Source organism: Halomonas sp. SL1 (genome assembly GCF_003030865.2).
GTDB lineage: Bacteria > Pseudomonadota > Gammaproteobacteria > Pseudomonadales > Halomonadaceae > Halomonas > Halomonas halophila.
In genome coordinates, this window is sequence record NZ_PYUQ02000014.1 from 225559 (window position 1) to 280387 (window position 54829).

Consider the following 54829-nt stretch of genomic DNA (forward strand, 5'->3'; position numbering starts at 1 on the left):
CTCAGTCCTGGGTCACCGGCTCCCGGGCGCGGCGCACCGCGCCGGCCAGCGAGCGGGTCAGCTCGAGCACGCCGCGCGAGGCCTCGGTGGGGCTCTCGGCCGCGGCCACGGTGTCGGTCAGCGCCGAGCCGACCACCACCGCGTCGGCGAAGCGGGCGATGCGCTCGGCCTGCTCGGGAGTGCGGATGCCGAAGCCGACGCCGATCGGCAGGTCGGAGTGCACGCAGATGGCCTCGACCTCCTGCGCCACGCGCTCGGCGGATGGCGCGGCGGCGCCGGTCACGCCGGTGCTGGAGACGTAGTAGAGGAAGCCCGAGGTGTTCTCGAGCACCAGCGGCAGGCGCCTGGCGTCGGTGGTCGGGGTCGCCAGGCGGATGAAGTCGAGGCCGTGGGCCTGGGCCGGCAGACACAGCTCGGCGTCGTGCTCCGGCGGCAGGTCGACCACGATCAGCCCGTCGACGCCGGCCTCGGCGGCCTCGGCGAGAAAGGCCTCGACGCCCATGCAGTAGATGGGGTTGTAGTAGCCCATCAGCACCACCGGGGTGGCGTCGTCGCGCTCGCGCAGGACACGCACCATGTCCAGGGTCCTGGCCATGGTCTGCCCGCCTTCCAGGGCGCGCAGGGTGGAGGCCTGGATAGAGGGGCCGTCCGCCATCGGGTCGGTGAACGGCATGCCCAGCTCGATCACGTCGGCGCCGGCCTCGGGCAGCGCCAGCAGGGTCTCGAGGCTGGTGTCGTAGTCGGGATCGCCAGCGCTGATGAAGGTGACGAGGCCGGCGCGGTCGGCGGCCTTGAGCTCGTCGAAGCGGCGCGCGATGCGGTCGTGGCGTTGGGTCATCGTCTCTCTCCTCATTGTGCCGGTGCGTCGGCGGCCAGCTCGTCGGCCAGGCGTTCGGTGACGGTGGTCATGTCCTTGTCGCCGCGCCCGCTCAGGTTCAGCACCATGACGTGATCCTCGGGCAGCGTCGGCGCCAGCTTGATCGCGTGGGCGATGGCGTGGGACGACTCCAGCGCCGGGATGATGCCTTCCAGGCGGCACAGGGTCTTGAAGGCGTCGAGCGCCTCGTCGTCGGTCACGGCGACGTACTCGGCGCGGCCGACCTCGTGCAGCCAGGCGTGCTCGGGGCCGATGCCCGGATAGTCCAGCCCCGCCGAGATGGAGTGCGCGTCGGTGATCTGGCCCTCGGCGGACTGCAGCAGGAAGGTGCGGTTGCCGTGCAGCACGCCAGGGCTGCCGCCCTGCAGGCTGGCGGCGTGCTTGCCGGTGTCCAGGCCTTCGCCGGCGGCTTCCACGCCGATCAGGCGCACGCTCTCGTCCTCAAGGAAGGGGTGGAACAGGCCCATGGCGTTGGAGCCGCCGCCGATGCAGGCCACCAGCGAGTCGGGCAGCCGCCCCTCCTTCTCGGCCAGCTGCTCGCGCACCTCCTGGCCGATCACCGACTGGAAGTCACGCACCATGGCCGGATACGGGTGCGGGCCGGCCACGGTGCCGATGATGTAGAAGGTGTCCGCGACGTTGGTCACCCAGTCGCGCAGGGCGTCGTTCATCGCGTCCTTCAGGGTGCCGGTGCCGCTGGTCACCGGGATCACCCTGGCGCCCAGCAGCTTCATGCGCTGCACGTTGGGCTGCTGGCGGTCGATGTCGGTGCTGCCCATGTAGATGATGCATTCCATGCCGAAGCGGGCCGCCACGGTGGCGGTGGCCACGCCGTGCATGCCGGCGCCGGTCTCGGCGATGATGCGCTTCTTGCCCATGCGCCGGGCCAGCAGCACCTGGCCGATGCAGTTGTTGATCTTGTGCGCGCCGGTATGCATCAGGTCTTCGCGCTTGAGATAGATCCGCGCGCCGCCGAGCGCCTCGGTCAGCCGCTCGGCAAGATACAGCGGGCTCTCGCGGCCGATGTAGTCGCGGCGCAGCGCGTCGAGCTCGGCGTGGAAGTCCGGGTCCTGCTTGGCCGACTCATAGGCTTCCTGCAGCTCGAGGATCAGCGGCATCAGGGTTTCGGCGACGAAGCGACCACCGAAGCGGCCGAAGAAGCCATCGGCATCGGGGGCGATCTCGGCGGTGGGGTGCGGCAGACCCATGGTGACGACTCCTGATGATCAGTGGGGAATGGCCACCACGATAAATCGCGCCGCACCCTGTGATAAGCGATCATTGCTCGCTAATCTGTGAGAAAAGCTGACATGACTGGAGCCCGTCTTGAGTGATCGACTGCCCTCGCTGAATGCCCTGCGCGCCTTCGACGAGACGGCCCGCACGCTGAGCGTCACGCGCGCCGCCGAGGCGCTTCACGTCACCCATGGCGCGGTCAGCCGCCAGCTCAGGCAGCTCGAGGAACAGCTCGGGGTGACGCTGTTCCGGCGCCAGGGCCGCGGCCTGGCGCTGACCCAGGAGGGCGAGCTGTTGCGTGCCTCGACCTCACAGGCCTTCGAGCGCCTCGGCCAGGCCTGCACCCAGCTGCGCCGACGCGCCTCGGAGGCGCCGCTGGTGCTCGGCTGCCCCGGCAGCTTCCTGGCCCGCTGGTTCATCCCTCGACTGGATCGGCTGAAGGCCCAGTGCCCGGAGCTGAACCTGCACCTGACCGCCGACGACGAAGTCGCCGGCCGGCTCGGTACCGACGTCGACGCCGTGCTGCGCTTCGCCGAGCCGCCCTGGCCCGACGGGGTGCGGGTCGTCGAGCTGGCCCCGGAGCGCATGGGGCCGGTGCTGGCACCGGAACTGCTCGAGGACGCCAGCCCGGCTACCGCCCCTGCCGCGCTGACCACGCTGCCGATGCTGCATACCCAGTCGCGCCCCCAGGCCTGGTCGCAGTGGTTCGCGGCCCTAGGGCTGGACCCCGCGACGATGCGCCACGACCAGTCGTTCGAGCACCTGCACTACATGCTCGAGGCGGCGCTGGTAGGCCTGGGCGTGGCCATCGCGCCGTCCTACCTGGTGGAGGAAGACCTGCGCACGGGCCGGCTTGTCGCGCCCTGGGGCTTCATCGAGACCCCGGCCCGGCTCGGGCTGTGGCTGCCGGCGGGCGCCCCGCGGCGGGACATCGATCGACTGGTCGAGTGGCTCAAGCAGGAGCTGGCCCGCTCCAGCGGCTGACGCCTCGCGCCAGCCTCTCGCCTCTCCCACACAGCAAAAAGCCCCCGGGGTCGCCGGGGGCTTCTCGTGCCGCGTGCCGCCGAGTGGGCGGCGGGCTCGCCTCGGGTCGTGCCTAGGCGACGCCCTGCGCCTCGTCGTCCGTATCGGGAGCGAAGACTTCGCGGGCATGATGATAGAGCACGCCGGCGTAGCCGTTGCGCTGCATCACCTTGAGGATCTTGGCCGGGTTCTCGTCATCCAGGGCGCGACGCAGCTTGTCGCGCTGCTCGTCGTCCAGCGACTCGTGCCAGTGGTAGGGCTCGCCATTCGCGCTGGCCGCCTCGGCACGGCGGATCAGGTCCATCTCGACCCGGCCGCCGTAGCGGTACAGCAGGTCGTAGCCTTCCTGGAGATGCAGGGCCGGCACGTCGCACGGTTTCTCCAGGCTTTCCAGCACGTTGTAGTAGTAATAGCTGAGCGGTTCCATCATCACTCCTCTCGCGAATGAGGGGCATGGCCCGGCCGGTGAAGAGAGGGTGGCCGGGGTGCATGGAGCCGGGGCGAAAAAATGCCGCCGACCTCCCCACGCTACACCCAGTGGCGCGCCCAGAACAGTCTCGAGAACGTCATACTTCTGTCGCTGCTCCCCTGAAACGCAGACGCCCCCGCGGCTGGGCCGCGGGGGCGTCTCGTCATCCGCCGACGTCGTCAGGCGCCAAGGCTCAGAAGTGCGGCTTGAGCTGCTTCAGCAGGGCCTTGAACATCCGCGGTCCGGCGGCCATCAGCTGGCCATCGGTGGTCACCGAGGGCTGGCCGTCCGGCGTGCCCTGCAGGGCGCCGGTTTCCTTGAGCAGCAGCGAGCCGACCAGCAGGTCCTGCTCGTCGATGCCCATCACGAAGGCGGCGTCGACGCGGCCGGCGGCCAGATCGGCGAGGTCCAGCAGGCCGCAGCCGGAGGCGCGCATCAGGTCCACCTGGGGCGCCAGCTGCTGGGTGACGGTCAGGTAGGACGGCAGCTGGCGCTCACGCACCCAGCTTTCCGGCAGGCTCATGGCGATGCGGGAGCCGGGGATCGCGGTGGCCTTGGAGACGCGCAGGCGCTTGCCGTTGAGCTGGGCACCGCGGCCGCGGCTGGCCAGGTACTCGTCATCGCTGAAGGGGCAGATCACCACCGCATGCTCCGGGCGGCCCTTGACCAGGCATACCAGCGACAGTGCGAAGCTCGGCGCGGCGACGGCCAGGTTGGAGTAGCCGTGGAAGGGTTCGATGCGCCACAGCACGTCGGCGCCCTCGCCTTCGCCGGCGCGGTGCGGCGTGTAGCGGCCGACGACGCCGTGCTGGGGGTAGCCACGGGACAGCTGGCGGGTGATCAGCGCCTCGGCGTTGCGGGCGGTGTCCTCGAGCAGCTTGTCGAGATTGTGTTCTTCGTGGGCGTTCTCGATACGCTCACGGATACGCAGAAACTGTTCGCCGGCGCTGCGTGCGGCACGCAGGGCGTACTGGACCATCGGATGCATGATCGGGCCTTGGGGAGTCGGTGGTGTTAAAGAACGGAGATCGGCGCGCATCCTAGCAGAAGCACGGGAGCCGCGCCACGCAAAGCCGCGGCATGCTAGACTCTCGCCCCTTCACCATCGACGCGACACCAGACAGGCCCTCCCCATGCTCGAGCGCATCCGCATCGTCCTGATCGGCACCAGCCATCCCGGTAACATCGGCGGCACCGCCCGCGCCATGCACAACATGGGCCTGGCGGACCTGGCCCTGGTGGCGCCGCGCTGCGAACCGCTCACCGCCGATACCGTCTCGCGGGCCTCCGGCGCCGACGCGCTGGTCCACGCCGCCCGCACCGTGGAGACCCTGGAGGAAGCGGTCGCCGACTGCACCCTGGTGGTCGGCGCCAGCGCCCGCTCGCGTACCCTGCCCTGGCCGATGATCACGCCCCGCGCGCTCGGCGAGCGACTGCCCGAGGAACTGGCCGCCCCGGGCGGCCGTGTGGCGCTGGTCTTCGGCCGCGAGGACAGCGGCCTGACCAACGCCGAGCTGCAGCGCTGCCATGCCCATGTGCACATCCCCACCAACCCGGACTTCAGCTCGCTGAACCTGGCCGCCGCGGTGCAGGTACTGGCCTACGAGTGCCGGCTGGCGTGGATGGAACACGGCGAGACGCCGGCGGCGTCCGCGGAGAAAGACGATGCCCAGCCGCTGGCCAGCCACGAGGAGCTGGAGCACTACTTCACGCACCTCGAGCGCACCCTGATCGCGATCGGCTTCCACGATCCGGCCCAGCCCCGCCAGCTGATGGCGCGGCTACGTCGTTTCACGCTGCGCGCGCGCCCGGAGCGCATGGAGCTCAACATCCTGCGCGGCATCCTCTCGAACACCGAGAAGCTGGCCCGGCCGGAGCAGCCGTCCACCGGCGAGCGGGCCTCCGGCGAGCCCGGCAGCGACTAAGCCGGTGCCGGGGGTGCGGCGGGCCACGGCTTGAAGCCGGCCCGCCGCACCCCCACTATGAAGACATTCCCGCTCCCGTTCGGCCGCTTGCCCCGCAACGCCTGGCTCTTCAACCAAGGACCCGCCGCATGTTTCAACGTCTGCGCGAAGACATCAACAGCGTATTCGACCGTGACCCGGCGGCGCGCAACTTCCTGGAAGTGCTCACCAACTATCCCGGACTGCACGCCCTGCTCGTCCATCGGCTCAGCCACTGGCTGTGGCAGAAGAACCTCAAGTGGCTGGCCCGCACCCTGTCGAGCCTGGCGCGCTGGTTCACCGGCATCGAGATCCACCCCGGGGCGACCATCGGCCGGCGCTTCTTCATCGACCACGGCATGGGCGTGGTGATCGGCGAGACCGCCGAGGTCGGCGACGACGTCACCCTCTACCAGGGCGTGACCCTGGGCGGCACCAGCTGGAACAAGGGCAAGCGCCATCCGACCCTGGAGGACGGCGTCATCGTCGGCGCCGGGGCCAAGATCCTCGGCCCGTTCACCGTCGGCGCCGGGGCCAAGGTCGGCTCCAACGCCGTGATCACCAAGGAGGTGCCGGCCGGCGCCACCGTGGTCGGCATCCCCGGCAAGGTGGTCAAGCGCGACGAGCCCGACACCGTCACCCCGCTGGAGGTCGACCCGGAACGCCGCGAGGCCATGCGCCGCAAGTTCGGCTTCGACGCCTATGGCGTCAGCCAGGACATGCCCGACCCGGTGGCTCGCTCGATGCAGGCCATGCTCGACCACATGCACGCCGTCGACGAGCGCCTCGAGCGCATGTGCACCACCCTGCGCAGCATCGACGCCGGCTTTCGCGACAGCAATCTGCCCGAGCTGCGCGACGAGGACTTCGCCAACGTCCTCGCCGACGTGGACAGCTGCTGCGGCCCTCAGGACGAGCCCCAGGGCGACAAGACCGCGGATGCCCAGGACCACACCGAGGCCGAAGGCGGCGACACCGCCGCGCGCCGCCGCCAGAATGGTTGACCGTGATACTCGGGCTTCCTCATAATATTGGCCCGATCCGACGCCGCCGGAATCGGCCCGCCTCGCCGCTGGCCGACGCCCGCGCCGGCACCGAGGTAATGCCCCCATGCGCCTGACCACCAAGGGACGCTACGCCGTCACCGCCATGCTCGACCTGGCCATGCATGCCGACGAAGGCCCCACCAGCCTCGCCGACATCTCGCGTCGCCAGGAAATCTCGCTGTCCTATCTCGAGCAGCTGTTCGCCCGCCTGCGGCGCGCCAGGCTGGTGGACAGCGTGCGCGGTCCGGGTGGCGGCTACCTGCTGGCGTTGGCGCCGGACGCCATCTCGGTGGCACGGGTGATCGACGCGGTCAACGAGTCGGTCGACGCCACCCGCTGCGGCGGCCTGTCGGACTGTCAGCAGGGAGACACCTGCCTGACCCACCATCTGTGGAACGAGCTGTCCGACCAGATTCACGGCTACCTCGAGGGCGTGACCCTGGGCCAGCTGGCCGGTCGCGAGGAATTCCAGCGCATCGCCGAACGCCAGCGGCGCCGCCTCGACGACGACCAGATCCCCACCGTCTCGCCCTGAACCCCTTACCGGTCCGATTCCATGAGCGCATCCGTCTACCTCGATTACGCCGCCACCACGCCCGTCGACCCACGCGTCGCCGAGGTGATGAGCCGCTATCTGACCCTGGAAGGCACCTTCGCCAACCCGGCCTCGCGCAGCCACATGCCCGGCTGGCAGGCCGAGCAGGCAGTGGAGAGCGCGCGCCGCCAGGTCGCCGACCTGATCGGCGCCGACCCGCGCGAGATCGTCTGGACCAGCGGCGCCACCGAGGCCGACAACCTGGCGCTGACCGGCTACATGCGCGCCAACCGCGCGCGCGGCAACCACCTGGTGACCTCGACCATCGAGCACAAGGCCGTGGTGGACACCGCTCGCGCCCTCGAGCGGGAAGGCGTCGAGGTGACCTGGCTCGCGCCCGAGTCCGACGGACGCGTCACCCCCGAGGCGCTACGCGCCGCCATGCGCGAGGACACCGTGCTGGTGTCGCTGATGGCGGTGAACAACGAGCTCGGCACCATCAACGACATCGCCGCGCTGGCCGAGGTCGCCCACGCGGGCGGCGCCGTCTTCCACACCGATGCCGCCCAGGCCACCGGCCGCATCGCCCTCGATGTGGCCGCTCAGGGCATCGACCTGATGTCGCTGTCCGGGCACAAGGCCTACGGCCCCAAGGGCGTCGGTGCACTCTACGTGAAACGCGACCCGGACCTGCGCCTCGAGGCGCTGATCCACGGCGGCGGCCACGAGCGCGGCATGCGCTCGGGCACCCTGCCGACCCATCAGATCGCCGGCATGGGCGAGGCCTTCGTCATCGTCGGCCGCGAACACGAGGACGACCAGGCCCGCATCACCGCCCTGCGCGACCGCTTCCTGGCCGGGCTCGAGGGCCTCGAGGGCGTGCATCGCAACACCGCGACCGCGCACTCGGTGCCCAACATCCTCAACCTGGCCTTCGAGGGCGTCGACGGCGAATCGCTGCTGATGGCGCTGCGCGATATTGCGCTGTCCACCGGCTCGGCCTGCAACTCCGCCAGCGTCGAGCCATCCTATGTATTGAAAGACATCGGCGTGCCACGCCGCCTGGCGCTCGCCTCGCTACGCTTCAGCTTCGGCCGCTTCATCACCGAGGCCGACATCGACCGCACCCTGGAGGCCCTGCGCCACGCCCTCACCGGGCTTCGCCGCTAGCCTCCGACGCCGCAGGAGAACCACCATGGCGACACTTTCGATCACCACCGCCGCCGCCGACCAGATCCGTCGGGTGCTCGACGAACGCGGCCACGGCCTGGGCCTGCGGGTCTCGGTCAAGCCCAGCGGCTGCTCCGGCTACAGCTACGTGCTCGACTTCGCCGACGAGGCAGCCAACGACGACGTCATCGTCGAGGAGCACGGCGTGAAGGTCTACGTGGCCCCGGACGCGCTGGAAGTGCTCGACGGCAGCGAAGTGGACTACGTCTCGGAAGGGCTCAACCGCTACTTCCGCTTCAACAACCCCAACGTCAAGGACGAGTGCGGCTGCGGCGAGAGCTTCAGCGTCTGAGCCCGCCGCGCCGATTGTCCATCGCCGCTCGGGGACGGTATACTCTGCGCCCAATTCGGCGCCCGGCGCCGAGACGCCTCTTTACTCCGGCCTCGCGCCACCCCGGCCCTCCCGGGGTGGCGCGAGGCCGTCAACGCTCGTGACTTCCCAGACTGGAGAACGCACCCATGGCTACCGAACGCACCCTGTCCATCATCAAGCCCGACGCCGTCGCCAAGAACGCCATCGGCGAGATCGAGAGCCGCTTCGAGAAAGCCGGTCTGAAGATCGTTGCCGCCAAGATGCTGCAGCTGTCCCAGGAGCAGGCCGAAGGCTTCTACGCCGAGCACAGCGAGCGTCCGTTCTTCGGCGCTCTGGTCGGCTTCATGACCTCCGGTCCGGTCGTCGTGCAGGTGCTGGAAGGCGAGAACGCCATCGCCGCCAACCGCGACCTGATGGGCGCCACCAACCCGAAGGAAGCCGAAGCCGGCACCATCCGCGCCGACTTCGCCGAGTCCATCGACGCCAACGCCGTCCACGGTTCCGACTCTCCGGAATCCGCGGCCCGCGAAATCGCCTACTTCTTCGAGGACAGCGAGATCTGCGCCCGCTAAGGAAACGCCGATTCGGGGCGCGCCCGCGCCCCGAGTCCGCGGTTTCCTCTCGGACCGGCAGCCTCACTGCCGCGCGGGGGCGATCTCGCCCCCGCACCCAGCCCCACCGACGCCGCTGACCGCCCATGACCGACACCACCGCACCCCAACGCTCCAATCTGCTCGGCATGACGCGCGAGGAGATGGAAGCCTTCTTCCTGTCCATCGGCGAGAAGAAGTTCCGCGCCGCCCAGGTGATGAAGTGGATTCACCACGAGGGCTGCGACGACTTCGCGTCCATGACCAACCTGTCCAAGGCGCTGCGCACGCGTCTCGAGGAAGTCGCCGAGATCCGCGGCCCCAGCGTGGTCTACGAGGGCACCTCCAGCGACGGCACCCGCAAGTGGGTACTGGAAGTGGAGGACGGCAGCTACGTGGAAACGGTGCTGATCCCCGCCGAGAACGGCAAGCGCCGCACCCTCTGCGTCTCGTCCCAGGTCGGCTGCTCGCTGGACTGCAGCTTCTGCTCCACCGGCAAGCAGGGCTTCCAGCGCAACCTCACCGCCGCCGAGATCATCGGCCAGGTGTGGGTCGCCAGCAACAGCTTCGGCCCGCGCAAGGACACCGCCAATCGCCCGGTCACCAACGTGGTGATGATGGGCATGGGCGAACCGCTACTGAATTACGACAACGTCGTGCCGGCCATGAAGCTGATGCTCGACGACAACGGCTACAGCCTTTCCAAGCGCCGCGTTACGCTCTCCACCTCGGGCGTGGTGCCGATGCTCGACCGCCTCGGCGACGAGCTCGACGTGAGCCTGGCCATCTCGCTGCACGCCGCCAACGACGAGCTGCGCAACGAGCTGGTACCGCTCAACCGCAAGTACGACATCCGCACCCTGCTCGACGCCTGCCAGCGCTACCTGGGCAAGTGCGACGACACCCGCGTGGTCACCATCGAGTACACCCTGATCAAGGACGTCAACGATCAGCAGGAACACGCGCGCGAGCTCGCCGAGCTGCTCAAGGAGCTGCCGTGCAAGATCAACCTGATCCCGTTCAATCCCTTCCCGCACTCGGGCTACGAGAAGCCGTCGCGCAACCAGACCATGCGCTTCCAGCAGTGGCTGGCCGACCTGGGCTACACCGCGCCGGTCCGCTCCACCCGCGGCGATGACATCGATGCCGCCTGTGGCCAGCTGGTGGGCCGGGTCAAGGATCGCACCAAGCGCCACGCGCGCTACATCCAGTCGATCCAGATCGACGCCGACTGAGCCCCGGGGGCGCCTTGACTTCAACCGGGCACGACGCTTTGATGGTCGGGCCTTTTTTACCCACGGTCGCGCGGCCCCATGCCGCCGCCCAGCGAGGATGCCATGACACGCCGCCCGCACGGTTCCCGACTGTTATCCGTCACCGTCGTCCTGGCGAGCGTTCTCTGGCTGACCGGCTGCGCCACCCGGTCCGACGTGGCGCCGCCCGCAGCGGACACCGGCGACCCCGTGGCCGCCTATACCCGGCTCGGCACCGCCTACCTGGAGCGCAACAACCTGCCTCGCGCGCTCTCGGCCCTGGACCGCGCCCTGGAGATCGACGACGACGCCCCCGAGGCGCTGCAGGCCATGGCCATCGTCTATCAACGCCAGGGCGAGGACGCGCTCGCCGACGAGACCTTCCAGCAGGCCATCGACGCCGCCCCCGACCTGACCCGGGCACGCAACAACTATGCCGCCTTCCTGTATGATCAGGGGCGCATCCGCGAGGCCTGTCATCAGCTCGAGCAGGCCGCCGCCGATACCCAATATGCCAATCGCGCCCAGCTGTTCACCAACCTGGGCCAGTGTCAGCGGCGCCTCGGCGACATCGAGGCCGCGCGCCACAGCCTGCAGCGTGCCCAGAGCATCGACCCGCGTCGCGCGGACAGCTACCTGCGCCTGGCCCAGCTCGAAGTCGACCAGGGGCGCTACGCGGTCGCCGAGCAGCAGCTGCAGCGCTACCGGCGCCTGGCCGGCCCCACGCCCGCGGCGCGGCAGCTGTCCGAGGAGCTGTCACGCGCCCGGGGCGAACGCTCCACGGCCGCCGTCGAGGCGCCCTGACGCCGTTTTTTCATGAAGGATGCACGCATGAGCGACAACCCTTATTCGGAGCCCGACGCCGCCCCCCAGGCCTCGCCCGGCGAGCTGCTGCGCCGCCAGCGCGAAGCCCAGGCGCTGTCCCGCGACGAGGTCGCCGAGGCCCTGAATCTGCGGCCGGCGGTGATCGACGGCCTGGAACGCGACGACTACGAAGAGGTGCCGATCGCCACCTACCGTCGCGGCTACCTGCGCAGCTACGCCAACCTGCTGGGCATCGACCCGGCGCCGGTGCTGGCCGCCTACCGGGCCCACAGCGGCGGCGAGGAGCAGGAAAGCAAGGTGACCCCGGTCCACGTGGTCAACAAGCCGCCCTCGAAGCTCGGCGCCTGGCTGTTCCGCCTGGCTACCCTGCTGGTCATCGCCGGCATGGTCGGCCTGACCCTGATGTGGTGGCAGAGCCGCGGCGGCAGCGAGCCGCCCACTCCCGGCGACAACGCCCCGGTGGCGGTGGACAGCCTTGACGGCACCACCATCACCGAGGGCGGCGAGGCCCCGAGCGACGAGCGCACCGGCGACTGGACCCAGGAAGTCGCCGCCACCCGCGCTGAGGAAGCCGCGGCCGAGCCTGACGCCGACACCGACGCCGCCGACAGCACGGGCGAGCCGACCGAGGACGCGACCGCCGACGGCGACGAGACGACCATCGCCGATGCGGATACCGACGCCGCGGGCGACGACAGCGTCGCCGCCGACGAGGCCGACGACGGCAGCGACACCGACACAGAGACCGCCGCCGAGCCGGCTGCCGATCCCCGGATACTGGAGCTGACCTTCAACGAGCAGTCCTGGACCGAGATCTTCGACGCCACCGACGCACGCGTCTTCGTCGGCCTCCAGCAGCCCGGCACCACGGCCACCGTCGAGGGCGAGCCGCCCTTCCGCCTGACCGTGGGCAACGCCACCGGCGTCGAGCTGAGCTGGCGCGGCGAGCCCGTGGACCTGACCACGCGCACCGGCGCCAACAACGTCGCCCGTTTCACTCTGGGAGAATGAGTCCGACCATGCACGCTACATCGCCCATCACCCGTCGCCAGTCACGCCGCATCCATGTCGGCAAGGTGCCGGTCGGCGGCGGCGCCCCCATCTCCGTCCAGAGCATGACCAACACCGACACGCTCGACGTGGCGGCCACCGTGGCGCAGATCCGCCAGCTGGAGGCGGCAGGCGCCGACATCGTGCGCGTCTCGGTGCCGACCATGGACGCCGCCGAGGCCTTCGGCCGCATCAAGCGCGAGGTCGAGGTGCCGCTGGTCGCGGACATCCACTTCGACTACCGCATCGCCCTGCGCGTCGCCGAGCTCGGCGTCGACTGCCTGCGCATCAACCCCGGCAACATCGGCCGCGAGGACCGCGTCCAGGCCGTGGTCAGCGCCGCCCGCGACAACGGCATCCCGATCCGCATCGGCGTCAACGCCGGTTCGCTGGAGAAGGACCTGCAGAAGAAGTACGGCGAGCCGACCCCGGCCGCGCTGGTCGAGTCCGCGATGCGTCACATCGACCACCTCGAGCGCCTCGACTTCCCCGACTTCAAGGTCAGCGTCAAGGCCTCCGACGTGTTCATGGCCGTGGCCGCCTATCGCGACCTCGCCGGCCGCATCGAGCAGCCGCTGCACCTCGGCATCACCGAGGCCGGCGGGCTGCGTTCGGGCACCGTCAAGTCCTCCATCGGGCTCGGCATGCTGTTGATGGACGGCATCGGCGACACCATCCGCGTGTCGCTGGCGGCCGATCCGGTCGAGGAGATCAAGGTCGGTTTCGACATGCTCAAGAGCCTGCGCCTGCGGGCCAAGGGCATCAACTTCGTCGCCTGCCCGAGCTGCTCGCGCCAGAACTTCGACGTCATCGGCACCATGAACGAACTCGAGGAGCGCCTCGACGACGTGCTCACGCCGCTCGACGTCTCGGTCATCGGCTGCGTCGTCAACGGCCCGGGCGAGGCCAAGGAAAGCGACATCGGCCTGACCGGCGGCAGCCCCGCCAACCTCGTCTACATCGACGGCAAGCCCGCCAGCAAGCTGCGCAACGACCACCTGGTCGACGACCTCGAGCGGATGATCCGCGACAAGGTCCGCGAGAAAGAGCAAGCCGAGCAGGATGTCATCGCCCGGGACGCCTGAGGCGTGCCGACAAGGAGCCAGCATTGAGCAAGAAGATCCAGGCCATTCGTGGCATGAACGACCTGCTGCCGGAGCAGTCCCCGCTGTGGCAGTACTTCGAGGGCCAGGTGCGCACCCTCATGAGCCGCTACGGCTATGACGAGATCCGCACCCCCATCGTCGAGCAGACCGCGCTGTTCAAGCGCTCCATCGGCGAGGTCACCGACATCGTCGAGAAGGAGATGTACACCTTCGAGGACCGCAACGGCGACAGCCTGACGCTGCGTCCCGAGGGCACCGCGAGCTGCGTGCGCGCCGCCATGGAACACGGCCTGCTGCACAACCAGACCCAGCGGCTGTGGTACCAGGGCCCGATGTTCCGCCACGAGCGCCCGCAGAAGGGTCGCTACCGGCAGTTCCACCAGGTCGGCGTGGAGACCTTCGGCCTCGAGGGCCCGGACATCGACGCCGAGCTGATCCTGCTCTCGGCGCGGCTGTGGAAGCAGCTCGGCCTGTTCGAGCACGTCACCCTGGAGCTCAACTCCCTGGGCTCGCCGGAGGCGCGCGCCGCCTACCGCGACACCCTGGTGAGCTACTTCCAGCAGCACCTGGACGTGCTCGACGAGGACTCCCGCCGCCGGCTCGAGACCAACCCGCTGCGCATCCTCGACTCCAAGAACCCGGACATGGCCCCGATGCTGGCCGACGCGCCGCGGCTCATGGACCACCTGGACGCCGAGTCGAAGGAACACTTCGAGCGCCTGACCGCCATGCTCGACGCCGCCGGCATCGCCTACGTGGTCAACCCGCGGCTGGTACGCGGCCTGGACTACTACTCGCGCACCGTCTTCGAGTGGACCACCACCGCGCTGGGCAGCCAGGGCACGGTGTGTGCCGGCGGCCGCTACGACGGCCTCGTCGAGCAGCTCGGCGGCAAGGCCGTGCCGGCGGTCGGCTTCGCCATGGGCATCGAGCGCCTGATCCTGCTGCTCGACACCCTGGATCTCGTTCCCGACGAGGCCCGCGGCGACCTGGACGTCTACCTGCTGCCGATGAGCGAGGCCACCGAGTCGGCCGCCCTGCTGCTCGGCGAGCGCCTGCGCGAGGCGCGGCCCGAGCTCGGCGTGCAGCTGCACTGCGGCGGCGGCAGCTTCAAGAGCCGCATCAAGAAGGCCGACAAGAGCGGTGCCCGCCTGGCCCTGCTGCTGGGCGAGGACGAGCTGGCCGAGAACGCCGTGACGCTCAAGTTCCTGCGCGAGGACCGCGAACAGCAACGTCTCGACCAGGACGCCCTCGCCGATACCCTCGCCTCCCTGCTGGCAGGCGACGCCTGACGCTCTAGGACAGACAAGGAGACCGCCCGTGGCGGAGATGAGAACGGAAGAAGAGCAGGTCGAAGCGATCAAGCGCTGGTGGAAGGAAAACGGCACCTCGCTGATCGCCGGCGCGGCGATCGCCGCCGCCGGGGTCTTCGGCTGGAACGCCTGGCAGGACTACCAGACCGGGCAGGCCGAAGCGGCCTCGGCCACCTACCAGCAGGTGCTGACCCTGAGCGGCCAGGACAGCCTGGATGACGGCGCCCGCCAGCGCATCGACGAGCTGACGACGCGACTGGTCGAGGACCACGGCGACAGCCTCTACGCCGACCTGGCGCGCCTGATGGACGCCCGCGTGGCGGTAGACGCCGGCGACCTGGACGCCGCCGAAGGCACCCTGGCGGCGCTGATCGACGACGGTGACCGCCCCTACCTGCAGGGCGTGGCGCGGCTGCGCCTGGCGCGCCTGCAGCTGGCCGGCGACGACGCCGAGGCGGCCCTGGCGACCCTCGACGGCGACCTGCCGTCGCCGCTGGCCGCCCAGCGCGCCGACATCCGCGGCGACGCCCACCTCGCACTGGGCGACCGCGACGCCGCCCGCCAGGCCTGGCAGGAGGCCCTGAGCCTCTCCGAGGCCGGCGACCAGCCGCTCTACGGCGTGCAACTCAAACTGGACGATCTGGGCGTCGAGGAGACCTCATGAGCAAGACTGCACTCGCCATCGCCGCCACCGCCGCGCTGGGCCTGCTGACCGGCTGCGCCGGCCAGGTGGAGCCCGAGTATCCGCCCAAGGAACTGCGTGACACCGCGGGCACCACCAGCATCGAGACCCTGTGGGAAGAACAGGTCGGCGACGGCCTGGGACAAGGCGGCTATCCGCTGGCCCCGGCCCGGGACGGCGACCTGCTGTTCGCCGCCGACCACAGCGGCCTGGTCGAGGCCATCGACGCCGACAGCGGCGAGCCGCGCTGGCGCGTCGAGCTCGATGCCGCCGCCTCCAGCGGCCTCACCGCCGTGGCCGACCGGGTCTATCTCGGCACTCGCAACGGCGAAGTGCTGGCCCTGGACCAGGCCGACGGCGAGGTGTTGTGGCGCACCCGCGTCAACAGCGAGGTGCTGGCCGCGCCCCAGGCCAACCGCCAGCTGCTGGTGGTGCAGGCCGTGGACGGCAGCGTGACCGCCCTGGACCGCGCCAGCGGTGCCGAGCGCTGGGTCTACAGCGGCAACCGCCCCGCCCTGACCCTGCGCAGCACCGGCACGCCGCGGGTCATCGACCAGGTGACCTTCGCCGGCCAGGCCAACGGCCGGCTGGTCACCCTCGACAACCGCGCCGGCCAGCCGCTGTGGCAGCGCCGCATCGCCGTGCCCCAGGGCCGCAGCGAGATCGAGCGCCTGGTCGACCTGGCTGGCCAACCGCTGCTGACCCAGGACGGCCGGCTGTTCGTGACCAGCTACAACGGCCGCCTGGCGGCCCTGCAGGCCACTACCGGCGAGATCCTCTGGGCCCGCGACATCTCCAGCTATCGCAGCCCGGTCATGGTCGGCGACTTCCTGTTCGTGGTCGACGAGGCCAGTCACGTGATGGCCTTCAACGCCGGCAACGGCGAGACCCTGTGGGAACTCGATGACCTCGAGGGCCGCGAGCTGACCGACCCCGCCTTCGCCGACGGCCGCCTGGTGGTGGGCGACTTCGAGGGCTACCTTCACCTGATCGACGCCCGCGAGGGTGACCTGGTCGGCCGCACCGAGATCGACGACGCCATCAGCGTGGCCCCGCTCACCGACGGCAAGCGCATCTACGCCCTGGCCGACGACGGCAGCCTCGAGGCCCTGGAACTGCAACCATGACTCCCGTGATCGCTCTGGTCGGCCGCCCCAACGTGGGCAAGTCGACCCTCTTCAACCGCCTGACGCGCACCCGCGACGCCCTGGTGGCCGACTTCCCGGGCCTGACCCGGGATCGCAAGTACGGCAACGGCGCGCTCGGCGGCAAGGCCTACACGGTGATCGACACCGGCGGCATCAGCGGCGACGAGGAAGGCATCGACGCGGCCATGGCCGAGCAGTCGCTGCAGGCCATCGACGAGGCCGACATCGTGCTGTTCCTGGTCGACGGCCGCAGCGGCCTGAACGTGGCCGATGAAGCCATCGCCAACCACCTGCGCATCAACCAGAAGAAGACCTGGCTGGTGGTCAACAAGACCGACGGCCTGGAAGAGCACTCCGCCATGGCGGACTTCTGGCAGCTCGGCCTCGGCGACCCGCATCCGATCGCCGCCGCCCACGGTCGCAACGTCACCGCGCTGATCGACGAGGTGCTCACGCCCTTCCCCGAGCGCGACGCCGACATCCCGCTCGACACCGGCACCAAGGGCATCCGCATCGGCGTCATCGGCCGCCCCAACGTGGGCAAGTCGACGCTGGTCAACCGCCTGCTCGGCGAGGAGCGGGTGGTGGTCTTCGACGAGGCGGGGACCACCCGCGACGCCATCGAGATCCCCTTCGAGCGGCGCGGCGAGCCCTACGTGCTGGTCGACACCGCCGGCGTGCGCCGACGCAAGAACGTCAGCCAGACCGCCGAGAAGTTCTCGATCATCAAGACCCTCGAGGCGATCAAGGAATGCCATGTCGCCATCATGGTGCTCGACGCCCGCTCGGGGCTGGTGGAACAGGACCTGCACCTGCTCGACTATGTGCTGACCAGCGGCCGCGCCCTGGTGCTGGCGGTCAACAAGTGGGACGGCCTGGAGAGCGAGGCCAAGGACAAGATGCGTGCCCAGATCAAGCGCCGCCTGGGCTTCGCCGACTACGCCGACCTGCACTTCATCTCGGCGCTGCACGGCACCGCGGTGGGCGATCTCTACCCGTCCATCGAACGCGCCTTCGCCTCGGCCAACAGCCACTGGTCGACCAACCGCCTGACCAACATCCTGCACGACGCCGTGGAGCAGCATCCGGCGCCGATGATCCACGGCCGCCGCATCAAGCTGCGCATGGCCCACCAGGGCGGCAGCAACCCGCCGATCATCGTCGTGCACGGCAACCAGACCGAGTCGCTGTCCGAGGCCTACAAGCGCTACCTGACCAACACCTTCCGCAAGGTGCTCAAGGTGCGCGGCACGCCGATGCGCTTCGAGTTCCGCTCGGGCAAGAACCCCTACGATCACATGGCCGGCGCCAGCGACCGCGAGAAGGCCAAGAAGCGCGAGCTCGACCGCACCAAGGAATCGCGCCGCGGTCGTCGCTGACGTGTCGCCATCCGTCGACTCTCGACGCGCGGGCGAATCTCGCCGATAGTACTCGCGCCGATAGCGCAGACCGCCGGCCCTCGGGCCGGCGGTCTGCGTCTGTCACCCCGAGGCGGTCGCCGCCGGCACCCCTCCCGTCAGCGAGAGTCGCCATGTTCCTTCGTGCCCTGCGCCGCCGCGCGCGCTTCCTGATTCCCGGCTGTCTGGCCCTGCTGCTCGGCGGCTGCCTGACGCTGCCCCAGACCGGCCTGTTCGCCTTCCGCCTGGCCGTCACCTCGCTCGGCGTCGAGAACATCCGCATCGGCCCCTACGCCCTGGATGCCGGCCTCGACACCACCGACCTCAGCTCGCTGATCGCCTCCAGCCTCGGTACCGGCAGCCTGCCGGTACAGGCCACCATGGCGCTGGGCCTGGGCCTGCCCGCCGGGCTGCCCGCGGTGCAGATGGACGGCTTCGACTGGCACCTGGACGTGCCCGGGCTCGAGGCGGTCAACGGCCGCTATGAGCAGGACGTGGCGCTGACCCCGGGCGACGACGCCGACCTGCGCCTGCCGCTGGCCTTCGACCTGCTCCAGGCCGATCGCAGCCAGCTCTCGCCGCTGGTCGACCTGGCCCGGCAGATGGCCCGCACCGGCGACCTGCCCCAGGGCAGCGAGCTGGCGATCACGCCGGGCGATCTCAGCGGCCTGGGCATGACGCTGCCGTCGGGGCTGCTGACGCCGACCATCCGCCTGGCCGTGGGCGAGGACGGCACGCTGAGCCCGATCGGCGATCAGCCTTGGTGATCGGAACCCTGGTCGTAGAGACGCTGGCGACCGATCCACTGGCAGGCGAACTGCCAGGCCACCCGGCCGCTGCGTCCGCCGCGCAGGGTGGCGTAGCGCACCGCCTCGGCCCGCGCCTCGTCGCCCCAGTCGTCCGCGTCGCCGAGGCGCCGGGTCCAGTGCTCGCAGGCCTCGAGGTAGGCGCTCTGGGAGAACGGGTGGAAGGCCAGCCACAGCCCGAAGCGGTCGGACAGCGAGATCTTCTCCTCGACCGCATCGCCGTGGTGGAGCTCCTCGCCGACCAGGCGGGTGGCATCGTTGTCGGCCATCGACTCCGGCAGCAGGTGGCGGCGGTTGGAGGTGGCGTAGAGCAGCACGTTCTCGGGCGGGCCGGTCAGGGTGCCGTCGAGCACGCTCTTCAGCGCCTTGTAGGCATCGTCGTTCTGCTCGAAGGAGAGATCGTCGCAGTAGACCACGAAGCGGTGCGGCAGGTGACGCAGCTGGGCCACCAGCGCCGGCAGCGCGCCCAGGTCGTGGCGGTCGACCTGCACCAGGCGCAGCCCTTCGCCTCCCAGCCCGTTGAGCAGCGCCCGTACCAGCGACGACTTGCCGCTGCCCCGAGCGCCCCACAGCAGCGCGTGGTTGGCGGGATGACCGCGCAGGAAGGCGCGGGTATTGTCGACCAGCTGGCGCTTCTGGCGCTCGATGCCGAGCAGGTCGTCGAGGGCCAGGGCGTCGCGCGGCGGCACCGGCACCAGCCGCCCGCCCAGGGCATGGCGCTCCCACAGCGCGGCCACGTCACGCGTCCAGTCGACCGCCTCGGCGGCCGGCGGCAGCCAGGGCTCGACCCGGGCCAGCAGCGACAGCAGGCGCTGCGACAATTCCTCGTCCATGAACTTCCTCCATGCTTGCAGGTTTCGTGGTTGATCTTGCAGGTGTGGGGGGTATCTTGTGGCGAACGCTTATTCGCCGTCCAGTGGCTCTGCCACGGCCGGCCTCAGGAGGACTCCGATGCGCTGGATTCACTGTCTCGCCGTGGGCGCGCTCAGCGTCGCCCTGGCCGCCTGCACCACCTCGCCCACCGGACGCTCGCAGCTGACCCTGATGTCCGACGACCAGCTCGACCAGATGGGGGCCCAGGCGTTCTCCCAGTATCAGCAGGAACGCCCCATCGTCGGCGGCGCGCCGGATCGGCTCGCCCAGTGCGTGACCCGCGAGATCGTCGCCACCCTGCCCGCCGAACTGCAGCAGGAGAACTGGCAGGTGCGGGTCTTCGAGGACGACTCGGCCAACGCCTTCGCGCTGCCCGGCGGCTACGTGGGGGTGAACACCGGGTTGCTCGAGATCACCGAGAACCAGGAGCAGCTCGCCGCGGTCATCGGCCACGAGATCGGCCACGTGCTGGCCCAGCACGCCAACGAGCGCGCCTCGACCCAGAGCGCCACCAACCTCGGCCTCTCGGTGCTGTCCTCGGCCGCCGGCCTGGAAGGCGCCGGCGGCCAGCAGGTGATGGCGGCGCTGGGCATGGGCGCCCAGTACGGCATCCTACTGCCCTTCTCGCGCCGCCACGAGAGCGAGGCCGACACCATCGGCCTGCGGCTGATGGCCGACGCCGGCTTCGACCCGCGGGCCAGCGTCGCGCTGTGGCAGAACATGGCCAACGCCGGCGGTGGCCAGCCCCCGGAGTGGATGTCCACCCACCCCAGCCACGGCAGCCGCATCTCGGGCCTCGAGTCCGACATGAACGAGGCGCTGCAGCGCTATCGGCAGGCCGGGCGGGCGCCGAACTGCGGACAGCCCTGAGCCGGTAGAAAGCCCTGAGCGGATAGACAGCCCTGAGCGTGTAAAACGCCCTTATCGAGCCACATATAAAAACGCCCCGAGCCGGACGATGGCTCGGGGCGTTCTTGTTCGCGGCCTGGTGGCGTTACAGCGCCCGGCGCAGCGCCTCCAGCACCGGTTCCACGTCCGGGCGTACGCCGCGCCATAGAGAGAAGGACTCGGCCGCCTGGCCCACCAGCATGCCCAGGCCGTCAATGGTGGCCGCGTCTCGCTCGGCGGCCCAGCGCAGGAAGACCGTGGGCTCGGCGCCGTACATCATGTCATAGGCGGTGGCGCTGGGGGCGAACAGATCGTTCGGCAGCGGCGGCAGATCGCCGCCGAGGCTGGCGCTGGTGCCGTTGACCACCAGATCGAAGGGGCCTTCCACCGATTCGAAGCCACCGCCGCTCACCCGGCCCAGGTCCGCGAAGTCCGCGGCCAGGCCGTCGGCCTTGCCGCCGGTGCGGTTGGCGATATGCAGGCTCGCCGGGGCTTCCGCCAGCAGCGGTTCCAGCACGCCGCGCACCGCGCCGCCGGCGCCGAGCACCAGAATCCGCGCCCCGGAAAGCGTCACACAGCGGCGCTTGAGGTCGCCGACCAGGCCGGCGCCGTCGGTGGTGTCGCCCCGGGTGTGGCCGTCGGCCTCGAGGATCAGGGTGTTCACCGACCCGGCGCGCTCGGCCCGGGGAGTGAGCGCATCACACAGCCGGTAGGCCGTTTCCTTGAACGGCACGGTGACGTTGGCGCCGCGCCCGCCCGCCTCGACGAAGGCCCGCCAGGCGCCGGCGAAGTCGTCCAGCGGCGCCTCGATGGCGGTGTATTCGAGCGTCTCGCCGGTCTGCTCGGCGAAGGCGGCGTGGATGGCCGGAGACTTCGAATGGCCGATCGGGTGGCCGAAGACACAGTAGCGATCCGTCATGCCGGGTTCTCCTTGTCCTGCTCGCCCAGCCAGTCCCGGGGCGCCAGGTAGTTGTCGTAGAGGTCCGCTTCGGGGCTGCCGGCTTCCGGCGTCCAGGCATATTCCCAGCGCGCCAGCGGCGGCATCGACATCAGGATCGATTCGGTGCGCCCGCCGCTCTGCAGGCCGAACAGGGTCCCGCGGTCCCACACCAGGTTGAACTCCACGTAGCGGCCGCGGCGATAGAGCTGGAAGTCGCGCTCGCGCTCGCCATAGGCGGTCTCGCGGCGGCGCCGCACGATCGGCAGGTAGGCGTCGAGGAAACTGTCGCCGACCGCGCGCTGGAAGGCGAAGCAGTCGTCGAAGCCGCCCTCGTTGAGGTCGTCGAAGAACAGCCCGCCGACGCCGCGGGTCTCGTCGCGATGCTTCAAGTAGAAGTAGTCGTCGCACCAGGCCTTGAAGCGCGGGTAGACGTCGTCGCCGAAGGGCGCGCAGGCGTCGCGGGCCACCCGGTGCCAGTGGCGCACGTCCTCGAGCACCGGGTAGAAGGGCGTCAGGTCGTAGCCGCCGCCGAACCACCATACCGGGTCCTCGCCTTCCTTCTCGGCGATCAGGAAGCGCACGTTGCCGTGGCTGGTGGGCACGTGGGGATTGGTCGGATGCAGCACCCAGGACACGCCCACCGCGTGAAAGCCGCGGCCGGCGAGCTCGGGCCGGGCGGCGGTGGCCGAGGGCGGCAGGGTCGCGCCATGCACGTGGGAAAAGTTGACGCCGCCCTTCTCGAACACGGCGCCGTCTTCGATCACCCGCGAGCGGCCGCCGCCGCCCTCGGCGCGCTCCCAGGCGTCCTCGCGGAAGGTCGCCTGGCCGTCCTCGGCGGCCAGCGCCTCGCACAGCCGGTCCTGGAGGTCGAGCAGATAGGTCTTCACGGGGTCGAGATGGGCGTAGGCCACGGGGCCTCCTTGATCGGCAGTGAAGCGGGGAGTCAGTCGCGCAGCACGCGGCCGGTGACCAGGTCGCGGATGGTGCTGGGGCGGTCGTGGCCGCCCAGTGGGCCGTCGAGCACGGCATCGAGCTCGTCATCTTGCCCGTCACCGAAGATCGCACGGATCTCGTCGGCGCTCATCGCCGAGGGCTCGCCGGCGCGGTTGGCCGAGGTCGAGACGATGGGGCCGCCGAAGGCGCGGCACAGGGCGGCGACCAGCGGGTGGTCGCTGACCCGCAGCGCCACCCGGTCGTGCTCGCCACGCACCAGCGGCAGCGACCGGCCGTTGTCCGGCACCAGCCAGGTGGTCGGCGTGTCGCGGGGCTCGGCCAGGGCCTGCCGGCGGGCGTCGTCGAGCCCTTCCAGCCAGGGCGCCAGCTGCTCGAGGTCGGCGGCCACCAGGATCACGCCCTTGGCCGGGTCTCGGCGCTTGAGCGCGAGCAGCCGGGTCAGGGCGGTGGCGTCGTCAGGGTCGCAGCCAAGGCCCCAGACGGCCTCGGTGGGATAGGCGATCACGCCGCCGGCGCGCAGGGCGGCCACGGCGTCGGCGAGGGAAGGATCCAGGGTCATGTGGGGATTCCGGCGATGTCCGACATGGGCCGGGATTCTACCACGCTCCCCCGGGGGCCGGCAGGCGCACCCAGCCGCCGGCGGCGGGGCCGGCGCGTCCCTCCAGCTCGAGGGCCAGCAACCGGCGCTGGCAGTCGGCCACCGACAGCCCGGTGAGGTTCACCAGGGCATCGACCGGGGTCGGGGTGTCGCTGAGCCAGGCCAGCAGCGGGTCGTCGTTGCCCGTGGAGGCCGCCGGCGCAGCGTCCGCCTCGGGACGCGCGGGCGTTGCCTCCACCGGCGCGGCCCAGGCGGGCAGCTCGGCGAGGATGTCGTCGACGTTGCGCACCAGCACCGCGCCGTCGCGCAGCAGCCCCAGGCAGCCGCGCGCCTGGGGATTGTGGATCGAGCCCGGCACGGCGAACAGCTCGCGGCCCTGCTCGCCGGCCAGCCGGGCGCTGACCAGCGAGCCGCTGCGCTCGGCGGCTTCCACCACCAGCACGCCGCGAGACAGCCCGGTGACGATGCGATTGCGGCGCGGGAAGAAGGCGGGATGAGGCTTGGTGCCGGGCGGATGTTCGGACAGCAGCAGGCCGCCCGGCTCGCGCAGCCGCTCGTGCAGGGCGCGATGGCGGGCCGGGTAGATCACATCCACCCCGCCACCGAGCACCGCCACGCTGCGTCCACCGGCATCCAGCGCCGCCTGCTGGGCGGCGCCGTCGATGCCCAGCGCCATGCCGCTGACCACGCCCCAGCCGCGCTCGGCCAGCGCCCGGGCGAAGCCGCCGGCGTTGGCGAGTCCCTCACGAGTCGGCTTGCGAGTGCCGACCATGGCCAGCCGCGGCGGCGCCAGCGCGCCGAGATCGCCCCAGGCCCACAGCACCGGCGGCGGATCGGCGATCTGGGCCAGCGGCGCCGGCCAGGCGGGATGATCGGGATGCAGCAGCACGCGATCGGGCGCCTCGGCGAGCCAGGCCTCGTCGGCATCGAGCGAGGCCGTCAGCGGGCTCCTGGCGGGATGGTCGAGCCACAGCCGCAGGGCGGTCGCCGCCTCGCGCGGCATCACCGCCAGCCAGCCCTCGGGCCAGGCCGGGGCCCGGGCGGCGAGTTCGGCCAGCCCCGCGGGTCCGAGCCCGGGCAGGCGCGACAGCAGCCACCACTCCCTGGCCGTCGGCATGATCGCGGCCTAGCGCTGCGCGGTGTCCAGGCCTGCGCCCGGCGTATGCAGGCGATCGCCCACCGCCAGGGTGCGCGAGGCCTGCATCACCAGGCCGTAGCTCATCTTCTCGTAGGGCCGCACGACCATCACCAGGCCGGCGTCTTCGCCGGGCAGGCGCAGCATCTCGCCGGTGCGCGGGTCGTTGACCAGCTCACCGCGCTGCTCCACCGTCAGCACATGGCCGGGCGCCAGGCCGTCGCGGGTACCGCGGTCCAGGGCGACCATCTGCAGCCGCCCGATGAAGCGCACGCCGCCGGGCACCGACAGGATGCGGCCGTCGACCCGGCGCTCCGGCGCCCGCGGCTGGAACTCGGTGACCAGACCACGGTCTTCCAGCGGCAGGATGATGTCGTCGTTGCGGATCTCCTGGCGGGTCCTGGTGGCCTCGAGCACCGCGATGTCGTCTTCCTGGCGCAGCTGGCGGGCCTCGCCCACACTCTCGAGCTCGAGGCCCAGTACCTCGCCGGTAGCCTCGTCGAGATAGCGCTTGCCGGGGCGATAGATGCCGACGCGACCGCCGGCCGGCACCTCGCCGCGGGCATAGAAGCGATCGCCGGCACCGCTGATCAGCCGCCGATCGTCGCCGCCCACCACGTAGGCCAGCTCGGCGAGCGTCTCGGGGTCGGTGATGACCCGGTGATCACGGGTGAACAGGCGCACCGACTCCAGCGGAATCGGGTCGATGGCCTCGCGCCGCGGCACGGTGCGCACCTCGGGCGACAGGCGCACCACGCCCCGGCCGCGCTCCAGCCCCAGGCAGGCCCGGCCGCCGCAGTCATAGAGGGTGACGATGTCGCCGGGGTAGATCAGGTGCGGGTTCTCGATCTGGGGATTGACCTGCCACACCTCGGGCCACTGCCAGGGGTGCTGCAGGAAGCGCCCGGAGATGTCCCACAGGGTATCGCCCCGCACCACGGTATAGCGATCCGGCGCGTCGCCCCGCAGCCCGTCATTCCAGGACAGCCCCTGCGCCTGGACGACACCGGCCGCCATCGCCCCCAGCGCCAGCGTCCCCAGCCAGCGCCTCACGAGCCCGCTGCGTCCGATCTGCTTCATTCCCTTGCTCCCCGGCCGATGATCGCGGCGGCACCGGGAACCTCGCCATCGTGGTATAGTCTGATGCTATCGATACGATGCGCGAGGCGCGGTTTCCCGGCTCGCCGCAGGCTTCTAGAATAGTCGTATTTCCCGAATGACAGCACAACGGTGACACCAACGCCATGGCCAAACTCCCCATTCTCGAATTCCCCGACGAGCGGCTCCGCACCAAGGCGGCCCCGGTCGAGACGGTCGACGACGAGGTGCGCCAGCTGGTCGACGACATGCTCGAGACCATGTACGCCGCACCCGGCATCGGCCTGGCGGCCACCCAGGTGGACGTGCATCGCCGGGTCATCGTGATCGACGTCAGCGAGGACCAGAGCACGCCGCTGGTGCTGATCAACCCCGAGTACACCCCGATCGGCGAGGAGCGCGAGCCGATGCAGGAGGGCTGCCTGTCGGTGCCCGAGTACTACGCCGAGGTGCCGCGGGCGCTGAAGGTCCGGCTCGAGGCGCTGGATCGCGACGGCCAGCCCTACGAGCTCGAGGCCGACGGCCTGCTGGCCCACTGCATACAGCACGAGTACGACCACCTCGAGGGCGTGCTGTTCGTCGACTATCTCTCGCCGCTCAAGCGCGACCGGGTGATGAAGAAGATGCAGAAGCGCCACCGGCTGACCCAGCCGGCCTGAGCCGCCTCGACGCCCTTCGCGACATGAAGGCCGGTGCCCGGATGGGCGCCGGCCTTCGTCGTTTGGGCCCGGCTCCGTTATCATGGGCGGCATTCATTCCGGCAAGGCCCCGAACCCATGTCCCGACCCCTGCGCGTCATCTTCGCCGGCACGCCCGACTTCGCCGCCGAGAGCCTGGCGGCGTTGCTGGCGAGCTCCCATCGCGTCGTCGCCGTCTACACCCAGCCCGACCGCCCCGCCGGCCGCGGCCGCAAGCTCACCCCGAGCCCGGTCAAGGCGCTGGCCCTGGCACATGAGCTGCCAGTCTACCAGCCGGCGTCGCTGAAGACGCCCGAGGCCCAGGCGGAACTGGCCGCCCTCGAAGCCGACATCATGGTGGTGGTGGCCTACGGCCTGATCCTGCCCAAGGCGGTGCTCGACACGCCGCGCCTCGGCTGCATCAACGTCCACGCCTCGCTGCTGCCGCGCTGGCGCGGGGCCGCGCCCATCCAGCGCGCCATCGAGGCCGGCGACGCCGAGAGCGGCGTGACCATCATGCAGATGGACGAAGGGCTCGACACCGGCGCCATGCTGCGTATCGCCCGCACCCCGATCACCGCCGCCACCACCGGCGGCGCCCTGCACGATGCCCTGGCCGCCCAGGGCGGCCGGGCCATGGTCGAGACGCTGGACGCGCTGGCCGGCGACGGCCTCGCGGCCACGCCCCAGCCCGAGGACGGCGTCACCTATGCCGCCAAGCTGTCCAAGGCCGAGGCCGAGCTGGACTTCCGCGAGAACGCCGAGGCCCTGGCCGCGCGCATCCACGCCTTCAATCCCTGGCCGGTGGCCTGGTGCGCGATGGGCGACGATCGCCTGCGCCTGCTGATGGCCGAGGCCGACGCTCAAGCCACACCCGGCGGCGAAAGCGCCGCGCCCGGCACCCTGCTGCCCCAAGCGGACGACGCCCTGCGCATCGCCTGCGGCGAGCGCGGCGATCAGGTCCTTCGCGTCACCCGGGCCCAGCTGCCCGGCGGCAAGCCCCTCGACGTGCGCGAGCTGCTCAAGGCTCGCGCGGATCGATTCGCGCCCGGCAGTCGCCTGGGCCGGCCGAACCAGGAGACCACCGCATGAACCAGCCGCGCCATTCCTCCCGCTCGCCCGACACCGGCCAGGCGGTGCGCGCCGCCGCCGCCCGTGCCCTGGTGCCGGTGATCTCCGGCCGCGGCTCGCTCAGCAATCTCGACGACCATCAGGTCGTCTCCCGGGACCGCAGCCTGTTCAAGGAGCTGTGCTTCGGCAGCTGCCGCACCCTGTGCCGCCTCGAGGCACTCGCCGGCAAGCTGCTGGACAAGCCGTTCAAGCCCCGCGACGCCGACGTTCAGGCGCTGCTGCTGGTGGGCATCTACCAGCTGCTCTACATGCGCATCCCGCCTCACGCCGCGGTGGGCGAGACCGCCGGCGCCGCGCGGCTGATCAACAAGCCCTGGGCCACCCGGGTGCTCAACGGCTGCCTGCGCCGCCTGCAGCGCGAGGCCGGCCCGCTCCAGGCCGAGGTCGATCGCGATCCGGCGGTGGCGCTGCTGCATCCCAAGTGGTGGCTCAAGGCCTTCCGCCAGGCCTGGCCGGACGACTGGCGGGCGATCTGCGAGGCCAACAACCTGCCGGGCCCGATGACGCTGCGCGTCAATCGCCGCCACGGCGACCGCGAGAGCTACCTCGCGCGGCTCGATACCCCGGACATCGGCGCCCGCCTGTGCCTGCACTCCCCCGAGGGCCTGACCCTCGACGAGCCCTGCGACGTCGGCCAGCTGCCCGGCTTCCAGGAAGGGCTGGTCAGCGTGCAGGACGAGGCGGCCCAGCTGGCCGCCGAGCTGCTCGGCCCGACGCTCGCCCCGCGCCCCGGCGCCCGGGTGCTGGACGCCTGCTGCGCGCCGGGCGGCAAGACCGCCCATCTGCTCGAGCTGTTCGACGTCGACCTGCAGGCCATCGACAGCGACGACACCCGCCTGGCACGGGTGGAAGACACCCTGTCGCGGCTCGGCCTGGAGGCCGACCTGGCCCACGGCGACGCCACCCGGCGCGACTGGTGGGACGGCACGCCCTTCGACGCCGTGCTGCTCGACGCGCCCTGTTCCGGCAGCGGCGTGATCCGCCGCCACCCGGACATCAAGCGCCTGCGCCGCCCCTCGGACATCGCCAAGCTGGCCGAACTGCAGGCCCGGCTGCTCGACAACCTGTGGCCGCTGCTGGCCCCGGGCGGCACCCTGCTCTACGCCACCTGCTCGGTGCTGCCGGAGGAGAACGCCGACCAGGTCGCCGCCTTCCTGGCGCGCACCCCGGACGCCGAGGTCACCACGCCGGAAGGCGTGGCCTGGGGCCGTCCCGCCGGGGCCGGCCGCCAGCTGCTGCCAAGCGCCGACAGCCATGACGGCTTCTTCTATGCCAGACTGAGGAAGCGGGCCGACTGAGCGGCCCGAGGATGCCGGCACGGGCCTCCCGCGCCGGCATCCGTGCCATTTCCCCGCTGCCAGAGGACGACACCATGAACCACACCTACAAGCACATCGAGCTGACCGGCAGCTCCGAGACCAGCATCGAGGACGCCATCCAGGGCGCGCTGACCAAGGCCTCGGAGAGCCTGCACGGCATGCGCTGGTTCGAGGTCATCGACACCCGCGGCCACATCGAGCACGGCCGGGTGGCCCACTGGCAGGTCACGATCAAGGTCGGCTTCACCCTGGACTGAGCGCGATTCCGCCCTGTTCATCCACCCACGGCTGGTTTAGGCTTGCCGCCCATCCAGAGACGGCGCTCGCGCGGCGCCGTCCGTCTTGCTGCGGACTGTGACACGCGATGAAGATCATCATCCTCGGCGCCGGCCAGGTCGGCGGAACCCTGGCCGAACACCTGGCGCACGAAGAGAACGAGATCACGGTGGTGGACACCGATGCCAAGAAGCTCCGCGAGCTTCATACCCGGCTCGATATCCGCACCGTGACCGGCGCCGGCTCCTATCCGATGGTGCTGCGCCAGGCGGGCTGCGAAGACGCCGACATGCTGATCGCGGTGACCAACTCCGACGAGGTGAACATGATCGCCTGTCAGGTCGCCTACACGCTGTTCCGCACGCCGACCAAGATCGCCCGCGTCCGCGCCACCGCCTACCTGACCCGCAAGGGCCTGTTCGCCCACGAGGCGGTGCCCATCGACGTGCTGATCAGCCCCGAGCAGGTGGTCACCGACCATATCCGCCGGTTGATCGAGCACCCCGGCGCCCTGCAGGTGCTGGAATTCGCCGGGGGCCAGGTCCAGCTGGTGGCGGTGAAGGCCTTCTACGGCGGCCCGCTGGTCGGCCAGGAGCTCGGCTTCCTGCGCCGCCACATGCCCAGCGTGGACACCCGGGTGGCGGCCATCTATCGCCGCAACCGGCCGATCATCCCCCGCGGCGACACCGTCATCGAGGCCGACGACGAGGTGTTCTTCATCGCCGACCGCCGCGACATCCGCGCGGTGATGAGCGAGCTGCGTCGCCTCGAGCGCGACTTCCGCCGGGTGATCATCGCCGGCGGCGGCAACATCGGCGAGCGCCTCGCCGAGCACCTCGAGCACAGCCACCAGGTGAAGATCGTCGAGCACAGCCTCGAGCGCTGCACCCAGCTCTCCGAGCGCCTCGACCGCACCGTGGTGCTCCACGGCAGCGCCACCAGCAAGCGCCTGCTGGAGGAAGAGAACATCGAGGACTGCGATATCTTCTGCGCGCTGACCAACGACGACGAGGTCAACATCATGTCGTCGATGCTGGCCAAGCGCATGGGCGCCAAGAAGGTCCTCACCCTGATCAACAACGCCGCCTACGTCGACCTGGTCCAGGGCGGCGAGATCGACATTGCCATCTCGCCGCAGCAGGCCACCATCGGCAGCCTGCTGACCCACGTGCGTCGCGGCGACATCGTCAACGTGCACTCGCTGCGCCGCGGCGCCGCCGAGGCCATCGAGGCCATCGCCCACGGCGACCAGCAGTCGTCCAAGGTGGTCGGCCGTGCCATTGGCGAGATCGACCTCCCCCGGGGCACCACCATCGGTGCCGTGGTGCGCGGCAAGGACGTGCTGATCGCCCACGACGACGTGGTCATCCAGTCCGGGGATCACATCATTCTGTTCGTCATCGACAAGCGCCGCATCCGCGACGTGGAGCGGCTGTTCCAGGTCGGCCTGACCTTCTTCTGATGCCGAGCGCCGCCGGCCTTCACGCGAGGGAATCCGCATGACACACCTGCCACCGTTCGATGACGCCGTTCGCCGCCCGCGGGTCCACGCCGCGGAGACGCGCCCGTGAGCCTGCTGGTGAAGCGGGCGGCCATCCAGCGCACCCGCCACTGGGCACCGGTGTTCAAGGTGCTGGCCCTGCTGTGGCTGGTGCTGGCGGCCTTCATGCTGGTGCCCTGGCTGGTGCTGCTGCTGGAGGGCGACGTGGACGCCACGGCGTTCGGCCTGTCGATCCTGATCATGCTCGGCGCCTCGGCCACGGTGCTGCTCTCGACCCTGCGCGTGGAGGTCAGCTTCAAGCCCTGGCAGATGTTCGTGCTGACCTCGCTGAGCTGGGTGTCGATCAGCGGCTTCGCCAGCCTGCCGCTGGTGCTGGGCGCCACCCAGCTGTCGTTCTCCAACGCGGTGTTCGAGTCGGTCTCGGGGATCACCACCACCGGCTCCACCGTGCTGAGCGACATCGACGACCTCTCCGACGGCCTCAAACTGTGGCGAGGCCTGATGCAGTGGCTGGGCGGGGTCGGCATCATCGTGATGGGCATCGCCATCCTGCCGTTCCTCAAGGTCGGCGGCATGCGGCTGTTCCATACCGAGTCGTCGGACTGGTCCGACAAGGTGATGCCCCGCACCGGTGGCATCGCCAAGGCCACCCTGGTGATCTACTGCGGCATGACCCTGGCCGCGGTGGCAAGCTACTGGCTCGGCGGCATGCTGCCACTGGACGCCATCGTCCACGCCATGACCTCCGTGGCCACCGGGGGCTTCGCCAACTCGGATGCCTCCTTCGGCGCCTACGCCGACCGGCCCCACCTGATGTGGATGGGCAGCCTGTTCATGCTCGGTGGCGCCCTGCCCTTCGTGATCTACATCCGGGTGCTGCGCGGCGCCCGCATGGCACTGTGGCAGGACCAGCAGGTACGCGGCCTGCTGGGCCTGCTGGCGCTGGTCATCCTGCTGCTCACCGCCTGGCGCATCTGGCAGGGCCGTGACGCCTTCGAGGCCCTCACCCAGGTGACCTTCAACGTCGTCTCGGTGGTCACCACCACCGGCTATGCCGGCGACGACTACACCGCCTGGGGCAGCCTGGCGGCGGTGGCCTTCTTCTACCTGAGCTTCATCGGCGGCTGCAGCGGTTCCACCAGCGGCGGCATGAAGGTGTTCCGCTTCCAGGTCGCGTCCATCCTGCTGCGCAACCAGCTTCGCTTCCTGGTGCACGCCAACGGCGTCTTCTCGGCCCGCTACAACGGCCACCCGCTGACCGACGACGTGACCCGCGGCGTCATCGCCTTCTCGTTCTTCTTCTTCCTGACCATCGCCGGGCTGGCGCTGGGGCTGTCGCTGCTGGGCCTGGACCTGGTCACCGCCCTGTCCGGCGCGGTCACCGCGGTCGCCAACGTCGGCCCCGGCCTCGGCGAGATCATCGGCCCGGCGGGCAACTTCGGCCCCCTGCCCGACGCCGCCAAGTGGCTGTTGTGCGTCGGCATGCTGATGGGCCGGCTGGAGATCCTCACGGTGCTGGTGCTGTTCACGCCGATGTTCTGGCGCAAGTAGGGAAACGCGGATTCATGGCGGCGCTCGACATCCATCAGCGCTTCCCCCCGACCTTCCATCGGACGCGGTACAGCGACAAGTCGCAAAGCCGGTGCAAGCGCCCGCGGCGGGTTTGGCCCGCCGGCGGGCTTCGTGGATAATCGAGCCTTCATCCTTCAGACCCGAGCGTCCATGACCGACTCCCAGGACACCGCGACCGTCGATCGCGAGCAGGCCGCCGGCGGCGGCCCGCGCCGCACCCTCAAGGTGGGCGAGACCCGCTACACCCTGCTGGGCACCGCCCACGTCTCCGCCGAGAGCGCCACCGAGGTGCGCGAGCTGATCGACTCCGGCGAGTTCGACGCGGTGGCCATCGAGCTGTGCGACTCGCGTCACCAGAACCTGGCCAATCCCGATGCCCTGGGCGAGCAGGACCTGTTCCAGATCTTCCGCCAGGGCAAGGCCGGGATGGTGGCCGCCAGTCTGGCGCTGGGCGCCTTCCAGCAGCGCGTCGCCGAGCAATCCGGCATCGAGCCCGGCGCCGAGATGCGCGCCGCCCTGGAGGCCAGCCAGGCCCGTAACCTCCCGCTGCTGCTGATCGACCGCGACGTCGGCGTGACCCTGAAGCGCATCTATCACAACGTGCCCTGGTGGCAGCGTTTCTCGCTGTTCTCGGGGCTGCTCGGCGGCGTGCTGTCGCGTCAGGACGTCTCCGCGGCCGACATCGAACGGCTCAAGGAAGGCGACGTGCTGGAGTCCACTTTCAGCGAGTTCGCCAGCGAGTCCGAGACCCTCTACACGCCGCTGATCAGCGAGCGCGACCGCTACATGGTGCTGCGCCTGGCCGAACAGTGTCCGCCGGGGCGCTACCGCCACGTGCTGGTGGTGATCGGTGCCGGCCACCTCAAGGGCATGGCCGAGCACCTGGAGCAGCCGCTGCCCGAGGCGCCGACGCCGGAGCGCGAGACACTGGAGGCCACGCCGCCGCCCACTAAGGTGTGGAAGGCGCTGCCCTGGCTGATCACCGCCCTGGTGCTGACCGGCTTCGCCATCGGCTTCTCGCGCAACACCGAGCTCGGCTGGCAGCTGGTGGCCGAGTGGTTCCTGATCAACGGCGTGCTCTCGGGCGCCGCCACCCTGGTGGCGCTGGCCCACCCGCTGACGGTGATCGCCACCGTGTTCGCCGCCCCGCTGACCTCGCTCAATCCCACCATCGGTGCCGGCTTCGTGGCCGCCGGGGTCGAGCTGGCCATGCGCAAGCCCAAGGTGCGCGACTTCGCCACCCTGCGCCACGACGTCACCGAGGTGAAGGGCTGGTGGCGCAACCGGGTCTCGCGCACCCTGCTGGTGTTCCTGACCGCGACCCTGGGTTCCGCCGCCGGGACCTGGATCGCCGGCTTCCGCATCGCCGGCGCCCTGTTCGGCGGCTGACGCCGCTGCCACGCCGGCAACGACAAGGGCCCCGGACATCGCTGTCCGGGGCCCTTTTCCTGCCCGATCGCCGCGGCCGGCGAGGTGCGGTCGGCGAGGCGCGGCTCAGCGAGACTGAAGCGCCGACGCCGCCTCGCTCTCGGCCGGGCGACGCTTCCAGGCGCCGGCCAGCAGCGAGCCGGAAACGTTGTGCCACACCGAGAACAACGCACCCGGCAGCGCCGCGGTGGCGCTGAAGAACTGGTTGGCCAGGGCCACGGCAAGCCCGGAGTTCTGCAGCCCCACCTCGAAGGCGATGGTGCGCGCGGTGCGCTCGTCGAAGCGCAGCGCCCGGGCCAGGCCGTAGCCGCCGGCCAGGCCGATGGCGTTATGGGCGATCACCGCCAGCGCCACGACCGGCCCCAGGGTCGCCAGCCGCCCGGCGTTGAGCGCCACCACGATGGCGATGATCACCACGATGGCCAGCATCGCCAGGCTCGCCAGCGCCGGCTCGACCCGGGCGATGCGCTCGCCCAGCCAGTGATTGACGATCACCCCGATCAGGATCGGTGCCACCACCAGCTGGGCGATGCTGGTCAGCATGCCCGCCACCGGCACGTCGACGCTCTCGCCGACCAGCAGCAGGGTCAACAGCGGCGTGGCCACCACCGAGAGCAGGGTCGAAACCATGGTCATCGACACCGACAGCGCCACCCGGCCGCCGGCCAGCCAGGTCATGACGTTGGAGGAGGTGCCACCGGCGGTGGCGCCGACCAGCACCATGCCGATGGTCAGGGCGTCGGAGAGTCCCAGCAGGCGCGAGATCGCCAGCGCCGCCAGCGGCATGATCAGAAACTGCAGCGCCACGCCCACGGCGATCGGCGCCGGCGACTTCACCACACGGGCGAAGTCGGCCTTGGACAGCGTCAGGCCCATGGCGAACATGATGACCACCAGCAGCGTCTTGATGCTGCCGGCCAGGCCGGTGAAGAGCTGCGGCTGGAAGGCGGCCACCACGGCCAGCAGCACCGCCCAGACGGGGAAGAGACGATTGAAGCGCTCGAAGAAATGCATGACGTGTCCTTGCGATGGAAAGGTGGGAGCTTTTTTATGAATGATCTCGGGCGCGGCCGCCCGCGCCCCTATGGTCGTCGGTCGGCGTAAGCCGGGCAATGCCCCTCGAGGCGGAAAAACGTGGCCGATCACCGGGCCGCCGTGATACGTTCGAGATCAATAATTAGCAACAAAACATTGATGCCATGACTTCATCCAATGCCCGAGAGCGCTTCGGTATCCGGCTCTCCACCGTCTCGCGCCGCTGGCGGCGTGCCCTCGATCATCACATGGCGCTGGTCGGCCACACCGATACCAGCTGGGCGCCACTGGTCCATCTCGGTGCTGGCGGCGACGGCCTCAGCCAGAAGGCACTGGCCAAGCGCGTCGGCATGGAAGGCTCCAGCCTGGTACGCCACCTGGACCGCCTGGAGGCCAAGGGCCAGGTCCAGCGCGTCAACGACGAGCAGGATCGCCGCACCAAGCGCGTCTTCCTGACCCCGGCGGGGCGCGACGCCGTGGACGCCCTCCAGGAGGAACTGCTCGGCGTCGAGCGCGACCTGCTCAACGACCTGAGTGATGCCCAGCTCGAGGCGCTGCTCGAGGCGCTCGATCTGATCGACCGGCGCCTGCAGAAGGAACCCGGCGCCCTGGAAGAGCCCCCCGCTCCCGCCTGATCGCTACGTCTCGCCTTCCCGGGCCGCCCGTAGCCGCTGCATGGCCGGCGTCGGCGTCTCGATCTTGCCGTGGCGCCGGCTGGCGGCATAGCTGTCATTGAACACGTCGAAGTAGTCGTCGAGCCGCTCCGCGGCCTCGGTGTCGCCGGCCTGGCGCATCAGCTCCGCGGCCACCTCGGCGGTGCACAGGTGGGCAGCCGAGGCCGGCTTGCGCAGTCGGTAACGGGTCAGCCGCTCGGTGGCGAGCGGCAGCACCGGCAGCTCGGCCAGATAGGGGCTCTTGCGGAAGATACGCCGCGCCTGGCGCCAGGTGCCATCGAGGATGACGAACACCGGAATCCGCCCATCGTCCTGGCGCGCCGCCACCGTTTCCATGCCGACCACCCGGTGGGCGTAATCCGCCTGGTCGTCGGGGAAGATCACGAAGGGCGCATAGCGCTCGTCCTCGAGCATCGCCAGCAGCCGTTCGTCCGGCTCGGTGCGATACCAGGTGAAGACCTCGGTGGTGGGCAGGACGTCGCGGATCAGCCGTCCGGTGTTGGTGGGCTTGTAGTGCTCCAGCGGATGGGTGATCAGCCACACCCGGGCGCGGCTGTCCGCCGTCACCTTGTAGGGGCACAGGCAGTTCAACGCCGGCAGGTTGCAGGTCTCGCAGCGGCGTACGAAGCTGCCGCGGGCCTTGAACTCGCGCCGCGGCGGCCGCGGGTGTCCGGTGGCGGGGTCCACGTCGCCGTGGTCGGGGGTCGGGGTGTCGTCCTGCATGAGTCGTCTAGCCGGAGGTGAGAGGGCGATAAGGGAGCCGCATTCTAGCACGCCCCGCCGCCGCCTCCGGCCGCGCGACGCCTCAGTCGAGCCGCCCCTCCGGCATCGAAAGCGCTCTCGTCTCGCGCCAGTGGCGCACCAGCGCCGGCACGCCCTCGCCGGCGGGCCGGGCGATCTTCGCCACCCCGGCCGGCGCCAGGGCCTCCGCCTCGGGGTCGACCAGCGCGCAGGGCGCGCCGAACGGTGCCTGGTCGAGCAGCATGGCGGCCGGCATCACGGCCAGCGAGGTGCCTACCACCAGCAGCAGGTCGGCCTCGGCAACGATGTCGCAGGCCTCGGGATAGGCCGGCACGGCCTCGCCGAACCACACCACGTCGGGGCGCAGCTGGGCGCCCTTGTCGCAGAGGTCGCCGAGGCGAATGCCGCCCCGGGACAGCGGATAGCGCAGCTTCGCGTCGACGCTGGAGCGCGCCATCAGGATCTCGCCGTGCAGGTGCAGCACGCTGCGCGAGCCGGCCCGCTCGTGCAGGTCGTCGATGTTCTGGGTCACCACGCTGACCCGGAAGCCGTCCGCCTCGAGTTCGGCCAGGGCCCGGTGAGCAGCGTTGGGCCTGGCCCCGCGCACCTGGTCGCGGCGCGCGTCGTAGAAGCGCAGCACCCGCTCGGGGTCGCGGGCCCAGCCCTGCGGCGTGGCGACCGCCTCGACGGGCTCGTCGGCCCACAGGCCGTCGGCGGCGCGGAAGGTCTGGATGCCGCTCTCGGCACTGATGCCGGCGCCGGTCAGTACTACCAGGTGGGGGCGGGCGTCGTCGCTCATGGTCGTCTCGCGGATCGGGGAACTCACCCCAGCTTGCCATATTCCGCCTCGCCGGAGCAGAGGGCGACGGATGACATCCGCCCGTCGCGCGGCGACAATGGGCGCCCTCGCCGCATCCCCCGAGTCGCCCGATGAACGAACCGCTGCCCATCCTCCATCACGACGAGCATCTGGTCGCCGTGCACAAGCCCTCCGGGCTGCTGGTGCATCGCAGCGCCCTGGCCCGGGGCGAGCGCCATTTCCTGCTGCAGACCCTGCGCGATCAGCTGGGCCAGCGGGTCTATCCGGTACACCGCCTGGACCGCCCCACCTCGGGGCTGATGGTGTTCGCGCTGTCGTCCGAGGTCGCCCGCCGCCTGGGCGAGGCCTTCGAGCAGCACCGCGTGGCCAAGCGCTACCTGGCCGTGGTGCGCGGCACCGGGCCGGACGCCGAGCGCCTGGCGTATGCCCTGCGCGAGGAGGACGGCCGCCGCCCCAAGGCCGAGATGCCGGCCATGGAGGCCGTCACCGAGGTGCGGCGCCTGGACAGCGTGGAACTTCCGGTGCGGGTCGACCGCTACCCCACCAGCCGCTACTCGCTGATGGAGGCGCGCCCGCTGACCGGGCGGCGCCACCAGATCCGTCGCCATCTGTCCCAGCGCGGCTATCCGATCATCGGCGACGCCAAGCACGGCAAGGGCGTGCACAACCGCTTCTTCGCCGACCGACTCGACTGCCCGCGGCTGCTGCTGGCCGCCGTGGGCCTGAGCTTCGACCACCCGGTGGAGGGCCGGCGCCTGGACCTGGGCTGCGCCCTGGATGCGCCCATGACCGCGCTGTTCCGGCGCTTCGGCTGGGCGGGCCACCTGCCCGCCAACCGCCGCGCCCCTTCCGCCGAGCCATGTGAACTGCCATGAACGATTTTCCGAGCCCCGCCGCCCTCGAGACCGACGACCACGCGCTGCGCTTCGGCGGCATCCGCCGCCTCTACGGCGCCCGCGCCCTGGAGCGCTTCCGCCACGCCCACGTGGCGGTGATCGGCGTCGGCGGCGTGGGCAGCTGGGCCGTGGAGGCCCTGGCCCGCTCCGGCATCGGCAAGCTGACGCTGATCGACCTCGACGACGTCTGCGTGTCCAACGTCAACCGCCAGCTGCACGCCCTGGACGGCACCGTCGGCCGGCCCAAGGTCGAGGTGCTGGCCGAGCGCTGCCGGGCCATCCAGCCCGGCATCGAGGTGGTGGCGGACACCGCCTTCGTGACCCCGACCAACCTCGCCGAGCGGCTGCCCGAGGACCTGGACCACGTGATCGACGCTATCGACAGCGTGGTGGCCAAGGCGGCGCTGATCGCCTGGTGCAAGCGCCGCAAGCTGCCGATCACCGTGACCGGCGCGGCGGGCGGCCAGACCGACCCGACGCGCATCCGGGTGGCCGACCTGACCCGCACCGAGCACGACCCGCTGCTGGCCAAGGTGCGCTCGCGGCTGCGGCGCGACCACGGCTTCTCGCGCAACCCCAAGCGACGCTTCTCGGTGGAGTGCGTCTACTCCGACGAGCAGCTCGTCTACCCCGGCGCCGACGGCGAGGTCTGCCACGCCAAGCCCGCCGCCGGCGAGGCCACCCGCCTCGACTGCGCCTCGGGCTTCGGCGCGGCGACCTTCGTCACCGGCAGCTTCGGCTTCGTGGCCGCCTCGCGCACCCTGGCGCGACTGGCCCGCGACGCCGCCTCTTCCCGCTGAATTCCCTGGAGAGACTCATGGACGTTTCGCATCCCGTGCCCGGCATCTACCGCCACTACAAGGGCCCGCGCTACGAGGTGATCGGCGTCGCCCATCACAGTGAGACCGAGGAGGCGCTGGTGACCTACCGCGCGCTCTACGGCGAATACGGCCTGTGGGTGCGCCCGCTTGGCATGTTCATGGAGACGGTCGAGGTGGACGGGGAAGTGACGCCCCGCTTCGCGCTGGAAAAGGCCTTTTCCTGAGCCTGGACAGGCTAACGCCGAACGCAAGAAGGCGCCCCATAGGGCGCCTTCTTTCATCGCTTGAGTTGTCATGGCCGGCGGCAAATCTTCGCGAGGCGCTATGAACCCATCCCTGGGCGCTTCATCCGCCATCCCTGGCGGATAACCCTCGCTCATATTCGCCCCCGCCCCATCAAGCGGCTTGTTATTCCGCTTCGTGCATCTGCTTCTGCAGGTAGTTCTCGATGCCGACCTTGTCGATCAGCGAGAGCTCGGTCTCGAGCTTGTCGATGTGCTCTTCCTCGTCGGCGAGGATGTCGCGCAGCAGGTCGCGGGTGACATAGTCCTGCACCGACTCGCAGTAGGCGATCGCCTCGATGTAGTCGTCGCGGCCCTGGTGCTCGAGCTTGAGGTCGCACTCGAGCATCTCCCTGGTGTCCTCGCCGATCAGCAGCTTGCCGTAGTCCTGCAGGTTGGGCACGCCCTCGAGGAACAGGATCCGCTCGATCAGCTTGTCGGCGTGCTTCATCTCGTCGATCGACTCTTCGTACTCGAACTTGCCGAGTGCGGCCAGTCCCCAATCCTGATACATCTTGGCATGCAGGTAGTACTGGTTGATCGCCACCAGCTCATTGCCGAGCGCGGTATTGAGGTATTCGAGGACCTTCTTGTCGCCTTTCATGACACCACCTCATTGCTGTCGTCGGGGTCGTCCTTCAGCTTGGCACGCGCGTCATCGCGCCGCCATCCATGCCGGACAGTCTAGGCGATATCCTAAAAAACTCAAACAAATCAAAGCGTTGAAAACGCCAAAGGAAACGATAGCGATTGCCATCAAACGGCGTAGGCGAGCCCTTCGCTGGCCAGGGCCATCTCTTCCTGGATCGTCTCGCGGGTGATGGCCTTGCCCATGCAGGCGCACTTGCCGCACTGGGTGCCGCAACCCGTCTCGCGCTGGACCTCGCGCCAGCTGCGCGCGCCCTCTTCCACGCTGCGGCGGATCGCCTTGTCGCTCACACCCTTGCACAGACACACGTACATGACATCACCTCATCTCGACCATGAGATCGAATGTAAATGATTCGCATGGACTATCGCAAGCATAGACGGCGATGATTCTCGTCCGGGTCGCCCCCGATGACGTCAGCGACGCTTTCCCGGGAGCACCACCAGACGAGTGCCGGATGCCAGGTCCGACCAGCTGCGCCGTTCGCCATCGAACAGCACCCAGAGGTGGCCGAGGCCCAGCGGCAGCCAGCCGAGCGCGCCGACCAGGCAGCGCACCAGGCTCTGACGGCGATCGATGGCATGGCCGTCGAGGGTCTGCACCCGCAGCCGCCAGGCCTGCATGCCCAGCGTCATGCCGCCGCGGGTCCAGAAGTAGGTAAAGAAGAGACAGGCGGCGATCGCCAGCAGGACACGCAGCGACCACACCTGGCCGGCGCCGAGGCCGACCCGCTCGGGAGGAATACCCAGCAGCAGGCGGCTGACCGCAACATGGACGGCGCCGATGACGATCCACAGCGCCAGCACCAGCAGGGCATCGTAGAGCATGGCGCCCAGCCGCCGGCCGAGGCCGGCGGGCCAGACGTCGTCGAGACGGTCGAAGCGGCGCGACATGAGAGCTCCCGGTCAGCCGGTGCGGCGCAGCAGGTAGAGGCCGAGGCCGGCACAGAGCAGCGTCGGCACCAGCACGGCCCAGGCCGGCGAGAAGCCGAACAGCGTGGAAGCCGGACCCAGCAGGTCCTGCAGGTACTTGAACACCAGCCCGGTGACCACGCCGTAGAACACCCGGGTGCCGGCGGCCACGGTGCGCAGCGGGCCGAACACGAACGACGCCGCCACCAGCACCAGCGAGGCCATGGTCAGCGGCATCAGCATCTTCTGCCAGAAATAGATCAGCGGCTGGGTGGCACTCTGCCCCTGGGACTCGAGGAAGCGCGCATAGGCCCACAGCTCGCTGGGCGCCTGACTGTCCACCTCGCGCAGCAGCCGGTCGAGGCGCTGCGGCGTCAGCTCGGTCTCCCAGGCCCGCGTCGACTGGCGGGAGGTCTCGGTACGGCCGTCGACGAAGCGGGTCTCGGTGACGTCCTCCAGCACCCAGGCGCCGCCCTGCCATACCGCGCGGCGTGCACTGAGCGCCTCGCGCAGTTCCTGGCCCTCGAAGCGATAGCGGGTCAGGTCCAGCACCACGTCGTCGGCGCGGATCGCCCCGAAGCGATAGAAGTCGTCGCCCTCGCGCTGCCAGCCACCGCTCTCGGTCAGCACGGCGCCCTCGCCCTGCATCTGCTCGAGACGCCAGGCGCTGGCGAACTGCTCGGTCCTGGGGCTGACGAACTCGGCGACGAACAGCACCACCGCGATCACCAGGATGATCGGCTTCATCACGCCCCACAGGATGCGCACCAGCGAGCGGCCGGCGGCGCGCATCACGGTCAGCTCGTTGCTCGAAGCCATGCTGCCGAGCCCGATCAGGGCGCCGATCAGCACCCCCACCGGGGCGTACTGATAGAAGCGCCAGGGCAGCCGGAACATCAGGTAGAAGAGCACCTGCAGGGCGCCGTAGTCGCCCTCCACGTCGCCCAGGTCGTTGATGTAGGTGATCACCAGGTCGAGCCCCAGCAGCACCACCTGCACCACCAGGATCGCGCCGAGGATCTGACGGGCGATGTAACGGTCAAGACGGTCGGCGATCATCCACTCATCCCCTTGCGTTGTGCCTGCAGCGTCATCGCCAGGCCGATGGCCAGGAAGCCACCATGGATCGGCCACATGCCGATGCCCGCCGGCCAGCTGCCGCGGCCGATGGCGTCCAGCGACGCCAGCAGCAGGCTGAGGTAGGCCACGTACAGGAAAATCGCCGGCAGCAGCTTGGCGAAGCGGCCCTGGCGAGGATTGACCCGCGACAGCGGCATCGCCATCAGGGTCAGGACGAAGACCATCAGCGGCAGTCCCAGGCGCCACTGCAGCTGCGCCGCGGCGGGGGGCGACTCGGCGGCGAACAGCGCCGGCGTGGTGGCAAGCTCGGGATTGTCGAGGTCGAGGCTTTTCTCATCTTGCGACAGCCGCACCGCGTAGGTACCGAACTCGAGCCGCTCGGCCTGGGCCCGGCCCGGCTCGACGCTGTAGCGCTCGCCGTCGGTCAGCACCAGAAAGCGACTGCCAGTCTCCTCGTCGACGGTCTGATAGCCGGAAGACGCCCGGGTCACCACGGTGCCGGGCGTGCCGTCGGAGCGGCGCTGGCGCTCGCTGATGAAGACCTCGCGCATCTCCTGCTGGTCGTCGGTCAGCGCCTCGGTATAGGCAGTGCGGCCATCGCCGAAGTCCTGGAAGCGTCCCGGGTTCAGCACCGAGAAATCCAGCTGGCTGCGCTGCTGTTCGATCACCACTTCCTTCTTCAGGGCCCCGGCGGGGCTCAGCCACAGGCTGCACAGGCCCACCATCACCGCCACCACGGTGGCGGGCAGCAGGCTCACCTGCAGCAGCTTGTTGGGACTGGTCCCGCAGGCCACCAGCACGGTGATCTCGCTGTTCAGATAGAGCTGTCCGTAGGCGAGCAGGATGCCCAGGAAGAAGGCCAGCGGCAGGATCAGCTCGAGGAACCCCGGCATGTGAAACAGCATCAGGGAACCGAGGATATGCAGGGGAATCTCGCCGTCCGCGGCGTCGGCGAAGTAGCGGATGAAGCGGCTGCCCATGATCACCAGCAGCAGCACCCCGGCCACGGCGGCCATGGTCTGCAGGATCTCGCGGGTCAGATAGCGGAATATGATCAAGGTTGTCTCCCGGTCCGGGTCCGTCCGGCCCGGCCCTCTTCCATGCAATGAGACGCAGGCCCGGGGGAGTGTCGGGCGCCACAGATCGGTGTGAAGTCCGGCAGGCTCCTGGGGTACACTGGGACGACTCGGCCATGTGCCGGCATTATCCAGAATCCCCCACCGCTTGTCTTGTGGAGACACCATGGAATTCCCAGTTCAGACGGCCAATCCCGCCAAGGTCGAGACGGCCTGCCTCGTGGTACCGGTGTTCAAGGATGGCGACCTGTTGCCCGCCGCCGCCAAGCTCGACGATGCCAGCGAGCGGCTGATCGGCCAGCTGATCGAGCGCGAAGACTTCGACGCCAGGCTGGGCAACGTGCAGATGGTCCCCTTCGCCCCCGGTCTGAACGCCGACCGCCTGCTGCTGGTCGGCCTGGGGCCCCGTGACAAGTGCCAGGAAGGCGCCTTCCGCAAGGCCGTGGACGCGGCCTTCACCGCCCTGGCGACGCTGCCCGCCGACGACGCCGCAGTGGCCTTCACCGACGTGCCGGTCCCCGACCGCGACAGCGACTGGAAGGCGCGCACGGTCGCCGAGGCCGCCCATCGCGCGGTCTATCGCTTCACCGAATTCAAGTCCGAGCCCGGCCCGGCGCCGAAACTCGAGCGCGTGACCCTGCTGGTCAGCGAAGGCGACGACGCCGAGGCGGCCCGCGAAGGCGCCCGGGTCGGCGACGGCATCGGCCAGGGCATCAACGCCGCCCGCACCCTGGGCAACCTGCCCGGCAACGTCTGCACGCCGCGCTATCTGGCCGACCGCGCCGAGCAGCTGGCCGCCGGCTCCGACGGCGCGCTGAGCGCCGAGATCCTCGACGAGGAGGCTCTCGAGACGCTGGGCGCCCACTCGCTGCTCTCCGTCGGCCACGGCAGCGACGAGCCTTCGCGCCTGATCGTGATGAAGTACCAAGGCGCCGAGGACCCCGACGAGGCCCCCCACGTGCTGGTCGGCAAGGGCATCACCTTCGACTCCGGCGGCATCTCGCTGAAGCCCGGCGCGGGCATGGACGAGATGAAGTTCGACATGTGCGGCGCCGCCAGCGTGTTCGGCGCCGTCACCTCGGTGCTCGCCGTGCGGCCGAAGATCAATCTGGTGGCGATCGTCGCCAGCGCCGAGAACATGCCCAGCGGCCGCGCCACCAAGCCCGGCGACATCATCAAGACCCTTCGGGGCCTGTCGGTGGAAGTGCTCAACACCGACGCTGAGGGTCGCCTGGTGCTGTGCGACGCCCTGACCTACGCCGAGCGCTTCGAGCCGGCCAGCGTGGTCGACATCGCCACCCTCACCGGCGCCGCCATCATCGCCCTGGGCCACCACGCCACCGGACTGATGGCCAACGACGACGACCTGGCGCTGGACCTGCTCGATGCCGGCGAGACCGCCTGGGACCGCGCCTGGCACCTGCCGCTGTGGGACGAGTACCAGGAGCAGCTGGACTCCAACTTCGCCGACCTGGCCAACATCGGCGGCCGCCCGGCAGGCACCATCACCGCCGGCTGCTTCCTCTCGCGCTTCGCCGACAAGTTCCCCTGGGCGCACCTGGACATCGCCGGCACCGCCTGGAACTCCGGCGCGCAGAAGGGCGCCACCGGCCGCCCGGTCAGCCTGCTGACCCAGTACCTGCTGGACCGCGAGGCCGAAGGCCAGGTCGAGGCCGACGGCGAGGCCTGAGCGCCGCCGCCACGCCCGGGCTTGCCTTTTGGGCGTGGCGACTTTTTCATGTGAATGTCGACATTCGTTGACCGGGCGGCCTCTCGCCCGGTCACCCTGTTCAGCCTGCCGGGGCGCCGGCCGCGCCCCGATAGAAGCGGAGACCAAGCCGTGTCCACCGAACGTTTTTCCATGCTGCCCACCGCCGATGCCACGGCGACCCCGATCCGTGAGGAGATCCTGAGCGACCCCGGCTTCGGGCGCTACTTCACCGATCACATGGCCCACGTCCGCTGGACCGTCGACGCCGGCTGGCACGGCCATGAGGTACGCCCCTACGGTCCGCTGACCCTGGACCCGGCCGCCGCGGTGCTGCACTACGGCCAGGAAATCTTCGAGGGCGTGAAGGCCTACCGCCACGCCGACGGCTCGGTGTGGACCTTCCGCCCCGAGAAGAACGCCGAGCGCTTCCGTCGCAGCGCGCGTCGCCTGGCCCTGCCGGAGCTCTCCGACGAGGACTTCATCGACTCGCTCAAGGCCCTGCTGGCCCAGGACAGCGCCTGGGTGCCGACCCCGGCCAGCGAGGCCGACGAGTCGAGCCTCTACCTGCGCCCGTTCATGATCGCCAGCGAGAGCTTCCTCGGCGTGCGCCCGTCCCACGAGGTCGACTACTACGTCATCGCCTCGCCGGCCGCGGCCTACTTCAAGGGCGGTATCAAGCCGGTCTCGATCTGGCTGTCCTCGCACTACAAGCGCGCCGCCCCCGGCGGCACCGGCTTCGCCAAGTGCGGCGGCAACTACGCCGCCTCCCTGGCCGCCCAGAAGGAAGCCGCCGACCACGAGTGCAGCCAGGTCGCCTTCCTCGACGCCGCCGAGAACAAGTGGATCGAGGAACTGGGCGGCATGAACCTGTTCTTCGTCTACCGCGACGGCCGCATCGTCACCCCGCGCCTGACCGACACCATCCTCGAGGGCGTGACCCGCGACTCGGTGCTGACCCTGGCGCGCGACGAGGGCCTGACCCCGGAAGAGCGCCCGATCAGCATCGACGAGTGGCGCGAGGGCGCGGCCAGCGGCGAGATCGTCGAGGTCTTCGCCTGCGGCACCGCCGCGGTGATCACCCCGGTGGGCGAGCTGGTGACCGAGGACGACACCATCCGCCTGGCCGCCGAGGGCGACAACGAGATCGCCAAGCGCCTGCGCACCCGACTGCTGGACCTGCAGTACGGCCGCAGCGAGGACAAGTACGGCTGGCTGACCCGCCTGGTGTAAACGGCTTTTCCTGCCCCCGGAGAGACGGGTTTTCCCGGGGGCAAGGCCGAGCGCAGTCCGTTTTAGACGGAGTCTCATGACCCGCATCGATTTCTACATCCTCCCCGAGACCACCCTGGAAGCGCGGCTGGCATTCGCCTGCCGGCTCGCCGAGACCATCGCCCGCAAGGGCTATCGGCTGCACCTGCACGCCGAGGACAAGGCCATGGCCCGGGAGCTGGACGACACCCTCTGGACCTTCCGGCCCGACGCCTACCTGCCCCACGCGCTGCTCGGCAGCGAGCAGGCCGACAGCGTGCCGGTGACCATCGGCTGGCAGGAACCGCCGCCCGGCGACGCTGGCGTGCAGGCGATGCTCAACCTGCACCCGGAGATTCCCGAGTGGTTCTCACGCTTCGAGCGGGTCGCCGAGATCATCAACCAGCACCAGGCGGTGCTGACCGCCAAGCGGCGCTGCTGGCAGACCTACAAGAAGCGCGGCTACCCGGTCACGCCGCACCATCTGCGCGCCGGGGCCTGAGCTCCTCCTTTTCCTGAGCCGCATTGTTCGGGGCTATTCCGTCGACAGGTCTCCGAGGGGCGCTATGAACCCATCCCTGGGCGCTTCTTTGGCCATCCATGGCCAAAAACCCCCTCTTCGACCTGCCCCCGGCGCCCCCTCACTGCATCGAGAAGCCTGCCGGCCGCCCATGACGCCGCCCGGCCCCTCGGGCTATAATCGACCCCATTTTTCGCGTCCCGCACGGCCGGCCTGACAGGCCCGCCGTGCCGCGTCGTCGCCACCTCCTTCGACCCGGAAGACCCCATGGACAAGACCTACCAACCCGAGCAGATCGAAACCCGCTGGTACGAGCGCTGGGAAGCCGACAACCGCTTCGCCCCCTCCGGCGAGGGCGAGCCGTTCTCCATCATGATCCCGCCGCCCAACGTCACCGGCAGCCTGCACATGGGCCATGCCTTCCAGGACACCATCATGGACACCCTGACGCGCTGGCGGCGCATGCAGGGTCGCAACACCCTGTGGCAGGTGGGCACCGACCACGCCGGCATCGCCACCCAGATGCTGGTGGAGCGCAAGGTCGCCGCCGAGGAAGGCAAGAGCCGCCACGACCTCGGGCGCGAGGCCTTCACCGACAAGATCTGGGAGTGGAAGCACGAGTCCGGCGGCCACATCACCCGCCAGCTGCGCCGCATGGGCGCCAGTGTCGACTGGTCCCGCGAGCGCTTCACCATGGACGACGGCTTCTACAAGGCCGTGCAGGAAGTCTTCGTGCGCCTCTATGAAGAGGATCTGATCTACCGCGGCAAGCGGCTGGTCAACTGGGACCCGACCCTGCACACCGCGATCTCCGACCTCGAGGTCGAGAACAAGGACCAGCAGGGCCAGTTCTGGCACTTCCGCTACCCGCTGGCCGACGGCGTGACCACCGACGACGGCAAGGATTACCTGGTCGTCGCCACCACCCGTCCCGAGACCCTGCTCGGCGACAGCGCCGTGGCGGTCAACCCGGAAGACCCGCGCTACGCCTCGCTGGTCGGCAAGTTCGTCGAGCTGCCGCTGGTCGGCCGCCGCATTCCGGTCGTGGCCGACGAGCACGCCGACATGGAGAAGGGCTCCGGGTGCGTGAAGATCACCCCGGCCCACGACTTCAACGACTACGAGGTCGGCAAGCGCCAGAACCTGCCGCTGATCAACGTCTTCTCCAAGGACGCCGCCGTCCTCGAGGCCGCCGAGGCGTTCGACCTCCAGGGCCGCCCGCTGGCCGACATCGACACCTCGCTGCCCGCCGCCTACTCAGGCCTCGGCCGCTTCGAGGCCCGCGAGCGCCTGGTCGCCGACATGGACGCCACCGGCCTGCTCGAGCAGGTCGAGACCGTCAGCAACACCCTGCCCTACGGCGATCGCTCCGGCGACGTCATCGAGCCGCTGCTCACCGATCAGTGGTTCGTCGCCGTCGAGGAGCTGGCCAAGCCGGCCATCACCGCGGTCGAGAACGGCGACATCGAGTTCGTGCCGAAGAACTACGAGAACATGTACTTCGCCTGGATGCGCGACCTCCAGGACTGGTGCATCTCGCGCCAGCTGTGGTGGGGCCACCGCATCCCGGCCTGGTACGACGCCGAGGGCAACGTCTACGTGGCCCGCACCGCCGAGGAGGCCCGCGCCAAGCACGGTCTGGCCGCCGACCTCGAGCTGACCCAGGACGACGACGTGCTCGACACCTGGTTCAGCTCCGGGCTGTGGACCTTCGGCACCCTGGGCTGGCCCGAGCAGACCCCGGAGCTGGCGACCTTCCATCCGTCCAGCGTGCTGGTCACCGGCTTCGACATCATCTTCTTCTGGGTCGCCCGGATGATCATGATGACCCTGAAGTTCACCGGCGAGGTGCCCTTCAAGCAGGTCTACGTGCACGGCCTGGTGCGCGACGGCCAGGGCCAGAAGATGTCCAAGTCCAAAGGCAACGTGCTCGACCCGATCGACCTGATCGACGGCATCGACCTGGACGCCCTGGTCGAGAAGCGCACCGGCAACATGATGCAGCCGCAGAAGGCCAAGGCCATCGCCAAGGCCACCCGCGGCGAGTTCCCGGACGGCATCGAGCCCCACGGCACCGACGCCCTGCGCTACACCTTTCTGTCCCAGGCCACCACCGGCCGCGACATCAAGTTCGACATGGGCCGCCTCGACGGCTACCGCAACTTCTGCAACAAGCTGTGGAACGCCTCGCGCTACGTGCTGATGAACGCCGAAGGCGAGGACTGCGGCGTCTCGCGCGACGGACAGGGCGGCGAGGTCGAGCTGTCGCTGGCCGACCGCTGGATCATCTCCCAGCTGCAGAAGACCGAGGCCCAGGTCACCAGGGCGATGGAGGAGTTCCGCTTCGACCACGCCTCCCAGGCGCTCTACGACTTCGTCTGGAACGAGTACTGCGACTGGTACCTCGAGCTCTCCAAGCCGGTGCTGTGGGACGACGGCGCCTCTGATGCCGCCAAGCGCGGCACCCGCCGCACCCTGGTGCGCGTGCTCGAGGCCGTGCTGCGCCTGGCCCACCCGATGATGCCCTACATCAGCGAGGAGATCTGGCAGCGCGTGGCCCCGCTGGCCGGCGTCGAGGGTCCGTCCGTGATGACCCAGCCATGGCCGCAGGCCGACGAGGCGCTGATCGACGAGGACGCCACCCGCGACATCGAGTGGCTCAAGGGCGTGATCGTGGCCATCCGCAACATCCGCGCCGAGATGAACATCGCCCCGGGCAAGCCGCTGGAGGCGCTGCTGACCAAGGGCACCGCCGGCGACAGCGAGCGCCTGGAGGCCAACCGGCTGTTCCTCTCCAAGCTGGCCAAGCTCGAGAGCGTCACCTGGCTCGAAGATCCCGAACAGGCGCCGCTGTCGGCCACCCAGCTGGTCGGCGAGATGGAAGTGCTGGTGCCCATGGCCGGGCTGATCGACAAGGACGCCGAGCTCGCGCGTCTGGCCAAGGAGATCGAGAAGCAGGACAAGCTGATCGGCGGCATCGAGAAGAAGCTCGGCAACGACAGCTTCGTCGCCAAGGCCCCCGAGGCAGTGGTGCAGAAGGAGCGCGACAAGCTGGCGGACTTCGCCGCCGCCCGCAAGGTACTGGTGGAACAGCGCGACAAGATCGCCGCGCTCTGACTCCGAGCGCTGAGGAGAACGGTGCGACAAGCTCGCGCGGTTCTCCTGGCGAAGCCGCCCGCAAGGTGCTGGTGGAGCAGCGCGACAAGATCGCGGCGCTCTGACTCCGGGCGCTTGAGGAGAACGGCGCGACAAGCTCGCGCGATTCTCCTGGCGAAGCCGCCCGCAAGGTACTGGTGGAGCAGCGCGACAAGATCGCCGCGCTCTGATCCTTCTTTCGCCAAGCACTACTCCCACTCGGCCCCGCCTATGGCGGGGCCGAGTGCTTCACGCCCGCCGGTCGAGCCGCCCACGGCGAACAGCGATCGATCGGGACAGTTAGCAAACACTGTTTTTGATTCTCGGTATCGATTAAAATAACCGGCTAATCCTTATCAGGGTATTGGTCATGCAGCTGCGCCGAATCCTCTTCTACAACCTTCTTGGCTTCGCCTTGATCGCGAGCTGGTGGCTCCCCACCGCACTGGCCTGGACCCGCCTCGACGACGACGTCTTCTACTTCTTCAACCAGTTCATCGGTCCCGCCTACCCGTACTGGACCGAATTCCTGGCGGCACTCAACACCCGCACCTTCGACCTGGCGATGTTCGCGGTGCTCATGGTCATGATGTTCTTCGCCATGCACCGAGACCCCAGGGGCAGCTGGCAGAAGTGGCTGGCGATCGGCCTGGTGATGTCGGCCGTGGCCGCCCTGCTCGGCGAGCTGCTGCACCAGAACCTGCTGGCGGCACGCCCGAGCCCCACGCTGTGGCACCAGGATGTCAACTTCCTGAGCGAGCACACCGCCCTGGCGGCCAAGGACGAGGCGTCCAACAGCTTCCCCAGCGATCACGGGCTGATGGCCATGGTGTTCGCCAGCTTCATGCTGCGCTTCGCCGACCGGCTGATCGCCAGCCTGGCGGTGGCCCTCAGCGTGCTGGTCACGCTGCCGCGCATCATGGGCGGCGCCCACTGGGTCAGCGACGTCTATCTCGGATCGCTGGCCATCGCCCTGGTCGTGCTGCCCTGGGTGCTGTGCAATGCCTCGATCTCTACGCTCATCAGGCGGCTGGCGACGTTCTTCGACGGCGCCTGTCGGCGCCTGGGTCCGGTCCGCTCCTGGCCCCGGCGGCTGTACGACCAGCGGGGCATGCTCAAGCGCATCTCGGCCTACAACCTCGCCGGCGTGCTGTTGCTGCTGAGCTGGGCCGTGCCGCATGGCATCCTGTGGACCGACCTGGACGACCATCTCTTCTGGCTGTTCAACGCCTGGATCTCGCCGGAGAACCCCCACTGGGCCGACCTGCTGGCGGTGCTCAACTCACGCGCCTTCGACGCGATCTCCTTCGGGATACTGGGCCTGCTCTTCACCCTGGCCATGCGCCGCGACACGCGCGAGGATCGCGTCCGACACTGGACCGCCATCGGCGTGACCATGCTGATCACCGCCGGCATCGTGGCGCTGATCACCAATGAGGCGATCAGCTACGGCCACCCCAGCCCGACGCGCTTCTTCGAGCACGCCGCGCGGCTGACCGACATCGTCAGCATCCCGACCAAGGATTCCGATGCCAACAGCTTCCCGGGCGACCATGGCCTGATGCTGATGGTCTTCGCCGGCTTCATGCTACGCTTCGCGGATCGCTGCATCGCCGGCTGGAGCCTGGCCTTCGTGGTGCTGCTCAGCGCGCCGCGCATCCTGGTCGGCGCCCACTGGTTCAGCGACGTCTACATCGGCGCGCTGAGCATCGCCCTGCTGCTGCTGCCCTGGGTGCTGTGCACGCCGATGGCCGAGGGGCTGACGCGCGCCATTCGACAGGCCCTGCCGCGCCTCCCGCTCCGGCACTGAGCCGGTCGGCGACGGCGCCCCCACGACAAAGGCCCGCCTGATTCAGGCGGGCCCTTGTCGTCTTTTCCTCTGATCGTCCTGGCGGTATCGACCGCCTCAGTCGACGCGGCGGAAGCCGCCCAGCACGTGCTGGTCGGGGCCGAAGAACACCAGCCGGTCATGATCGATCAGGTAGCGATAGGCCTCGTCCAGCATCTCGGTGACCTGGCGGGCGCCGGCCATGTTCGGGCAGGCGCGGCGGGTCGAGGTCAGCGAGGAGAACTCGATGCGGTTCTGCGCATCCAGCGCGACACTGCCGGTGAAGCGGTTGCAGCCGTCGCTGCCGGTGACGTTGCCGTCCGCCGCGACCTGGAACCAGGGCGTGGCCGGCATCTCCAATCGCTCGCTGGTACCCACCAACAGCAGGTTCCAGCGAGGCCCGACCACCGGGCCGGAAACGGTGTCGCCGGGCGGGGGGACCGGCGCGGGGCCGGCGGCACAGCCGGCCATCAGCGCGGCCAGCATCAGCGGCAGGGCAAGGCGAAGGGGGGCAGACATGGTGTCATCCTTGAACGTTGGCGGGAGCGTATCGATATCGAGATCAAGCTTGCCCCAGGCCGGCGTCTCGGACAATGCTTTGCGCATCCCATCGAACAAGGAGAGGTCCCATGCTCAACGCCCTGCACAACGATCCCCTCGGCAAGCTGCTGCTGCGACTCGCCGTGGGCGGCCTGATCCTGTTTCACGGCATCTCGAAGCTGCTCAACCCCGGTTCGTTCGACTGGATCGGTGGCCTGCTGGAGGGCTATGGGCTGCCCGCCGTGCTCGCCTACGGCGTGCTGATCGGCGAGGTCGTCGCCCCGGTGATGGCCATCCTCGGCTGGCAGACCCGACTGGCGGGCCTGCTGATGGCCGGCAACATGCTGGTCGCGGTGCTGCTGGCCCACACCGGCGAGCTGTTCATGCTCAACGACAACGGCGGCTGGCAGCTCGAGCTGCAGGGCATGTTCTTCGCCGGCGCCCTGGCGCTGGTCTTCCTCGGCAGCGGACGCATGGCGCTCCGGCCCGACTGAGCGCCCGCGCCACTGCCCCGCACAAACAATGCCGCCGACGGGCCTCCGTCGGCGGCATTTTCATTACCGCAGGACAGGCCGGCGGCCGCTTACCAGCTGCCGGTGTTCTCCATGGATGCCCACGGCTCCTTCGGTGCCTGCGCCTCACCGGCCTGCAGCAGCTCCACGGAGATGCCGTCGGGACTCTTCACGAAGGCCATGTGGCCGTCGCGGGGCGGGCGGTTGATGGTCACGCCGTTGGCCTGGAGGTGCTCGCACAGCGCATAGATGTCGTCCACGCGATAGGCCAGGTGGCCGAAGTTGCGGCCGCCGGTGTAGGTCTCCGGGTCCCAGTTCCAGGTCAGCTCGAGCTCCGGCGCCTGCAGCTCCGTGGAGCGCGACTCGTCTGCCGGGGCGGCGAGGAACACCAGGGTGAAGCGCCCCTTCTCGTTCTCCTTGCGGCGCACTTCCTTGAGCCCCAGCAGGTCGCAGTAGAAGTGCAGCGAGGCGTCCAGATCGCTGACCCGGACCATGGTGTGCAGATATTGCATGTCTCTCCCTATTTCGCGGATCGATTGAATTTCACAAGTGCTGTCGGCGGGGGCATGCTGAGGCATCATGCTCCCCGACGCCTTCCTCGACGAGCAGGTTCCATGAGCCACTACTGTGACCTGGCCCCCGGCCATCCGTTTCACGGCCCCTATCACGACCATGAATACGGCTTCCCCGTTGCCGATGACGACACGCTGTTCGAGCGCCTGGCCCTGGAGATCAACCAGGCGGGACTGTCCTGGCTGACCGTGCTCAAGAAGCGCGACGCCTTCCACGACGCCTTCGAGGGTTTCGCCGTCGACCGCGTGGCCGCCTACGGCGATGTCGAGCGTGCCCGGCTGCTGGCCGACGCCGGCATCATCCGCAACCGCCTCAAGGTCGACGCCGTCATCCACAATGCCGGCGTGATCCAGCACCTGCGCGACGAGCACGGCAGTTTCCACGCCTGGCTGGAGGCCCATCATCCGCGCCCCCACGCCGACTGGGTCGGGCTCTTCAAGCGGACCTTCCGCTTCACCGGCCCGGAGATCGTCGGCGAGTTCCTGATGAGCAGCGGCTACCTGCCCGGCGCCCATCGCGACGACTGCCCGGTCCAGGCCCGCGTCCTCGCCGCCGGCCCCGCCTGGGCCCGGGCCAGCGAGACGACACGCCCCGCCCCCTGATATCACCGCGACCCGAGGACCCTCTTCGCCCATGGATTCCCTGACACAGGCCGCGCTGGGCGCGGCGATCGGCGGCACCGTACTGGGCCGACGGCTGGGCCGCAAGGCGGTGCTGATCGGCGCCGCCCTCGGGACCCTGCCCGACCTCGACGTGGTCATCGACTACGGCGACGCGGTGGCCAACGTCACCCAGCACCGCGGCTTCAGCCATTCGCTGTTCGTGCTGGCCGGGCTCGCGGCCCTGCTCGCCGGGCTATCGGCCCGCTTCGTCAAGGCGCGGGACATTTCCCCGGGACGCTGGCTGGCCTTCTTCGGCCTCTGCCTGCTGACCCACCCGCTGCTGGACGCGCTGACCACCTACGGCACCCAGATCTGGTGGCCGCTGGACCTTCGCCCGACGGCCTACCCGCTGGTGTTCATCATCGACCCGTTCTATTCGCTGCCGCTGCTGGCGACGGTACTGATCGCCCTGTTCAGCGGACGAATCGGCGCCACCCGCTGGGGGCTGGCACTGTCCTGCCTGTACCTGGTGCTGTCGTTGGGCGCCCGGACCCTGATCGAGCAGCGCGTGGAGCCGGTGCTCGCCGAGAACGCCCTGGAGGACGCGCCGCGTCTCATCCAGCCCACACCCTTCAATATCCTGCTGTGGCGCGTCAGCGTGGCCGAGGCGGACCGCTACCACGAGACGCTGGTCGGCGTCTTCGATGGCGACCGGCGGCCCCGGCTGGAGCATTTCTCCCGCGGCAGCGAGTGGGAAACCGTGGTCCGGGACGATGCCAGCGGGCGTCGCCTGGACTGGTTCGCCGGCCCCTTCCTGCGCTACGAGGTCGACGAGAGTCGGGAGCCGGCCACCCTGGTGGCCACCGATCTGCGACTGGGCTTCCCGGGCTTCCACGCCTTCCACTTCGCCCTCGCCGAGCGCACCGACGACGGCTGGCGGCCGCTCGCCGCGCCCTACCAGCTCGAGCCCCGGCGCCGTGACAGCGAGGCGGCGCTGAGGCGGCTGGGCACGCGAATCCTCTCCACCGAACCGCGGCTCTGCGTCGGTCAGTTCGTCGAGCCTCGCTGGCGGCTGTCGACGTCCGCCACCTGCTGACCGGCTATCCCAGAACGCGAACAGGGCGACCCAAGGGTCGCCCTGTTACGCGATGGATGATGCTCAGGTCGGCATCGCCGGCTCAGAGGCGCTCGACCAGGCCGGCGATGGCCTGGCGGGCCTCGTTCATGGCCGCGTCGTGCTTGGCCTCGCCCATGTTCAGCCCCTCGGCGAACACGGTATCCACCTCGCCGATGCCCATCAGGCCCAGCATGTGGGTGAGGTGCGGGGTCTGGCTATCGAGCTCGGAGCCGGCATACTCGCCGCCGCGCGCCGCCAGCAGAATGGCCCGCTTGCCTTCGATCAGGCCCACCGGGCCGTTCTCGGTGTAGCGGAAGGTCACGCCGGCGCGCAGCACGCGGTCGAACCAGGCCTTCATCTGCGACGGTACGCCGAGGTTGTACATCGGCACGCCGAGCACCACCACGTCATGGGCCAGCAGTTCCTTGATCAGGGCGTCGGAACGGGCCGCCAGCTCGCGCTGCTCGGCATCGCGCTCTTCCGGGGCCACCTGCCAGCTGGCGAGCTCCGGCAGCCCCAGGTGCGGCAGATCGTCGGCCACCAGATCGCGGCGAGTGATCTCCACGCCGTCGCGCTCGCCGGCCAGGGTGCTGAAGTGATCGGCCAACGCCTGGGAGTTGCCGCCGAGGATGGAAGAGGTCAGGACGAGGACGCGGGTCATGGCGATCTCCTTGAAGCTTCGTGAGCGTAAGAATGATCGCCATTATATATTCGTTTTTGGCCACGATAAGCGGAAAAAACCGCGCCTATCATTCGATCGCGTCGAACATCCTGCCCCTCAGGGCGCGATCCCCTGCCCGCAGCCCCGATAGGTCTCGCCGTTGAGC

Annotated in this window: 58 protein-coding genes (1 of these 58 cut by a window edge); 36 read left to right on the forward strand and 22 right to left on the reverse strand. The window is 69.7% G+C overall.

Translation table 11 applies throughout. From position 1 onward, the window contains the following. Nucleotide 1: 1 nt before the first annotated feature. Both trpA and trpB read right to left on the reverse strand, forming a co-directional pair. A complete protein-coding gene (gene trpA / locus C9J49_RS09635) occupies nt 2–838 on the reverse strand; it encodes a tryptophan synthase subunit alpha (RefSeq protein ID WP_107181371.1) in 837 nt (278 codons plus the stop codon). An 11-nt stretch (nt 839–849) separates the two neighbouring features. Next, nucleotides 850–2085 (reverse strand): tryptophan synthase subunit beta, encoded by a 1236-nt coding sequence (gene trpB / locus C9J49_RS09640; protein ID WP_046079523.1) that lies wholly within the window; start codon nt 2083–2085, stop codon nt 850–852. Between the two features lie 118 nt (nt 2086–2203). Here trpB and C9J49_RS09645 point away from each other — a divergent pair, with 118 nt between their 5' ends. Continuing rightward, on the forward strand, nt 2204–3097 hold the full coding sequence (locus tag C9J49_RS09645; protein ID WP_107181372.1) for a LysR family transcriptional regulator: 894 nt from the start codon (nt 2204–2206) through the stop codon (nt 3095–3097). A 112-nt stretch (nt 3098–3209) separates the two neighbouring features. On the opposite strand, the gene C9J49_RS09650 is transcribed toward C9J49_RS09645, so the two are convergent. After that, nucleotides 3210–3566, reverse strand: coding sequence for a hypothetical protein (locus tag C9J49_RS09650; RefSeq protein WP_237022343.1), 357 nt, complete (start codon nt 3564–3566; stop codon nt 3210–3212). A 232-nt stretch (nt 3567–3798) separates the two neighbouring features. After that, a complete protein-coding gene (locus C9J49_RS09655) occupies nt 3799–4593 on the reverse strand; it encodes an inositol monophosphatase family protein (RefSeq protein WP_035593909.1) in 795 nt (264 codons plus the stop codon). A 145-nt stretch (nt 4594–4738) separates the two neighbouring features. Here C9J49_RS09655 and trmJ point away from each other — a divergent pair, with 145 nt between their 5' ends. The 15 genes from trmJ to C9J49_RS09730 all read left to right on the forward strand — a co-directional run bounded on the left by trmJ (nt 4739) and on the right by C9J49_RS09730 (nt 18803). Beyond that, a complete protein-coding gene (gene trmJ, locus C9J49_RS09660) occupies nt 4739–5530 on the forward strand; it encodes a tRNA (cytosine(32)/uridine(32)-2'-O)-methyltransferase TrmJ (RefSeq protein WP_046079527.1) in 792 nt (263 codons plus the stop codon). Nucleotides 5531–5658: 128 nt separating this feature from the next. Next, on the forward strand, nt 5659–6552 hold the full coding sequence (cysE, locus tag C9J49_RS09665; protein WP_046079528.1) for a serine O-acetyltransferase: 894 nt from the start codon (nt 5659–5661) through the stop codon (nt 6550–6552). Nucleotides 6553–6658: 106 nt separating this feature from the next. Beyond that, the gene (locus C9J49_RS09670; RefSeq protein ID WP_035593913.1) at nt 6659–7129 is read left to right on the forward strand and encodes an Rrf2 family transcriptional regulator; all 471 of its coding nucleotides are present in this window, start codon (nt 6659–6661) and stop codon (nt 7127–7129) included. Between the two features lie 21 nt (nt 7130–7150). Beyond that, the gene (locus C9J49_RS09675) at nt 7151–8299 is read left to right on the forward strand and encodes an aminotransferase class V-fold PLP-dependent enzyme (protein ID WP_107181373.1); all 1149 of its coding nucleotides are present in this window, start codon (nt 7151–7153) and stop codon (nt 8297–8299) included. Between the two features lie 25 nt (nt 8300–8324). Further along, nucleotides 8325–8651, forward strand: a complete 327-nt coding sequence (locus C9J49_RS09680) for an iron-sulfur cluster assembly accessory protein (protein ID WP_035593918.1) — start codon at nt 8325–8327, stop codon at nt 8649–8651. Between the two features lie 167 nt (nt 8652–8818). Beyond that, the gene (gene ndk, locus C9J49_RS09685; protein WP_107181374.1) at nt 8819–9244 is read left to right on the forward strand and encodes a nucleoside-diphosphate kinase; all 426 of its coding nucleotides are present in this window, start codon (nt 8819–8821) and stop codon (nt 9242–9244) included. A 125-nt stretch (nt 9245–9369) separates the two neighbouring features. After that, complete coding sequence (gene rlmN / locus C9J49_RS09690; RefSeq protein ID WP_035593922.1) at nt 9370–10497, forward strand: 23S rRNA (adenine(2503)-C(2))-methyltransferase RlmN; 1128 nt, start codon at nt 9370–9372, stop codon at nt 10495–10497. Between the two features lie 102 nt (nt 10498–10599). After that, the gene (gene pilW / locus C9J49_RS09695) at nt 10600–11319 is read left to right on the forward strand and encodes a type IV pilus biogenesis/stability protein PilW (protein ID WP_035593924.1); all 720 of its coding nucleotides are present in this window, start codon (nt 10600–10602) and stop codon (nt 11317–11319) included. A 27-nt stretch (nt 11320–11346) separates the two neighbouring features. Next, entirely contained in the window at nt 11347–12351 is a 1005-nt protein-coding gene (locus C9J49_RS09700) for a RodZ domain-containing protein (RefSeq protein ID WP_107181375.1), read from the forward strand. Between the two features lie 8 nt (nt 12352–12359). Beyond that, nucleotides 12360–13475, forward strand: coding sequence for a flavodoxin-dependent (E)-4-hydroxy-3-methylbut-2-enyl-diphosphate synthase (gene ispG, locus C9J49_RS09705; RefSeq protein WP_046079533.1), 1116 nt, complete (start codon nt 12360–12362; stop codon nt 13473–13475). Nucleotides 13476–13498: 23 nt separating this feature from the next. Beyond that, the gene (hisS, locus tag C9J49_RS09710; protein ID WP_082090913.1) at nt 13499–14788 is read left to right on the forward strand and encodes a histidine--tRNA ligase; all 1290 of its coding nucleotides are present in this window, start codon (nt 13499–13501) and stop codon (nt 14786–14788) included. Between the two features lie 28 nt (nt 14789–14816). Then, complete coding sequence (locus C9J49_RS09715) at nt 14817–15473, forward strand: tetratricopeptide repeat protein (protein WP_035593932.1); 657 nt, start codon at nt 14817–14819, stop codon at nt 15471–15473. Continuing rightward, on the forward strand, nt 15470–16618 hold the full coding sequence (gene bamB, locus C9J49_RS09720) for an outer membrane protein assembly factor BamB (protein ID WP_107181376.1): 1149 nt from the start codon (nt 15470–15472) through the stop codon (nt 16616–16618). The genes C9J49_RS09715 and bamB overlap by 4 nt, the downstream gene beginning before the upstream one ends. Then, nucleotides 16615–18018, forward strand: coding sequence for a ribosome biogenesis GTPase Der (der, locus tag C9J49_RS09725; protein ID WP_046079535.1), 1404 nt, complete (start codon nt 16615–16617; stop codon nt 18016–18018). The genes bamB and der overlap by 4 nt, the downstream gene beginning before the upstream one ends. Nucleotides 18019–18170: 152 nt before the next feature. Further along, a complete protein-coding gene (locus C9J49_RS09730; RefSeq protein WP_107181377.1) occupies nt 18171–18803 on the forward strand; it encodes a hypothetical protein in 633 nt (210 codons plus the stop codon). Here C9J49_RS09730 and C9J49_RS09735 read toward each other — a convergent pair. Continuing rightward, complete coding sequence (locus C9J49_RS09735) at nt 18791–19675, reverse strand: ATP-binding protein (RefSeq protein ID WP_107181378.1); 885 nt, start codon at nt 19673–19675, stop codon at nt 18791–18793. The two genes, C9J49_RS09730 and C9J49_RS09735, sit on opposite strands and share 13 nt — an antisense overlap. A 118-nt stretch (nt 19676–19793) precedes the next feature. Here C9J49_RS09735 and C9J49_RS09740 point away from each other — a divergent pair, with 118 nt between their 5' ends. Next, a complete protein-coding gene (locus C9J49_RS09740; protein WP_107181379.1) occupies nt 19794–20585 on the forward strand; it encodes a M48 family metallopeptidase in 792 nt (263 codons plus the stop codon). A gap of 124 nt (nt 20586–20709) precedes the next feature. Here C9J49_RS09740 and aroE read toward each other — a convergent pair whose 3' ends face one another. Genes aroE through C9J49_RS09765 form a run of 5 tightly spaced genes read right to left on the reverse strand, consistent with a single transcriptional unit; the run spans nt 20710 to nt 25310 of the window. After that, nucleotides 20710–21522: a shikimate dehydrogenase gene (aroE, locus tag C9J49_RS09745; protein ID WP_107181380.1), complete on the reverse strand. Its 813-nt coding sequence runs from the start codon at nt 21520–21522 to the stop codon at nt 20710–20712. After that, nucleotides 21519–22454 carry an oxygen-dependent coproporphyrinogen oxidase gene (gene hemF, locus C9J49_RS09750; RefSeq protein WP_046079540.1) on the reverse strand — a complete coding sequence of 312 codons (936 nt, stop codon included), beginning with the start codon at nt 22452–22454 and terminating at the stop codon, nt 21519–21521. The genes aroE and hemF overlap by 4 nt, the downstream gene beginning before the upstream one ends. Before the next feature lie 32 nt (nt 22455–22486). Beyond that, nucleotides 22487–23056: an L-threonylcarbamoyladenylate synthase gene (locus C9J49_RS09755; RefSeq protein WP_046079541.1), complete on the reverse strand. Its 570-nt coding sequence runs from the start codon at nt 23054–23056 to the stop codon at nt 22487–22489. Between the two features lie 37 nt (nt 23057–23093). Further along, nucleotides 23094–24212, reverse strand: coding sequence for a DNA-processing protein DprA (gene dprA / locus C9J49_RS09760; RefSeq protein WP_107181381.1), 1119 nt, complete (start codon nt 24210–24212; stop codon nt 23094–23096). Between the two features lie 9 nt (nt 24213–24221). Beyond that, nucleotides 24222–25310, reverse strand: coding sequence for a LysM peptidoglycan-binding domain-containing protein (locus C9J49_RS09765; protein ID WP_052719365.1), 1089 nt, complete (start codon nt 25308–25310; stop codon nt 24222–24224). 164 nt (nt 25311–25474) lie between these two features. Here C9J49_RS09765 and def point away from each other — a divergent pair, with 164 nt between their 5' ends. The 7 genes from def to C9J49_RS09800 all read left to right on the forward strand — a co-directional run bounded on the left by def (nt 25475) and on the right by C9J49_RS09800 (nt 33193). Then, nucleotides 25475–25987 (forward strand): peptide deformylase, encoded by a 513-nt coding sequence (gene def / locus C9J49_RS09770; protein WP_046079543.1) that lies wholly within the window; start codon nt 25475–25477, stop codon nt 25985–25987. 117 nt (nt 25988–26104) lie between these two features. Then, the gene (fmt, locus tag C9J49_RS09775; RefSeq protein ID WP_107181382.1) at nt 26105–27097 is read left to right on the forward strand and encodes a methionyl-tRNA formyltransferase; all 993 of its coding nucleotides are present in this window, start codon (nt 26105–26107) and stop codon (nt 27095–27097) included. Beyond that, complete coding sequence (rsmB, locus tag C9J49_RS09780; RefSeq protein ID WP_107181383.1) at nt 27094–28434, forward strand: 16S rRNA (cytosine(967)-C(5))-methyltransferase RsmB; 1341 nt, start codon at nt 27094–27096, stop codon at nt 28432–28434. Before fmt ends, rsmB begins: the two co-directional genes overlap by 4 nt. 74 nt (nt 28435–28508) lie before the next feature. After that, nucleotides 28509–28712, forward strand: coding sequence for a dodecin (locus C9J49_RS09785; RefSeq protein WP_035593959.1), 204 nt, complete (start codon nt 28509–28511; stop codon nt 28710–28712). Nucleotides 28713–28819: 107 nt separating this feature from the next. Then, complete coding sequence (trkA, locus tag C9J49_RS09790) at nt 28820–30193, forward strand: Trk system potassium transporter TrkA (protein WP_035593961.1); 1374 nt, start codon at nt 28820–28822, stop codon at nt 30191–30193. A gap of 111 nt (nt 30194–30304) precedes the next feature. Next, the gene (locus C9J49_RS09795; RefSeq protein WP_186810066.1) at nt 30305–31783 is read left to right on the forward strand and encodes a TrkH family potassium uptake protein; all 1479 of its coding nucleotides are present in this window, start codon (nt 30305–30307) and stop codon (nt 31781–31783) included. Between the two features lie 171 nt (nt 31784–31954). Further along, nucleotides 31955–33193, forward strand: coding sequence for a TraB/GumN family protein (locus tag C9J49_RS09800; protein WP_046079548.1), 1239 nt, complete (start codon nt 31955–31957; stop codon nt 33191–33193). A gap of 105 nt (nt 33194–33298) precedes the next feature. Here the strand turns inward: C9J49_RS09800 and C9J49_RS09805 are convergent, their stop codons facing one another. After that, nucleotides 33299–34246, reverse strand: a complete 948-nt coding sequence (locus tag C9J49_RS09805; RefSeq protein ID WP_046079549.1) for a bile acid:sodium symporter family protein — start codon at nt 34244–34246, stop codon at nt 33299–33301. Between the two features lie 185 nt (nt 34247–34431). Here C9J49_RS09805 and C9J49_RS09810 point away from each other — a divergent pair, with 185 nt between their 5' ends. Beyond that, nucleotides 34432–34902, forward strand: a complete 471-nt coding sequence (locus C9J49_RS09810) for a MarR family winged helix-turn-helix transcriptional regulator (protein ID WP_107181384.1) — start codon at nt 34432–34434, stop codon at nt 34900–34902. 3 nt (nt 34903–34905) lie between these two features. Here the strand turns inward: C9J49_RS09810 and C9J49_RS09815 are convergent, their stop codons facing one another. Together C9J49_RS09815 and C9J49_RS09820 are read right to left on the reverse strand one after the other, a co-directional pair. Then, on the reverse strand, nt 34906–35664 hold the full coding sequence (locus C9J49_RS09815) for a tRNA-uridine aminocarboxypropyltransferase (protein WP_107181385.1): 759 nt from the start codon (nt 35662–35664) through the stop codon (nt 34906–34908). 82 nt (nt 35665–35746) lie between these two features. Further along, nucleotides 35747–36481, reverse strand: a complete 735-nt coding sequence (locus C9J49_RS09820; protein ID WP_107181386.1) for an NAD-dependent deacylase — start codon at nt 36479–36481, stop codon at nt 35747–35749. Nucleotides 36482–36612: 131 nt separating this feature from the next. Between C9J49_RS09820 and C9J49_RS09825 the strand changes: the two genes are divergently transcribed. Genes C9J49_RS09825 through C9J49_RS09835 form a run of 3 tightly spaced genes read left to right on the forward strand, consistent with a single transcriptional unit; the run spans nt 36613 to nt 38443 of the window. After that, nucleotides 36613–37377: a pseudouridine synthase gene (locus tag C9J49_RS09825; protein ID WP_046079552.1), complete on the forward strand. Its 765-nt coding sequence runs from the start codon at nt 36613–36615 to the stop codon at nt 37375–37377. Next, nucleotides 37374–38198 carry a tRNA cyclic N6-threonylcarbamoyladenosine(37) synthase TcdA gene (tcdA, locus tag C9J49_RS09830; RefSeq protein WP_046079553.1) on the forward strand — a complete coding sequence of 275 codons (825 nt, stop codon included), beginning with the start codon at nt 37374–37376 and terminating at the stop codon, nt 38196–38198. Before C9J49_RS09825 ends, tcdA begins: the two co-directional genes overlap by 4 nt. Nucleotides 38199–38215: 17 nt before the next feature. Further along, nucleotides 38216–38443, forward strand: coding sequence for a DUF1653 domain-containing protein (locus tag C9J49_RS09835; protein ID WP_046079554.1), 228 nt, complete (start codon nt 38216–38218; stop codon nt 38441–38443). Between the two features lie 184 nt (nt 38444–38627). Here C9J49_RS09835 and bfr read toward each other — a convergent pair whose 3' ends face one another. From bfr to lptF, 5 genes are all read right to left on the reverse strand, one after another. Beyond that, nucleotides 38628–39104 (reverse strand): bacterioferritin, encoded by a 477-nt coding sequence (gene bfr, locus C9J49_RS09840; RefSeq protein ID WP_046079555.1) that lies wholly within the window; start codon nt 39102–39104, stop codon nt 38628–38630. 152 nt (nt 39105–39256) lie between these two features. Further along, the gene (locus C9J49_RS09845; protein WP_035593980.1) at nt 39257–39463 is read right to left on the reverse strand and encodes a (2Fe-2S)-binding protein; all 207 of its coding nucleotides are present in this window, start codon (nt 39461–39463) and stop codon (nt 39257–39259) included. A gap of 102 nt (nt 39464–39565) precedes the next feature. Further along, the gene (locus tag C9J49_RS09850; protein WP_107181387.1) at nt 39566–40042 is read right to left on the reverse strand and encodes an RDD family protein; all 477 of its coding nucleotides are present in this window, start codon (nt 40040–40042) and stop codon (nt 39566–39568) included. Nucleotides 40043–40054: 12 nt separating this feature from the next. After that, nucleotides 40055–41119, reverse strand: coding sequence for an LPS export ABC transporter permease LptG (gene lptG, locus C9J49_RS09855; RefSeq protein WP_035593984.1), 1065 nt, complete (start codon nt 41117–41119; stop codon nt 40055–40057). Beyond that, nucleotides 41116–42198, reverse strand: coding sequence for an LPS export ABC transporter permease LptF (gene lptF / locus C9J49_RS09860; RefSeq protein ID WP_081945783.1), 1083 nt, complete (start codon nt 42196–42198; stop codon nt 41116–41118). The genes lptG and lptF overlap by 4 nt, the downstream gene beginning before the upstream one ends. Nucleotides 42199–42382: 184 nt before the next feature. Between lptF and C9J49_RS09865 the strand changes: the two genes are divergently transcribed. The 5 genes from C9J49_RS09865 (at nt 42383) to C9J49_RS09885 (ending at nt 50640) form a co-directional block, all read left to right on the forward strand. Continuing rightward, nucleotides 42383–43906, forward strand: a complete 1524-nt coding sequence (locus C9J49_RS09865) for a leucyl aminopeptidase (protein WP_046079557.1) — start codon at nt 42383–42385, stop codon at nt 43904–43906. A 171-nt stretch (nt 43907–44077) separates the two neighbouring features. Further along, nucleotides 44078–45157 (forward strand): branched-chain amino acid aminotransferase, encoded by a 1080-nt coding sequence (locus tag C9J49_RS09870; RefSeq protein ID WP_046079558.1) that lies wholly within the window; start codon nt 44078–44080, stop codon nt 45155–45157. A gap of 76 nt (nt 45158–45233) precedes the next feature. Then, on the forward strand, nt 45234–45677 hold the full coding sequence (locus tag C9J49_RS09875; protein WP_046079559.1) for a DNA polymerase III subunit chi: 444 nt from the start codon (nt 45234–45236) through the stop codon (nt 45675–45677). A gap of 285 nt (nt 45678–45962) precedes the next feature. Next, nucleotides 45963–48812: a valine--tRNA ligase gene (locus C9J49_RS09880; protein WP_107181388.1), complete on the forward strand. Its 2850-nt coding sequence runs from the start codon at nt 45963–45965 to the stop codon at nt 48810–48812. 388 nt (nt 48813–49200) lie between these two features. Next, on the forward strand, nt 49201–50640 hold the full coding sequence (locus tag C9J49_RS09885) for a phosphatase PAP2 family protein (RefSeq protein ID WP_107181389.1): 1440 nt from the start codon (nt 49201–49203) through the stop codon (nt 50638–50640). Nucleotides 50641–50736: 96 nt separating this feature from the next. On the opposite strand, the gene C9J49_RS09890 is transcribed toward C9J49_RS09885, so the two are convergent. Beyond that, on the reverse strand, nt 50737–51177 hold the full coding sequence (locus C9J49_RS09890; protein ID WP_107181390.1) for an META domain-containing protein: 441 nt from the start codon (nt 51175–51177) through the stop codon (nt 50737–50739). A 110-nt stretch (nt 51178–51287) separates the two neighbouring features. On the opposite strand from C9J49_RS09890, the gene C9J49_RS09895 reads away from it, so the two are divergent. Then, nucleotides 51288–51692 carry a DoxX family protein gene (locus C9J49_RS09895; RefSeq protein WP_107181391.1) on the forward strand — a complete coding sequence of 135 codons (405 nt, stop codon included), beginning with the start codon at nt 51288–51290 and terminating at the stop codon, nt 51690–51692. Nucleotides 51693–51781: 89 nt separating this feature from the next. Here the strand turns inward: C9J49_RS09895 and C9J49_RS09900 are convergent, their stop codons facing one another. Then, nucleotides 51782–52222: a VOC family protein gene (locus C9J49_RS09900; RefSeq protein WP_035599973.1), complete on the reverse strand. Its 441-nt coding sequence runs from the start codon at nt 52220–52222 to the stop codon at nt 51782–51784. A gap of 102 nt (nt 52223–52324) precedes the next feature. Here C9J49_RS09900 and C9J49_RS09905 point away from each other — a divergent pair, with 102 nt between their 5' ends. Both C9J49_RS09905 and C9J49_RS09910 read left to right on the forward strand, forming a co-directional pair. Next, entirely contained in the window at nt 52325–52885 is a 561-nt protein-coding gene (locus tag C9J49_RS09905) for a DNA-3-methyladenine glycosylase I (RefSeq protein ID WP_107181392.1), read from the forward strand. 31 nt (nt 52886–52916) lie between these two features. Next, on the forward strand, nt 52917–53981 hold the full coding sequence (locus C9J49_RS09910) for a metal-dependent hydrolase (RefSeq protein ID WP_107181393.1): 1065 nt from the start codon (nt 52917–52919) through the stop codon (nt 53979–53981). Between the two features lie 82 nt (nt 53982–54063). Here C9J49_RS09910 and C9J49_RS09915 read toward each other — a convergent pair whose 3' ends face one another. Then, nucleotides 54064–54663 carry an FMN-dependent NADH-azoreductase gene (locus C9J49_RS09915; protein ID WP_046079565.1) on the reverse strand — a complete coding sequence of 200 codons (600 nt, stop codon included), beginning with the start codon at nt 54661–54663 and terminating at the stop codon, nt 54064–54066. 117 nt (nt 54664–54780) lie between these two features. Continuing rightward, a protein-coding gene (locus tag C9J49_RS09920; RefSeq protein WP_107181394.1) for a COG3650 family protein crosses the window boundary here: on the reverse strand, nt 54781–54829 show its 3' portion. The gene runs 713 nt beyond the window's last position; the window shows 49 of its 762 coding nt (coding positions 714–762); its start codon lies beyond the right edge, outside the window; the stop codon is at nt 54781–54783.

Bases quoted from the DNA above. Each gene is read 5' to 3' on its own strand.
- trpA (WP_107181371.1), bottom strand. From the start codon at position 838: ATGACCCAACGCCACGACCGCATCGCGCGCCGCTTCGACGAGCTCAAG.
- trpB (WP_046079523.1), bottom strand. From the start codon at position 2,085: ATGGGTCTGCCGCACCCCACCGCCGAGATCGCCCCCGATGCCGATGGC.
- C9J49_RS09650 (WP_237022343.1), bottom strand. From the start codon at position 3,566: ATGATGGAACCGCTCAGCTATTACTACTACAACGTGCTGGAAAGCCTG.
- C9J49_RS09655 (WP_035593909.1), bottom strand. From the start codon at position 4,593: ATGCATCCGATGGTCCAGTACGCCCTGCGTGCCGCACGCAGCGCCGGC.
- trmJ (WP_046079527.1), top strand. From the start codon at position 4,739: ATGCTCGAGCGCATCCGCATCGTCCTGATCGGCACCAGCCATCCCGGT.
- cysE (WP_046079528.1), top strand. From the start codon at position 5,659: ATGTTTCAACGTCTGCGCGAAGACATCAACAGCGTATTCGACCGTGAC.
- C9J49_RS09670 (WP_035593913.1), top strand. From the start codon at position 6,659: ATGCGCCTGACCACCAAGGGACGCTACGCCGTCACCGCCATGCTCGAC.
- C9J49_RS09675 (WP_107181373.1), top strand. From the start codon at position 7,151: ATGAGCGCATCCGTCTACCTCGATTACGCCGCCACCACGCCCGTCGAC.
- C9J49_RS09680 (WP_035593918.1), top strand. From the start codon at position 8,325: ATGGCGACACTTTCGATCACCACCGCCGCCGCCGACCAGATCCGTCGG.
- ndk (WP_107181374.1), top strand. From the start codon at position 8,819: ATGGCTACCGAACGCACCCTGTCCATCATCAAGCCCGACGCCGTCGCC.
- rlmN (WP_035593922.1), top strand. From the start codon at position 9,370: ATGACCGACACCACCGCACCCCAACGCTCCAATCTGCTCGGCATGACG.
- pilW (WP_035593924.1), top strand. From the start codon at position 10,600: ATGACACGCCGCCCGCACGGTTCCCGACTGTTATCCGTCACCGTCGTC.
- C9J49_RS09700 (WP_107181375.1), top strand. From the start codon at position 11,347: ATGAGCGACAACCCTTATTCGGAGCCCGACGCCGCCCCCCAGGCCTCG.
- ispG (WP_046079533.1), top strand. From the start codon at position 12,360: ATGCACGCTACATCGCCCATCACCCGTCGCCAGTCACGCCGCATCCAT.
- bamB (WP_107181376.1), top strand. From the start codon at position 15,470: ATGAGCAAGACTGCACTCGCCATCGCCGCCACCGCCGCGCTGGGCCTG.
- der (WP_046079535.1), top strand. From the start codon at position 16,615: ATGACTCCCGTGATCGCTCTGGTCGGCCGCCCCAACGTGGGCAAGTCG.
- C9J49_RS09730 (WP_107181377.1), top strand. From the start codon at position 18,171: ATGTTCCTTCGTGCCCTGCGCCGCCGCGCGCGCTTCCTGATTCCCGGC.
- C9J49_RS09735 (WP_107181378.1), bottom strand. From the start codon at position 19,675: ATGGACGAGGAATTGTCGCAGCGCCTGCTGTCGCTGCTGGCCCGGGTC.
- C9J49_RS09740 (WP_107181379.1), top strand. From the start codon at position 19,794: ATGCGCTGGATTCACTGTCTCGCCGTGGGCGCGCTCAGCGTCGCCCTG.
- aroE (WP_107181380.1), bottom strand. From the start codon at position 21,522: ATGACGGATCGCTACTGTGTCTTCGGCCACCCGATCGGCCATTCGAAG.
- C9J49_RS09755 (WP_046079541.1), bottom strand. From the start codon at position 23,056: ATGACCCTGGATCCTTCCCTCGCCGACGCCGTGGCCGCCCTGCGCGCC.
- dprA (WP_107181381.1), bottom strand. From the start codon at position 24,212: ATGCCGACGGCCAGGGAGTGGTGGCTGCTGTCGCGCCTGCCCGGGCTC.
- C9J49_RS09765 (WP_052719365.1), bottom strand. From the start codon at position 25,310: ATGAAGCAGATCGGACGCAGCGGGCTCGTGAGGCGCTGGCTGGGGACG.
- def (WP_046079543.1), top strand. From the start codon at position 25,475: ATGGCCAAACTCCCCATTCTCGAATTCCCCGACGAGCGGCTCCGCACC.
- fmt (WP_107181382.1), top strand. From the start codon at position 26,105: ATGTCCCGACCCCTGCGCGTCATCTTCGCCGGCACGCCCGACTTCGCC.
- rsmB (WP_107181383.1), top strand. From the start codon at position 27,094: ATGAACCAGCCGCGCCATTCCTCCCGCTCGCCCGACACCGGCCAGGCG.
- C9J49_RS09785 (WP_035593959.1), top strand. From the start codon at position 28,509: ATGAACCACACCTACAAGCACATCGAGCTGACCGGCAGCTCCGAGACC.
- trkA (WP_035593961.1), top strand. From the start codon at position 28,820: ATGAAGATCATCATCCTCGGCGCCGGCCAGGTCGGCGGAACCCTGGCC.
- C9J49_RS09800 (WP_046079548.1), top strand. From the start codon at position 31,955: ATGACCGACTCCCAGGACACCGCGACCGTCGATCGCGAGCAGGCCGCC.
- C9J49_RS09805 (WP_046079549.1), bottom strand. From the start codon at position 34,246: ATGCATTTCTTCGAGCGCTTCAATCGTCTCTTCCCCGTCTGGGCGGTG.
- C9J49_RS09810 (WP_107181384.1), top strand. From the start codon at position 34,432: ATGACTTCATCCAATGCCCGAGAGCGCTTCGGTATCCGGCTCTCCACC.
- C9J49_RS09815 (WP_107181385.1), bottom strand. From the start codon at position 35,664: ATGCAGGACGACACCCCGACCCCCGACCACGGCGACGTGGACCCCGCC.
- C9J49_RS09820 (WP_107181386.1), bottom strand. From the start codon at position 36,481: ATGAGCGACGACGCCCGCCCCCACCTGGTAGTACTGACCGGCGCCGGC.
- C9J49_RS09825 (WP_046079552.1), top strand. From the start codon at position 36,613: ATGAACGAACCGCTGCCCATCCTCCATCACGACGAGCATCTGGTCGCC.
- tcdA (WP_046079553.1), top strand. From the start codon at position 37,374: ATGAACGATTTTCCGAGCCCCGCCGCCCTCGAGACCGACGACCACGCG.
- C9J49_RS09835 (WP_046079554.1), top strand. From the start codon at position 38,216: ATGGACGTTTCGCATCCCGTGCCCGGCATCTACCGCCACTACAAGGGC.
- bfr (WP_046079555.1), bottom strand. From the start codon at position 39,104: ATGAAAGGCGACAAGAAGGTCCTCGAATACCTCAATACCGCGCTCGGC.
- C9J49_RS09845 (WP_035593980.1), bottom strand. From the start codon at position 39,463: ATGTACGTGTGTCTGTGCAAGGGTGTGAGCGACAAGGCGATCCGCCGC.
- C9J49_RS09850 (WP_107181387.1), bottom strand. From the start codon at position 40,042: ATGTCGCGCCGCTTCGACCGTCTCGACGACGTCTGGCCCGCCGGCCTC.
- lptG (WP_035593984.1), bottom strand. From the start codon at position 41,119: ATGATCGCCGACCGTCTTGACCGTTACATCGCCCGTCAGATCCTCGGC.
- C9J49_RS09865 (WP_046079557.1), top strand. From the start codon at position 42,383: ATGGAATTCCCAGTTCAGACGGCCAATCCCGCCAAGGTCGAGACGGCC.
- C9J49_RS09870 (WP_046079558.1), top strand. From the start codon at position 44,078: ATGCTGCCCACCGCCGATGCCACGGCGACCCCGATCCGTGAGGAGATC.
- C9J49_RS09875 (WP_046079559.1), top strand. From the start codon at position 45,234: ATGACCCGCATCGATTTCTACATCCTCCCCGAGACCACCCTGGAAGCG.
- C9J49_RS09880 (WP_107181388.1), top strand. From the start codon at position 45,963: ATGGACAAGACCTACCAACCCGAGCAGATCGAAACCCGCTGGTACGAG.
- C9J49_RS09885 (WP_107181389.1), top strand. From the start codon at position 49,201: ATGCAGCTGCGCCGAATCCTCTTCTACAACCTTCTTGGCTTCGCCTTG.
- C9J49_RS09890 (WP_107181390.1), bottom strand. From the start codon at position 51,177: ATGTCTGCCCCCCTTCGCCTTGCCCTGCCGCTGATGCTGGCCGCGCTG.
- C9J49_RS09895 (WP_107181391.1), top strand. From the start codon at position 51,288: ATGCTCAACGCCCTGCACAACGATCCCCTCGGCAAGCTGCTGCTGCGA.
- C9J49_RS09900 (WP_035599973.1), bottom strand. From the start codon at position 52,222: ATGCAATATCTGCACACCATGGTCCGGGTCAGCGATCTGGACGCCTCG.
- C9J49_RS09905 (WP_107181392.1), top strand. From the start codon at position 52,325: ATGAGCCACTACTGTGACCTGGCCCCCGGCCATCCGTTTCACGGCCCC.
- C9J49_RS09910 (WP_107181393.1), top strand. From the start codon at position 52,917: ATGGATTCCCTGACACAGGCCGCGCTGGGCGCGGCGATCGGCGGCACC.
- C9J49_RS09915 (WP_046079565.1), bottom strand. From the start codon at position 54,663: ATGACCCGCGTCCTCGTCCTGACCTCTTCCATCCTCGGCGGCAACTCC.